At 61.8% G+C, this 57,671-nt stretch carries 49 protein-coding genes and 1 riboswitch (2 of these 50 running past the window's edge); of the genes, 22 read left to right on the top strand and 27 right to left on the bottom strand.

All coding sequences use genetic code 11. The annotated features are described in order from the left end of the window. Positions 1-119, top strand: partial view of a type VI secretion system protein TssA gene (gene tssA, locus NCR98_RS23490; RefSeq protein WP_250527490.1) — the final stretch only. 1,459 nt of this gene lie to the left of the window's left edge; only the last 119 of its 1,578 coding nucleotides appear in the window; its start codon lies off the left edge, out of view; the stop codon is at positions 117-119. A 355-nt stretch (positions 120-474) separates the two neighbouring features. On the opposite strand, the gene NCR98_RS23485 is transcribed toward tssA, so the two are convergent. After that, positions 475-651 carry a hypothetical protein gene (locus NCR98_RS23485; RefSeq protein WP_250527489.1) on the bottom strand — a complete coding sequence of 59 codons (177 nt, stop codon included), beginning with the start codon at positions 649-651 and terminating at the stop codon, positions 475-477. A gap of 66 nt (positions 652-717) precedes the next feature. On the opposite strand from NCR98_RS23485, the gene NCR98_RS23480 reads away from it, so the two are divergent. Continuing rightward, positions 718-864: a hypothetical protein gene (locus NCR98_RS23480; protein ID WP_250527488.1), complete on the top strand. Its 147-nt coding sequence runs from the start codon at positions 718-720 to the stop codon at positions 862-864. Positions 865-1,324: 460 nt separating this feature from the next. On the opposite strand, the gene NCR98_RS23475 is transcribed toward NCR98_RS23480, so the two are convergent. The 5 genes from NCR98_RS23475 to NCR98_RS33370 are packed head-to-tail and all read right to left on the bottom strand — an operon-like array spanning position 1,325 to position 8,711. After that, positions 1,325-5,392, bottom strand: a complete 4,068-nt coding sequence (locus NCR98_RS23475) for a type VI secretion protein IcmF/TssM N-terminal domain-containing protein (protein WP_250527487.1) — start codon at positions 5,390-5,392, stop codon at positions 1,325-1,327. Beyond that, positions 5,389-6,357 (bottom strand): DotU family type IV/VI secretion system protein, encoded by a 969-nt coding sequence (locus NCR98_RS23470; protein ID WP_250527486.1) that lies wholly within the window; start codon positions 6,355-6,357, stop codon positions 5,389-5,391. The genes NCR98_RS23475 and NCR98_RS23470 overlap by 4 nt, the downstream gene beginning before the upstream one ends. Before the next feature lies 1 nt (position 6,358). After that, positions 6,359-7,744 carry a type VI secretion system baseplate subunit TssK gene (gene tssK / locus NCR98_RS23465; protein ID WP_350029520.1) on the bottom strand — a complete coding sequence of 462 codons (1,386 nt, stop codon included), beginning with the start codon at positions 7,742-7,744 and terminating at the stop codon, positions 6,359-6,361. Positions 7,745-7,754: 10 nt separating this feature from the next. Continuing rightward, complete coding sequence (locus NCR98_RS23460) at positions 7,755-8,540, bottom strand: type VI secretion lipoprotein TssJ (protein WP_244831854.1); 786 nt, start codon at positions 8,538-8,540, stop codon at positions 7,755-7,757. A 36-nt stretch (positions 8,541-8,576) separates the two neighbouring features. Next, positions 8,577-8,711 carry a hypothetical protein gene (locus tag NCR98_RS33370; protein ID WP_284503931.1) on the bottom strand — a complete coding sequence of 45 codons (135 nt, stop codon included), beginning with the start codon at positions 8,709-8,711 and terminating at the stop codon, positions 8,577-8,579. Here NCR98_RS33370 and NCR98_RS23455 point away from each other — a divergent pair. Beyond that, positions 8,701-9,411 carry a hypothetical protein gene (locus NCR98_RS23455; protein WP_250511764.1) on the top strand — a complete coding sequence of 237 codons (711 nt, stop codon included), beginning with the start codon at positions 8,701-8,703 and terminating at the stop codon, positions 9,409-9,411. The two genes, NCR98_RS33370 and NCR98_RS23455, sit on opposite strands and share 11 nt — an antisense overlap. Before the next feature lie 279 nt (positions 9,412-9,690). After that, positions 9,691-9,873 (top strand): hypothetical protein, encoded by a 183-nt coding sequence (locus NCR98_RS23450; RefSeq protein ID WP_250527485.1) that lies wholly within the window; start codon positions 9,691-9,693, stop codon positions 9,871-9,873. A gap of 233 nt (positions 9,874-10,106) precedes the next feature. On the opposite strand, the gene NCR98_RS23445 is transcribed toward NCR98_RS23450, so the two are convergent. From NCR98_RS23445 to NCR98_RS23400, 10 genes are all read right to left on the bottom strand, one after another. After that, positions 10,107-10,610 carry a 6,7-dimethyl-8-ribityllumazine synthase gene (locus tag NCR98_RS23445; protein ID WP_250468067.1) on the bottom strand — a complete coding sequence of 168 codons (504 nt, stop codon included), beginning with the start codon at positions 10,608-10,610 and terminating at the stop codon, positions 10,107-10,109. A 100-nt stretch (positions 10,611-10,710) separates the two neighbouring features. Continuing rightward, a riboswitch (FMN riboswitch) is annotated at positions 10,711-10,879 on the bottom strand. 110 nt (positions 10,880-10,989) lie between these two features. Beyond that, a complete protein-coding gene (locus NCR98_RS23440; RefSeq protein WP_250468066.1) occupies positions 10,990-11,343 on the bottom strand; it encodes a RidA family protein in 354 nt (117 codons plus the stop codon). A 59-nt stretch (positions 11,344-11,402) separates the two neighbouring features. Beyond that, entirely contained in the window at positions 11,403-12,578 is a 1,176-nt protein-coding gene (locus NCR98_RS23435) for an NAD(P)/FAD-dependent oxidoreductase (protein WP_250495319.1), read from the bottom strand. Continuing rightward, complete coding sequence (locus tag NCR98_RS23430) at positions 12,571-13,977, bottom strand: FAD-dependent oxidoreductase (RefSeq protein ID WP_250527484.1); 1,407 nt, start codon at positions 13,975-13,977, stop codon at positions 12,571-12,573. The genes NCR98_RS23435 and NCR98_RS23430 overlap by 8 nt, the downstream gene beginning before the upstream one ends. After that, entirely contained in the window at positions 13,967-14,329 is a 363-nt protein-coding gene (locus NCR98_RS23425; protein ID WP_250468063.1) for a (2Fe-2S)-binding protein, read from the bottom strand. The genes NCR98_RS23430 and NCR98_RS23425 overlap by 11 nt, the downstream gene beginning before the upstream one ends. A 7-nt stretch (positions 14,330-14,336) precedes the next feature. Beyond that, positions 14,337-15,479, bottom strand: a complete 1,143-nt coding sequence (locus tag NCR98_RS23420; RefSeq protein ID WP_244831845.1) for an NAD(P)/FAD-dependent oxidoreductase — start codon at positions 15,477-15,479, stop codon at positions 14,337-14,339. Beyond that, positions 15,476-16,273, bottom strand: coding sequence for an ABC transporter permease (locus NCR98_RS23415; protein ID WP_250527483.1), 798 nt, complete (start codon positions 16,271-16,273; stop codon positions 15,476-15,478). Before NCR98_RS23415 ends, NCR98_RS23420 begins: the two co-directional genes overlap by 4 nt. 14 nt (positions 16,274-16,287) lie before the next feature. Then, a complete protein-coding gene (locus NCR98_RS23410; protein ID WP_250527482.1) occupies positions 16,288-17,160 on the bottom strand; it encodes an ABC transporter permease in 873 nt (290 codons plus the stop codon). Continuing rightward, positions 17,147-18,226, bottom strand: coding sequence for an ABC transporter ATP-binding protein (locus NCR98_RS23405; RefSeq protein ID WP_250527481.1), 1,080 nt, complete (start codon positions 18,224-18,226; stop codon positions 17,147-17,149). The genes NCR98_RS23410 and NCR98_RS23405 overlap by 14 nt, the downstream gene beginning before the upstream one ends. A gap of 30 nt (positions 18,227-18,256) precedes the next feature. Next, complete coding sequence (locus NCR98_RS23400; protein WP_250527480.1) at positions 18,257-19,312, bottom strand: ABC transporter substrate-binding protein; 1,056 nt, start codon at positions 19,310-19,312, stop codon at positions 18,257-18,259. A gap of 157 nt (positions 19,313-19,469) precedes the next feature. Here NCR98_RS23400 and NCR98_RS23395 point away from each other — a divergent pair, with 157 nt between their 5' ends. Then, positions 19,470-20,387: a LysR substrate-binding domain-containing protein gene (locus tag NCR98_RS23395; protein ID WP_244831841.1), complete on the top strand. Its 918-nt coding sequence runs from the start codon at positions 19,470-19,472 to the stop codon at positions 20,385-20,387. Between the two features lie 510 nt (positions 20,388-20,897). Here the strand turns inward: NCR98_RS23395 and NCR98_RS23390 are convergent. The 5 genes from NCR98_RS23390 to NCR98_RS23370 all read right to left on the bottom strand — a co-directional run bounded on the left by NCR98_RS23390 (position 20,898) and on the right by NCR98_RS23370 (position 27,743). Continuing rightward, positions 20,898-22,862, bottom strand: coding sequence for an RICIN domain-containing protein (locus NCR98_RS23390; protein WP_250527479.1), 1,965 nt, complete (start codon positions 22,860-22,862; stop codon positions 20,898-20,900). A gap of 30 nt (positions 22,863-22,892) precedes the next feature. Beyond that, positions 22,893-23,522, bottom strand: a complete 630-nt coding sequence (locus NCR98_RS23385) for an SCO family protein (protein WP_250468058.1) — start codon at positions 23,520-23,522, stop codon at positions 22,893-22,895. A 438-nt stretch (positions 23,523-23,960) separates the two neighbouring features. Beyond that, on the bottom strand, positions 23,961-25,016 hold the full coding sequence (locus tag NCR98_RS23380) for a serine hydrolase domain-containing protein (protein ID WP_250527478.1): 1,056 nt from the start codon (positions 25,014-25,016) through the stop codon (positions 23,961-23,963). Between the two features lie 23 nt (positions 25,017-25,039). After that, on the bottom strand, positions 25,040-26,332 hold the full coding sequence (locus NCR98_RS23375) for an MFS transporter (protein ID WP_244831836.1): 1,293 nt from the start codon (positions 26,330-26,332) through the stop codon (positions 25,040-25,042). Further along, on the bottom strand, positions 26,322-27,743 hold the full coding sequence (locus NCR98_RS23370) for a M20 family metallopeptidase (protein WP_250527477.1): 1,422 nt from the start codon (positions 27,741-27,743) through the stop codon (positions 26,322-26,324). The genes NCR98_RS23375 and NCR98_RS23370 overlap by 11 nt, the downstream gene beginning before the upstream one ends. 128 nt (positions 27,744-27,871) lie before the next feature. Between NCR98_RS23370 and NCR98_RS23365 the strand changes: the two genes are divergently transcribed. Beyond that, positions 27,872-28,777: a LysR family transcriptional regulator gene (locus NCR98_RS23365; protein WP_250468054.1), complete on the top strand. Its 906-nt coding sequence runs from the start codon at positions 27,872-27,874 to the stop codon at positions 28,775-28,777. A 23-nt stretch (positions 28,778-28,800) separates the two neighbouring features. Here NCR98_RS23365 and NCR98_RS23360 read toward each other — a convergent pair whose 3' ends face one another. After that, positions 28,801-31,161: an acetamidase/formamidase family protein gene (locus tag NCR98_RS23360; protein WP_250527476.1), complete on the bottom strand. Its 2,361-nt coding sequence runs from the start codon at positions 31,159-31,161 to the stop codon at positions 28,801-28,803. 301 nt (positions 31,162-31,462) lie between these two features. Here NCR98_RS23360 and NCR98_RS23355 point away from each other — a divergent pair, with 301 nt between their 5' ends. From NCR98_RS23355 to NCR98_RS23300, 11 genes are all read left to right on the top strand, one after another. Next, the gene (locus NCR98_RS23355) at positions 31,463-32,344 is read left to right on the top strand and encodes an ABC transporter substrate-binding protein (protein ID WP_244831832.1); all 882 of its coding nucleotides are present in this window, start codon (positions 31,463-31,465) and stop codon (positions 32,342-32,344) included. Between the two features lie 19 nt (positions 32,345-32,363). Continuing rightward, positions 32,364-33,938 carry an amino acid ABC transporter permease/ATP-binding protein gene (locus NCR98_RS33365; RefSeq protein ID WP_284503553.1) on the top strand — a complete coding sequence of 525 codons (1,575 nt, stop codon included), beginning with the start codon at positions 32,364-32,366 and terminating at the stop codon, positions 33,936-33,938. 24 nt (positions 33,939-33,962) lie between these two features. Beyond that, entirely contained in the window at positions 33,963-35,213 is a 1,251-nt protein-coding gene (locus NCR98_RS23340) for an acetamidase/formamidase family protein (RefSeq protein ID WP_250527475.1), read from the top strand. A gap of 152 nt (positions 35,214-35,365) precedes the next feature. Next, positions 35,366-36,397, top strand: coding sequence for an alpha/beta fold hydrolase (locus NCR98_RS23335; RefSeq protein WP_250527474.1), 1,032 nt, complete (start codon positions 35,366-35,368; stop codon positions 36,395-36,397). A gap of 439 nt (positions 36,398-36,836) precedes the next feature. Further along, positions 36,837-39,191: a type VI secretion system Vgr family protein gene (locus NCR98_RS23330; RefSeq protein ID WP_250527473.1), complete on the top strand. Its 2,355-nt coding sequence runs from the start codon at positions 36,837-36,839 to the stop codon at positions 39,189-39,191. 91 nt (positions 39,192-39,282) lie between these two features. Further along, the gene (locus tag NCR98_RS23325; protein ID WP_250527472.1) at positions 39,283-40,140 is read left to right on the top strand and encodes a DUF4123 domain-containing protein; all 858 of its coding nucleotides are present in this window, start codon (positions 39,283-39,285) and stop codon (positions 40,138-40,140) included. A gap of 91 nt (positions 40,141-40,231) precedes the next feature. After that, positions 40,232-41,053 (top strand): DUF3304 domain-containing protein, encoded by an 822-nt coding sequence (locus NCR98_RS23320; protein ID WP_250527471.1) that lies wholly within the window; start codon positions 40,232-40,234, stop codon positions 41,051-41,053. After that, on the top strand, positions 41,046-43,325 hold the full coding sequence (locus NCR98_RS23315; RefSeq protein WP_250527470.1) for a DUF2235 domain-containing protein: 2,280 nt from the start codon (positions 41,046-41,048) through the stop codon (positions 43,323-43,325). Before NCR98_RS23320 ends, NCR98_RS23315 begins: the two co-directional genes overlap by 8 nt. 67 nt (positions 43,326-43,392) lie before the next feature. After that, a complete protein-coding gene (locus tag NCR98_RS23310) occupies positions 43,393-43,650 on the top strand; it encodes a PAAR domain-containing protein (RefSeq protein WP_284503508.1) in 258 nt (85 codons plus the stop codon). Between the two features lie 2 nt (positions 43,651-43,652). Further along, positions 43,653-44,924 carry a KPHS_23130 family T6SS system protein gene (locus NCR98_RS23305; RefSeq protein ID WP_250527469.1) on the top strand — a complete coding sequence of 424 codons (1,272 nt, stop codon included), beginning with the start codon at positions 43,653-43,655 and terminating at the stop codon, positions 44,922-44,924. After that, positions 44,921-48,400: an ImcF-related family protein gene (locus NCR98_RS23300; RefSeq protein ID WP_250527468.1), complete on the top strand. Its 3,480-nt coding sequence runs from the start codon at positions 44,921-44,923 to the stop codon at positions 48,398-48,400. The genes NCR98_RS23305 and NCR98_RS23300 overlap by 4 nt, the downstream gene beginning before the upstream one ends. Positions 48,401-48,464: 64 nt before the next feature. Here the strand turns inward: NCR98_RS23300 and NCR98_RS23295 are convergent, their stop codons facing one another. The 3 genes from NCR98_RS23295 to NCR98_RS23285 all read right to left on the bottom strand — a co-directional run bounded on the left by NCR98_RS23295 (position 48,465) and on the right by NCR98_RS23285 (position 50,484). Beyond that, the gene (locus NCR98_RS23295; protein WP_250527467.1) at positions 48,465-48,917 is read right to left on the bottom strand and encodes a DUF4174 domain-containing protein; all 453 of its coding nucleotides are present in this window, start codon (positions 48,915-48,917) and stop codon (positions 48,465-48,467) included. Between the two features lie 94 nt (positions 48,918-49,011). Further along, entirely contained in the window at positions 49,012-49,884 is an 873-nt protein-coding gene (gene yghU, locus NCR98_RS23290; protein ID WP_250527466.1) for a glutathione-dependent disulfide-bond oxidoreductase, read from the bottom strand. A 90-nt stretch (positions 49,885-49,974) separates the two neighbouring features. Continuing rightward, positions 49,975-50,484 (bottom strand): DUF6622 family protein, encoded by a 510-nt coding sequence (locus NCR98_RS23285; RefSeq protein WP_250527465.1) that lies wholly within the window; start codon positions 50,482-50,484, stop codon positions 49,975-49,977. Between the two features lie 150 nt (positions 50,485-50,634). On the opposite strand from NCR98_RS23285, the gene NCR98_RS23280 reads away from it, so the two are divergent. The 4 genes from NCR98_RS23280 to NCR98_RS23265 all read left to right on the top strand — a co-directional run bounded on the left by NCR98_RS23280 (position 50,635) and on the right by NCR98_RS23265 (position 55,285). Beyond that, positions 50,635-52,344, top strand: coding sequence for a dihydroxyacetone kinase family protein (locus NCR98_RS23280; protein WP_250527464.1), 1,710 nt, complete (start codon positions 50,635-50,637; stop codon positions 52,342-52,344). Positions 52,345-52,565: 221 nt separating this feature from the next. Beyond that, positions 52,566-53,324, top strand: a complete 759-nt coding sequence (locus NCR98_RS23275; protein WP_250527463.1) for a flagellar brake protein — start codon at positions 52,566-52,568, stop codon at positions 53,322-53,324. 202 nt (positions 53,325-53,526) lie between these two features. Continuing rightward, entirely contained in the window at positions 53,527-53,970 is a 444-nt protein-coding gene (locus NCR98_RS23270) for a DUF2231 domain-containing protein (protein WP_244831820.1), read from the top strand. Continuing rightward, positions 53,963-55,285: a PQQ-dependent sugar dehydrogenase gene (locus NCR98_RS23265; protein WP_250527462.1), complete on the top strand. Its 1,323-nt coding sequence runs from the start codon at positions 53,963-53,965 to the stop codon at positions 55,283-55,285. The genes NCR98_RS23270 and NCR98_RS23265 overlap by 8 nt, the downstream gene beginning before the upstream one ends. Here the strand turns inward: NCR98_RS23265 and NCR98_RS23260 are convergent. Together NCR98_RS23260 and NCR98_RS23255 are read right to left on the bottom strand one after the other, a co-directional pair. Beyond that, positions 55,282-56,610 (bottom strand): type II toxin-antitoxin system HipA family toxin, encoded by a 1,329-nt coding sequence (locus tag NCR98_RS23260; RefSeq protein WP_250527461.1) that lies wholly within the window; start codon positions 56,608-56,610, stop codon positions 55,282-55,284. The two genes, NCR98_RS23265 and NCR98_RS23260, sit on opposite strands and share 4 nt — an antisense overlap. Positions 56,611-56,612: 2 nt before the next feature. Beyond that, a complete protein-coding gene (locus NCR98_RS23255; RefSeq protein WP_250527460.1) occupies positions 56,613-56,921 on the bottom strand; it encodes a helix-turn-helix transcriptional regulator in 309 nt (102 codons plus the stop codon). Positions 56,922-57,153: 232 nt separating this feature from the next. Between NCR98_RS23255 and panS the strand changes: the two genes are divergently transcribed. Continuing rightward, positions 57,154-57,671, top strand: the 5' portion of a protein-coding gene (gene panS / locus NCR98_RS23250) for a ketopantoate/pantoate/pantothenate transporter PanS (protein WP_250527459.1). The gene runs 445 nt beyond the window's last position; 518 of the gene's 963 nt are visible here — the first part of the coding sequence; its start codon is at positions 57,154-57,156; its stop codon lies off the right edge, out of view.

Raw genomic sequence — 57,671 nt, 5'->3', positions numbered from 1 at the left:
GCGCGGCGCACGCGCTGTATCAGCAAAACGATGCGCATGCCGAAGCGACTGCACTGGTCGCGCGCATTGCGAAGATCGATGCGGCTGCGGCGGTGAAGTTGGCGTTGGGGGGCGTGTAGGGGAAGGCGGTCGCGCGCGACGCGTGACGACGGCCGCCTGACAACGCCTCGTTCGCTTGCTCAACGCGCGCCACCCACGGTTCCAGTAGCCCGCCTATTCAAGCCATCGTCCAGTGAGGCAAATCCAGAGAACATAGGTTGGAAACTTGGGCGCAGGCCGCCGTTCGAAGCTGCTGTGATACTGCTTATGCCAGTTGGTTGTGCTCGCAGGAGAGCTGCTGCACTGTCAGCACCCGTTCCGCGACAGGCGAACGTGCTTTAGGATCGGCGTTAGCCACATTCAGGCCGTCAAGTGAACTGGTCAGCGGGCCGCGAGTGTTAACTCCCAGCCGCGCTCCATTTACCGCTGTGGTCCCTACCCCTTCTTACTGTCTTTACGCGCTTTACGCGCGAGCTGCTTCTCACTCTCGGTCACGCGCGTCATTGCGCGCGCCTGATTCTTGAAGATCAACGCATCGAGCACGCCGCGCACGAGTTGCTGATCCTGCTCGGGCATGCGCGCAATGGTTTCGAACTGACAACGCGACATCATCGGGGCCGCGCTCGCCTTCATCAGAAATTAGCGCATCTAAATTAACGCCGAGCCCGATAGCGAAGCATGGCACTTCCTGGCGATACCGCCGCTTCGCTCTTAGCAACGAAGAATGCCGAAGCAGACAAGGACGCGCATTCAAAATATTCAGAAAATACTGGCATTGAAAAAATTAGCGGACAGCCTGATGTCTATGCGGCAGTAAGAACTTAGTTTCCATTAATTTAGTCGAGGAATTTATTGTGAAAAAGCACGCTTATGTTGCGCATAGGCCGTTATCAAATGAAAAGGGTAAGGGCACGACGCATCACGTGGTAATCGTTGACCGAAAAGAGGTAAAGGAAACTAAAACGCAGAAAGAGGCAGCGGATTGGGCACTGTCAATGAACTACTCGGTACACGTTGCACGAGAGCGGCATTTGCAGGATCAGGATAAGCCCGCGCATTGGCGGCAGTATCCTTGAGAAGATGTAGCAGAGCGGAAATATCTAGATAAGGCGGCACGGAAGTTTACTCCGTGCCGCTTGAATGGCGAGAGCGCGAGATGATGCGCGACTAAGAAAGGGAAGAACGAAGAACCAGCGTCGTTGCCGGTGTCATAGTGTATTCAGCAATAAAGAAGAGCCGGCCCGTTGCCGCGTCCCAAGCCCCGCCCAGATACCAAACACCGAACTCAAGACCCCGCCCCCGACAACCCCGGCACTGTCGGCAAAACCGGCAAGATCGGCAACGGCGGCACGTCCGGCGCCGTCATCGGTCCTGACTGAATCGGTGCAAACGAAGGCGCCGCCGCCGTCACCAACGGGCCGCGCGCTTCCAGCAGACTATCGAAACGCGCTTGCAGCGTCTGCGTTCCAGCCGGAGAAGCCGGCGCATTCCAGCACATCCCGATCTGCTGCGGCAACGACACGCGTAGCGGCTGCGGCGTCGTCCCGCCACTATTACCCGCCAGCTTGATCAGCAACAACTGCTGCGTCTGCGCCGCAAGCGTATCGATCGCTTGCTGGCGCAGCTGCGTCTCTTTCTGCTGCGCGTCCTGCAATTGCGCCAGCTGCGTCGCGCCATCGATGATCGCGTCCTCGCCACGGAACTCGTAACGCACCGTGATCTGGTCGATGCCGCGCTGCGCGAGCGCCGCCGCCGACGACGGAAAATCCTGCGGCGTGAACAATCGGTGCCCATCGCGGAAGTCGCGCAGGAAACTGACCACGCCCGCATCGCCGCGATAACGCTTGGAGAGCGTCAGGCCATCGAAACGAATCAGCAAACTCACCTCGCCACACTGGCCGAGTGTCCAGTTGAAAGTGTCGCTCACCGGGAAGTTGAAGTTGGTCAACGTGCGCGCGCCCGCCGCACACTGCACCGTCAGCACAGTCGCGAATGGCCGCATGCGCGCTGAAGGATTCACGTCGATAGGCTGCGCCGTAATCGTCAACGGATACGCCTTCGCCTGCGCCGCCGCAATCTGCTGCTTCACACTCGCAATGGCCTGCTCCGCATTGGCCTGCTGCTGCTTCGCCTGCTCTTGCGCCGCCTGCGCCTGCGCTGCGTCGGCTTCGGCGCGGGACTTGGCGCGCTGTGCTTCCATCAGCTGCGCGGTGCGCTTGCCGACCGCCGAATTGAGCGTCGGCAGGAACGCGGCGGTGAAGGGCACGCTGTAATCGGCCGTCTGCACTTCAGAGATCGCGCTCGCCGAATGCGTCAGGAACGGCTTGGCCGGCCCATCGACAAAACTCCACACCGAACCCTGCGGACCGTACAACTGATCGACGACCTGCGTCATGCTGGTCGCCGCCTGCAATGGCCAATACACCTTGCTGTCCCAATCCGATTGCAACGCGCACGAAGTCTCTTCTTCCGTATAAGCCAGCACGAAATGCAGCGGCCCGCCGATCAGATGCCAGATGGACTGATCAGCCGCGCCGTTGGAATCGACTTCGTCACGCAGGCGCAAGAGGGCGCGCGCGGCATCGTGTACAGGCGATGTCTTCACCGCCGGATCGACGCCAAAGCCATGAAACGCAGCCGATACGCCATATGCCTTCGCGGTGCCATCGGTGACGGTGGCCGCGATCTGATCGATGTCCTGAAAATAGTCGCGCATGGCGGATGCCGCCCGCGCATTGACGCGCACCGCCGCCGCGCCCGCCAGCGGACTGCTCGCGATGCTGTCGCGGATCGCCTGGCCGCCGAACGAGTTGATGCTTTGCACGATGCCACCCGCATGGCTCGCGATCAGCGCGCCGGTGGCATCGCGCCGCAGGCGGCCCATGCGTCGAGCGGTCTGCAGCCAGTCGGGCAACTGGGCGTCGGCCACGCCTTCGAACTCGTCGTTGACGCGATCGAGCGCGCGCAGATAAGGGCTCGCGTTCTGCGTGATGGTCGCGAGCCGTCCGCGCCAGGCGTCGCGGCCCGGTAGCATGCGTTCGCCCTGCGGCACGGTTTGCACGAAGCTCTGCCACGCCTGAAAGCGCTCGATCTGATAGTCGTGGTCGAAGAACGCCTGTTGCTGCACGAGTTGCGCATCGTCGACGACCGCCTGGTGAATCTCCTTCAGATAGCCGTCGATATCCACCCGTCCCGCGCGTGTGTACGCGGCCGGCACCTTGATCTCCGCGAGCCGGTTCGCTTCGGCGAGTTGCGCGTCGGTGCGCGCGGCTTCCACGGCCTTCGAATCCGGCGCCGTTGCACGGCTCGACGCCGCCGTGATGCGCCCGCCCGCGACATTGCCCGCAACCGGAGCATCCACGTTTGCCAGACGCAGGGATTGCGCGCGCGCCGAGTTCGCGTCGAGCCAGAAGTCGGCGAGCGAGACATCGTGCAGATGCGGGTCGATCGGCGCAAGCTGCGTGAGCCAGTGCATGCGGTTCTGGTACAGCGCCTGGGCAAGCGTCGCCTGCTGTTGCGCCACGCGCGTCACGATGTCGCGCGCATTCGTCGCCGACCACGCGATATAGGAAATGCGCAAGTCGTTGATCTGGTCGAAGAGTTGCGACGACCACGGCGCCATGTCGCTATAAAGCGGCTGAGGCATCGCGGCAAGTTCCGGACGATCCGCGCCCGCCACTTTCGCGCGCAGCAGATTCGTCACGCGCACTTCGTTGAGGATGCTAAGCGGCAGCGTGCCGTCGGTATCGTTGACGAGATCGCGCCGCAAATCCAGATCGAAATCGCGTTCGACGGCTGGTCGGATGTACTGCAGATATTGCTGCGTGTATTGCTCGCGCAGCCGTTCCTGCAAGCGGTCGATATGGCCGGAGATCATCCAGCGCGAACGCCAGTTGCGGTTGCGGCGATCGATCTCGCGCAGCGCGGTGTTGCTGCGCGTGAGGGTAGCGGCGTCATCGACGAGCAAGCCGTCGAAGCGCTGATGAAACGGATAGCTGCGCTCGATCTGCGTCAGCGTGTTGACGTTGCGGATGAACGACATCGTGATCAGCAAGCCGAACGCAACGGCCAACATCACCCACGCGAGCATGCCTAGATGCTGGGTCGCGGCGAACCAGCGATTGACAAGCGCGGCAGGTTTGCCGACGTTGCGGTCTTGCGGCAGGATGCGGCCGAAGAGATCGTGCAGGAACACGCCGGTCGTCGAGGGTTCGTGCGGCGGCATCGGGCGCAGCGTCTCCGGCAGCACCGCAGAGCGCGCGCCGCCGGCCTGCAGGCCGCTCGAAAAGAACAGTCCGCGCAAGAACGGCGATTCCAGATACGGGCTGTTACCAAGGCACGCCTTCACGAAGAGTTCGGTGCCCGCGCGCAGGCGGTCGAGTTCGTTCGGAAACAGCAGCAGTTCCACCGCCGATTGCGGATGCCGCGCAACCAGCGCAACCCGCATCGCGCGTAGTCGTTCGACGATGGCATCGAAGGCCAGCGAGAGGAAGCGCTCGGTCGGCGGATCGTCGGCGGTGGCGGGCGCGAGATGACCCATCGCCTGATTCAACGCGGTCTCGGGCAAGAGCGTGCTCCAGCTTTCGAAGCCATAGAGCTGATCGCACTTGGTGACGAGCACGTACACCGGAAAGCGCCGCCCGAAAAGGCGGATCAACTGTTCTATGCGTGCACGGATCACGCGCGCTTCCTGATCGATCGCCTCGCGGTCCGGCGTGACGAGCCGGTCGGCGGAGATGGCGAGCACGAGTCCGTTGATGCCTTCGCGTCCGCGATAGCGCGACAGCAGGTCCAGCACCAGATTCCACTCGCGGCGGTCGGCGTCTTCGTTGTCGGCATCGACATAACGGCCCGCGCAGTCGAGCACGATGGAGCGGTCGAAGTACCACCAGTCGCAATTCTCGGTTTGCGGGACCGGCGCGCCTTGTTGCGTGTGATCCTGCAGCGAAGTGGACAGCCGCGAGCGCGCGAGCGCCGTGGTCTTGCCCGCGCCCGGTCTGCCGATCACCATGTACCAGGGCAGCACGTAGAGCGGATTGCCGAGACGCTTCAGGCTCGAACCGCGCAGGAGCGCCGCGGCATCGCGGAACTTGCGGCGCAAGGCGCCCGTGCGCGACCCGCGCTGCGCGGCTTCCTGTTCGGCACGCCGCTGCCGCGCGATGATGCTGCGGGAACGATACGCAAGCGTCAGGCGCCGCAGGAAGATCAACATGAAGAACATGCCGAGCGCGCCGAAGAAAATCGCGGCGGACGCCCACAACGGCCATTCGAGATACAGCGTCAGCCCCCAGCTGACGAGCGCCAGCACGACGAGCGCAAGGAGCCACAGCAGAACGGTGCGCAGGACTTTCATTGGATGAGCGGAAGAATAGCGTTCACCATCTGCACGATGATCAGGTGATAGGTGCCGTAGAGCACGGCGAGCACGACCACGGGCAAGCCGAAGCCGATGAGCGTCTGCCGGCGAAGCCGCCAGCGCACCCGGCGCGCCGCCGGTTCGACGCCGGTTTGCGCCGCGCGCGCCGATTCCTCGCTGACATACGCTTGCGGAAAGAGCACCGCGCCGGTGGCGGCCGGAACGCCGCCTTCGTCGAGCACTTTCTGAAGCGTGACGCGGCGGCGTTCGTCGAGCTGACGCGAGCTGCGCTCTTGCGCATAGCGACCCTTGAAGCCGAGCGCGAGACACAGCGCAAAGACTTCGCGCACATCGGCCTGATCGTCGCGCAGATCGTCGAGACGCGCGTAGAACGAGACGCCGGCGGTCGTCGTGTTGAAGTGGCGGCGCTGCATCAGATGGCGCTGCCAGTGCGGCGCGCCAGCCCATTCGGATGAGATCAGCACTTCGTCGGCCCAGGCGAGCACGGCGAAAAGCGCGTTGTCGAAATCCGATGGCACGAAATTGTGGATGCGCGCGTCGTGCCGCGCCTGGTCGATGGCTTCGTCGATCGCTTCGGCGAGTGCGCGTGCGCGCGCGGCGTCCTCGGCGGGCGTGCCGCTCGATGCGTTCGATACACTCGCCCGTGGCGCGAGCGAAGGAAGCGGCGCGGGCGCCGGCGGGGCATCGGCGATGGCGACGGCGTTGGCGTTAGCGTTAGCGCTTGCATTGCCATTGGCGGCCATCTCGCCGATAGGCTGCGGCGCAAACGGCGAACCGCCAGCGGAAGCAGGCTGCGATGCAACCGGACGTGGCGCGGCGGGCAAGGGCTTTGGAACGGCAGGCGCCGCCGTCGACGGCCGCAAGAAGGCCGGGGCGGCGGCCGTATCGATCGTCTGCCGCACCAGCGCGATGACGGGGATCAAAGTGTCGGTCAGATGCACGTCATCTCCGCAGGATCACGATCTCGGCGCGCAGATCGGCGGGGGCGTCGAGCCAGTGAAGAGCGATATCGCCTTCGCGCTCGACGAGTTCCCACTGCTCGCTCACCTGTTCGATACGGAAGTAGAACGAATGCGCGCGACGCGGCAAACCCTGCGGCGCGTGCGGCATATGAATCAGTTCGAGGCCGGGCAGGGCGTGGCGCACGAGCGTCGGAATCTCGCCGAGCGCGGACAAACGCGCGCCGTTGACGATGCCATCCACCACCCATTGCGGATCTTCCTGCGTCCGCACGACGAGATAAAAGCGGTTGCGGTTGCCGAACACGCTGCGCGGCACTTGTCCGTGATAGACGCCGTCGCGTGGCTCCAGCACGACCAGAAACTCCGGCCCGACCGTGATCTCGTTGAGCAGATGCCCGATGGTCACGCGCGCGCGCCCGAAGCAGCCGTCGAGGTCGAGGTGATCGTAAGCGGGCAGACCGGCGCCGCCGTCCATCTCGCCGAGCATGGTGAAGCGCTCCGAGAACGAGCTCAGTTCGCCGACGAGTTGCCGCAACACGCCATATGCGAGCCACGGATGCACCTGTTCGCTCTCGATCAGATGGAACAGGCTCGGCGAAAAGCGATTGAGCGATCGCAACGCAAGCAGGAACAGCATGTACGACGCGTCGAACTCGGCCTTCTGCATCTCGCGCGGATTCTTGTACTCCTGCAACTGGCGGGCGCGTCCTGCAAGCTCGTCGCGAATCTCGCGCAGCATCGTGCGCAGCGCATCGGAACCGGCGAGCGCGTAACTCGGCGGGATGAAGCGGTCGGCGAGCACGACGGTGTCGCCATCGCGCACCAGCCGCGCGATGGGAATCAGCTCGTACTGATCCAGATGATCCAGCTCCGATTCGAAGAACACCTTCAGCACATAGCGCAGCGTTTGCAGCGGCGCGTCGGGGCCTTCGGAATAGAGGTCGGGCGTCTCGGGAACGGACATCACCGTGGCGAAGCGTGTGGCGACGTTCGCGGCGTCGGCGAGCGTGCTGACTTCGGTGACGTTCTTTTCCTGCTCGCTCGCGCGGCGCACGCCGAGATAGACGTTGAGCGGACGGTCGCCCTGCACCCAGCTTGCCTCGAAGGTGCGCGGCGCGATCACCGCGTTCTCGGGATACTCGGCATAGTGATGATCGCGGAACAGAAGACGCGCGCGCTGCACGTCGATGGTGCGATTCGCGATGGCGCTTCTCGACAGTTCGAGCGCGCCGACGCCCCAGAAATGCGGCACGCCGGCTTCGTAAAGCGGCGTCTGCGTGAAACGGCTGTGCTGATCCGCGAGCTGAAAATGCTGCGGCTGCAGAAACATTCCCTGATGCCAGTAGACGGCTTGCTTGTCTTCCACGTCGGGCTCGTCAGTTGGGGAGTTTGATGGTGGCGGTATCGGCTGCGCCGTTCGATGGCGTGAGCGGCACTTCCTTGCCGCCGCCGTCGAGCGGCACGATCTGCTGCTTCGCCTGTGCGCGTTTTTGCGCGGCGACGATCTGCGGCGGTTCCGGATTCAGACGCGCGGCGTCGCTGATCGCATCACGTCCGAGCGACAGGCGCAACGCAAGCGTTTGCGGTTGCGCCGCATAATCGTGGCCGACGAACGCCTGATTCGATATGGCGAGCGGAATCTCGAAGAGACGCGCGCTGGACGCCGGGTCCATCGTGTAGAAGCCCGCGATCAGCCCGACCATCTTCGCTTTCGCGGCGCGATCGATCGAGAGGATCGTGTGACCGCCCGGCTGCACGACGTAGCGCGTGAGCTGAAGGATCGCGGGATTCGGCGCCGCTTCGCCGAGCGTCGAGGCGAGCGTGCCGGCATCGGCCGACAGTTTGCGAAACGAATCGGCGTCGGCGGTCTGCACCACGCCGAGCAGGAGCGTATGCGGCTCGTTGTTGTATTCGTTGAGTAGATCGTCGGCGTCGAGCTGCACGAGGATGGCGTCGCCCGCCGCGCTCCAGTCGACGGCCGCGACGGCCTGCTTCGCGCTCGTGCCGCTGAACATGGAGCAGCCCGCGAGTACCAAGCCGAAGGCGAGCGCGCAGACGGTGAGTACGCGTTGCGCCGCGCGTCGCAACGTGGGGGCGACGCGAATCGTCTGCTCTGCTACGCTTGCGGCAAATTCGGCTTGCCTGAGAGTCGGTCTACTCATGTCCCTCGATCTTTCCCGTCGTAATCGTAGTCGTAGTCATGGTCTGGCCAAGCGATCCTTGCCGCCGAAGCCGGGCTTGCGCCGTCTTGCCGTCGCGAGCGCATGCTTGATGACTTTCGCGATGCTTTCGGCCACCGCGCCCGGATGCAGGGCCGCCGATATGGCTAACACGGTTAACGGCAGCGACACCGCTCAACCTGAGGTGCAATCGACCGAAGTTGCGCACACGGGCCTGCCCGTCACCGTGCCGGTCGTTTCCGTCAGCACGCTCACCACGACCACGCTCGCCAGTCAGCACGAGTGCCGCCCGACGCTCACCACCGTGCGCGAGTTCGAGGTGGCGCAGGCGAATGCGCGCCCGTGGTTCGTGCGGCATATCGAAGGTCTGACTGGCGCTCCGCTCGGGGCGGCGGGCGCGGCGTGGCTCGCGGCGCATTTTCTGGCGGAGCGCATTTGGATTTTGCCGGCCGCGCTCGCGGGCGGCGCCGTGGGCTGGGTGGTCGGACCGTTCGGCATCCTGCTGGGTACGGGCGGCGGCGTGCTTGGGCACGCGCTGACGCACAAGATATCGGTGACGGTCGCCGGCGGCGTGGCGGGCGGCCTGATCGGCATGGCGCTCTGGCATTTCCTGATTCCCCCGCCGAAGCCGGCCACGCCCGATTCGCCCGTCGACGTGCCGGTGGAGCACTTCGTGACGAACGACCAATGCGGCGATGTCCAGCACGCCCGCTTTCGCGGCGGCGATCTCTACAAGGTTGATTTCATGCTCGACGGCAAGCCGATGTCCGCCGATCTGCCATACGACCCGGGCAACACGCTCGCGGTGTATCCCGATGGCCAGCCGGTCGTGCGCAACTTGCCGATTCCTTGATTCCCTGATTCCGTGACCGGATGCCAGTACTCCCTAAAGACGATTTGGCGGATCGGGCAAGAGGAATTGTCTTAAAAAAGCGAACCGAGTGTAACACGCGTTTCGCTTGATTTTTGGCGGAAATCGGCGTGACTTTGCGGCGTTGCAGCCTTGATGGGCGTGTAACGGAGCTATGTTTCAGATGAAACCCCCGTGCTTCCTTTTGCTAACGCTCGTGTAACTCTGCTGGCGCAAAGTGCGCTTCATGGAGTCATTCGAGAAGCATGAGCGGGGAACATCATGAAAAAGCGTCTGGGATGGGTGGCGGGTGTGGTGCTGGCGGCGTTGCTAATAGCGGGCTTCGCGACGGTCGGCAATGACGATTTACCGTCGGCGGGGTTCTGCGTGGTGTCGTCGGATGGAGAGGTGTTGCAGGCGCTGGATTCCATGCGCGCGGTGAAGTCGGGGGATTCCGCAAGTTGAATGGATCGCGGCGTAACGCAAAGTCCGCCGTGTTGCGGGTTCCGGCCGTGATTGCGTGCGCTGAGCTCAACGCCGTAGTGAAATCCGCTCATCCCGATGCCGCGCGGATCGTGGTTTCGGAACCGATATCCGTGGTGTGGGATCGACGGCTGTTCGCGGTCGGCGATCAAAGCACGTCGCTTTGCGATTGAAGCGGGCCTTCGTCGAAAGGCCCGCTCATCTGCTTCAAATGCTCAACCCGCCACCGGCAACGCACTCAACTTGGCGATCGTATCCGCGCAAGCATGCGCCGCTTCCGCACCCTTCACGAGAAAGTGCTCCTTGAAGAAGCCGATATGCTCTTCGCCATGATGAAAATGATGCGGCGTAAGCACGGCCGAAAACACCGGCGTGCCGGTTTCGAGTTGCACCTGCATCAAGCCGTTGATGACAGCCGTCGCGACGAACTCGTGCCGATATATCCCGCCATCGACCACCAGTCCCGCCGCGACAATGCCCGCGTATTGGCCGCTTAGTGCAAGACGTTTGGCGTGCAGCGGAATCTCGAATGCGCCAGCGACTTCGTAGAGATCGATATCGTCCGCTGTGTAACCGCGCTTCTGCATGGCTTCGATGAACGAGGTCTTGCATTGATCGACGATATCGCGATGCCAGCAAGCCTGCACGAAAGCGACGCGCGCACGAGTGGAGCCTGCGGCCGATACTGCTTGGGTTTCGTTCGAATTGGAAAAGTTCATGGACATCAGCCTGTTTGGTGTGAACAGGGCGAAGGACGGCCAATGGCCTTCGCACGCGACAAAATAAGCGCGAACGAAGCGTGACGAAGCACACTGACTGTCCTGTTCTCTTTCATCCGGACTATACCGTCGGCCCCGGAATCAAACCGGGTCTGCTGACCTCTCCGACCGTGAAAGCCGGAGAGCGCTCGCGGGCTACGTCCCTTTCGTGAAAACATCGGGAAACGATTACCGCCGGTGGGGAATCTCACCCCGCCCCGAGAACTCGCTCATCGCAACCGTGCGATGAACAGGCTGGAAGTTACCATGAAACGTGGCTTTTTGTGCGGTGCGTTTCGCACATTCAAATCACGAAAAGCGATAAGCGGCAGCAGCCCGTTCACGCCAACGCCACCACCGCGATCTCCACCAGCAACTCGGGCGTTGCCAATTGCGCTTGCACCGTCGCGCGGGTCGGCGCATGCCCTTGCGGCACCCACGCATCCCACACTTCGTTCATGCCGCTGAAATCGCGGGAGATATCCGCAAGCCACACTTGTGCCGACACGAGACGCGTCTTGTCGATGCCCGCTTTCTCCAGAAAGCCGTCGATCTTTTCGAGCACCTTGGCGGTTTGCAGTTTGATATCCGGCGAATGATCGGCGGAAGTCTGGCCGCCGATAAACACGAGACCCGCTGCCTTGACGACGCGGCTCATCCGCTGATTGGTGTCGATGCGAACGATATCGCCCATGATGTTTTTCCTTGAACGTTGAGATTGAAACGAAGTCGCCGCGCGAAAACGCGCGGCATTCAATGCGCGACGAGACGCGCGGTATTCGCATCCGAAGAAGAAGCGGCCGCGCGCCCGAAGCGATCGATGGCGAATGCATCGAGTGAAATGGACGGCGCGCCATCGAGCATGAGTTCGGAGACGAGCTTGCCGCAGCCCGGCCCGAGCTGAAAACCGCTGCCGCAATAGCCAAACGAGTAATAGAGATTCGATGCCTTGCGGCTTGCCGAGATCACTGGAAGCTCATCCTCGGTGAATGCCTCGACACCGGCCCACGCGCGATTGACGCCCAGATGGCGCAGATGCGGGAACAGATCGGTGACGGTTTTAGCGCTGCGCACGAGGCGCACGAAATCCACTTCGCCATGACGCGCAAGCAGGTCCGCAATGCCGATCAGCTTGCCGCCGATCACCACCGTGCCGTTATCGAACTGCTTGAAGGACAGCGGCCGTCCCGTTGCGCCGAGTGTCGCGCGACAGAAGGGCGCGACGCGATGCGTGACCATCAGCATCAGACCTTCGGGATGCACCGGCACCGGCTCGCCCACCTGTTTCGCGAGTTCGCCGGACCACGCGCCCGCCGTGACGAGCAGCTTTTCCGCGCTGAACGTGCCGTGCGGCGTGTAGGCGAACCAGCGCGCGCCGCGTTGCTCGATACGACGCACCGGCGTGCCTTCCAGAAAGCGCGCGCCGAGTTTTTGCGCGGCGAGCCGGAAGGCCGTGGTCGTGCGATACGGCAGCGCGAAGCCATCGCGCTCGACCCAGATGCCGCCCGTGACATGCCGAGCCAGAGCGGGTTCGAGTTCGAGCACGGCCTCTCGGTCGATCACTTTCTCGTGCGTGAAGCCATGCGATTCGAGCAGGGCGACGCGCTCGCGGCATGCTTCGAGTTCATCGTCCGTCTCGGCTATCTTGAGCTGGCCCGATGGCACGAAGCCGCCATCCTCGCCAATCAGATCGCGCATGCCGTGCCAGATTTCACGCGACATCAGCGCGAGCGGAATCTCGGGCAGCGCGCGTCCGAGCGTGCGTACGCCGCCCGCATTCACGCCGGACGAATGACGCGCAACGTAATCGGCTTCGAGCACGATCACCTTCGCGCCGCGCCGCGTCATGTGGAACGCGCTGCTCGTGCCGTGCAGTCCGCCGCCAACCACGAGCACATCGGCTTCCTGAACGTCGGTTGCGTCATTCACCGGCGAGTTCTCCGAGCGTGAGCGGCTTGATCGGAGGACGAATGCGGTAGTAGCCGACTTCGGCGGGCGAGACACGCCGCGCATCCGCGATGACTTCGGTCACCGTGAGACCGCACATGCGGCCCTGACACGGACCCATGCCGCAACGTCCGAACGACTTCGCCTGATTCGGTCCGACGCAACCCATCTCGACGAATTTGCGCAATTCGCCCGCCGTGACTTCCTCGCAGCGGCACACGATAGTCTCGTTGCGCGGAATGCGGTTGATATCGCGCGGACGATAAAGGCTGTCGAGAAATGGCCGGATGCGCAGCACGCCCGCCAGCGCGTGGCGCTGCCCGGCCGCTTCGGCGTCGCGCGTGGCGGCGTTCAGCGCGCCGAGTTGCGCCGCGACCGCGAGGCCCGCGAGCGAGCCCTGCAAGGCCGCCGCCTGCGCGCCGCCGATACCCGCGCCGTCGCCCGCGACGAAGATGCCGGGCACATCCAGCTCGCCCCACGCATCGACTTTGGGCGTGAAGCAAAGCTGCGCGTCGTCCCAGCGATGCGACGCCCGCAAAGCCTGCGTGAACTGCGTATTCGGCACGACGCCCTGATGCAGCAGGATCACGTCCGCTTCAAGGCGGTGCGCCGCGCCTTGCGTCGTGAAGTGAAGCGCGGCCGCATGCTCGACGTTATCCGCGCCGATGCGCCCTTCCACGCGCAGATCGTCGGCCGCTTCGAAGATCGGCACGCCGGCGTCGCGCAAGGTGCGGATCAGTTGCAGGCCCTTGCTCAGGAACGGCCACGCGCGCAATGCGGACAGCATGTGACGCTTCGCGCGCCAGCGGTCTTCGTGACGCGTGGTGTCGACGAGCGCGCGAATCGGCACACCGGCGCGCACATATTGCCAGCCAAGCAGATACAGCAACGGCCCGCAGCCCGCGAGAACCGGTGGCGCGGCAGGCACTTCGCCCGCGCTCTTCAGGAGAATCTGCGCGGCACCCGCCGTCAGCACGCCGGGCAGCGTCCAGCCAGGAATCGGAAAGGGCCGCTCCAGCGCGCCGCTTGCGAGAATCACGCGTTGCGCGTCGAAGCTGCCGATCTTGCCGTCCTTCAGATAGTTGATGCCGCGCTCGCGCGTGACTTGCCAGACGCTCGCATTGGTCACGTGACGCGCGCCCGATGCCGCGAACGCGCGGGCGATCTCCGCGCCCGCCGCGTAGTCGGGGCCAAGTATCTCCTTGCGACGCGCATCGGCGTGAGCGATGCCACGATAAATCTGGCCGCCCACGGCGTCCTGTTCATCGATCAAGACGGTTTTGAGGCCCGCGCGGGCGGCGCGCGTGGCCGCGCTCATGCCGGCCGGACCAGCGCCGATCACGACCACATCGACGGCTTCGGAGGCGAAATCAGCGGCCATGCGCGTTCTCCAGCGGGGTATCGGCGAGTGTCATGGGCGGCAGATCGCGCGCGCCTTCCTGCGAGCAGATACGCATGCCCGCCTGCACTTCGACCATGCAACTCTGACGGCTCGGAATGCCGTCGATTTCGACGAGGCATTCGAAGCACGCGCCCATCATGCAATACGGCGCGCGCGGCGCACCCGACACCGGCGTCGCACGAAAGCGCGAGACGCCCGCCGCGAGCAGCGCGGCCGCGACGGAACGGCCGCCCGGCACGGACAAAGGCTGGTCGTTGAAGAAGATCTCGATGGCCGCGGCGGATTCCCCCGGCAGCGGCTTGAACAGCGTGTGAGTCGATTGGGAAGTCATGTCGAATTCAGTGTGCGGGAATCGGTTCTTGAGCGTTCTCGAAGCGGCGTGCGGAGAAGGTCGGCAATTCCTCGGGCACGGGTGCACCGGTGATCCACGGCGCCACGCGCATGGCATGTGCGGCGGCGAGCGTCACGCCGCTATGGCAAGTGACGACGAACGCGCCGGGATGCGCTTCCGACCGGTCGTAGATCGGAAAGCCGTCCGCGCTGTAGACGCGCAGCGCGGCCCACATCCGCACAAGCCGCACGTGCTGCAACATCGGGAACGCGCGCACGCCGCGCCGCGCGATATCGGCGAGCACATGCGTGGTCGTGAAATCGTTGAAGCCGACTTCTTCCATCGAATCGCCGAATTGCACGCTGCCTTCGTCGGTCTGGCGCACGTTGAGCGTCGGATAGTCGAGAAACGGCGCGACGCGTTCGCTCACCAGCACCTGCCCGCGATTCGGCGCGACCGGCGCGTTCAATCCGACGAACGGCGCGAGCATGCGGTTTCCGAGGCCAGCCGCAAGCACGACACGCCCCGCGCGATACGTTCCGCGCTTGCCATGCACGACGAAGCCTTGGCCGTTCGCGTCCGGTTCGATGCGTTCCGCGCGTTCGCCCGAGACGAGCTTCACGCCGCGCGCCTGCATCGCCGAATGAAGCGCGCGCAAGAGCTTGAGCGGGTTCACATGGCCGTCCATCGGCGTGTAGCTCGCGCCGATCACTTGCGGGCCGATCTGCGGAATGCGCTCGCGAATCTCGGCGGCATCGAGCATCTGATACGGGTAGTCGCCGATCTCGGCCTTGAGCGTCGAGAGACGCTTCTCGCGGTCGGCGAGTTCGTCGTCGTTGAAGCAAAAGTGGAAGCCGCCCGGCTGGCGCAAGGCCACGTCGATGCCCGTTTCGTTCAAGAGGCTCTCGGCGAGTCCGGGCCAGCGCGTGGCCGAACTGCGCGACCAGCGTGCGTAAGGCGAGAGGCCATAGCCCTTGCCTTGAATCCATACGAGGCCGAAGTTGCCGCGCGAGGCGCGAAAGCCGCCGTCGTCTTCGTCGAGCACGGTCACGCGCGCGCCTTCGCGGGCAAGACCGTAAGCCACGGCGGAACCGACCAGGCCGCCGCCGAGCACGAGCACGTCGGGGCTGGCGGAGGTTGAAAGTGTCATCGCGCTTCTCCGATCAGAATGCGGTCCAGTCCGACCATGCGGTCGAGCAGGATCATCAGCAACACCGTGCCGACGATCAGCACCGCCGAGACCGAGGCGACCAGCGGATCGATCGTCTGCGCGATCTGGTTGTACATGGCGACGGGCAGCGTGGTCGTGCCGGGCGTCGCGACGAAAATGGTCATCGTGAGTTCGTCGAAACTCTGGATGAACGAGAGCACCCAGCCGCCTGCCACGCCGGTGCGGATCATCGGCAGGACCACGCGGCGAAATGCGGTGAAGCGGCTCGCGCCACATGAAAGCGCGGCGCGTTCGGCATCGCGATCCAGGCCGACGGCGGACGAAAGCGAAAGCCGCAATGCATACGGCAAGACGATGATGACGTGCGCGCATACCAGCGACCAGAACGATCCCGACAGATGCAGCAGCGACAGGAAGCGCAGGAACGCGATGCCGAGCACGACGGCGGGGATCATCATCGGCGAGAGGAAAAAGCTCGTGAGCGCGGCGCGGCCGGGAAAGCGATAACGCGCGATGGCCAGCGCCGCGGGCACCGCGAGCAGCACGCCGATGGTCGCCGCCGCGAACGCGAGGCGGATCGACAGCCAGAACGCCGAAACGATGTCGCCGTTCTCGACGATCGCGCGGAACCAGCGCAGCGACGCGCCATCGAAAGGCATCGAGATGAAGCCTTTGTCGGTGAAGGCGACGAGCATCACGACCACGAGCGGCGCCATGATGAAGGTCAGGAAAAACGCGTTGTAGACGAGCCCGAGAATGCCGTTCTGTTTCATGATCGTCGTCCGCGTTAGTCGAAGATATACCGGAACCGGCGTTCGGCGAGGCGGCTGCAACCCATGACGATTGCCACGTTCGCGATCAGCAACAACACGGCGATACTCGCGCCGAGCGGCCAGTTGAGCGTGCCGAGAAACTCGTCGTAGGCAGCGGTGGCGACGACCTTCAGACGCCGTCCGCCGATCAGCGCGGGCGTGGCGAACGCGGATGCCGACAGCGCGAACACGATGATCGATCCCGACAGCACGCCCGGCATGATCTGCGGCAGCACCACGCGGCGGAACACCGCGAACGACGAGCCGCCGAGCGAGCGTCCGGCCCATTCCACTTGCGGGTCGAGCTTTTGCATGGTGGCCCACACGGACATCACCATGAAGGGCACCAGAACGTGCGTGAGCGCGATGATCATGCCGGTCATCGTGAAGACGAGGCGGATGGGTTCATCGGTGATTTTCAGCGCTTGCAGCACGTTGTTGAGCACGCCGTTGTTGCCGAGCAGAATCTGCCAGCCAAGCGTGCGCACCACGACCGAGATCAGGAGCGGGCCGAGCACGACGAGAAGACACAGCGACTGCCACGGCTTCTTCATGCGCGCGAGCACGATGGTCTCCGGCACGCCAAGCACGATGGAGAGCAGCGTGACCGCGAAGGCGAGGCCGGCAGTGCGCAAAAAGATGGTGTGGTAGTACGGGTCGCTCACTACTTCCCAATAGTTCGTGAGCGTGTAGGCGGCGGTGACGCCGGCCGTGTCGCTGAAGACGCGAAACGACAGCACGAGCGTGAGCGCGAGCGGCGCCAGCAGCAAGCCGACAAAAAGCAGCAGCGCGGGGCCGGACAGGAGCCACGGCGCGGCGCCGGGACGGTCGTCGTCAAGCGTGGCCATGAGCACCCTCCGGAGCATCTTGCGTGAGCACGCGCAGATCGTCGTCGGTCCAGGCGAGGCCGACTTCGTGACCTTCCTCGGGCGGCGGCGCACCGTGATTCGGCTGCGCGACACGCAGCTTGCCGAGTTCCGTTTCCACTTCCAGCAGCCATTGATTGCCGACGAACACGCGCGTTGCAATACGTCCGCGCACGCGCGCTGCGCCATTGGCGATATGCACCTTTTCCGGGCGGATATAAACGTTGACCGCGCCGTTCACGTGACGGCCTTCGTGCGGCACGTGCAGCGTGGTGCCGAGTACATCGACTTCGGCGCAACGCGGATTGCGCCGCAGGACTTCGCCGGAAAACGTATTGGTGCGCCCGAGAAAGGTCGATGCGAACGGCGTGGCGGGACGCTCGTAAGCGTCGTATGGCGTGCTCAATTGAGCGATGGTTCCGCGATGCATCACCGCAATGCGATCGCTCATGGTCATGGCTTCGACCTGATCGTGCGTGACGAGGATCGTCGTGATGCCGAGGCGCTTTTGAATCGCCCGCAATTCGATATGCATTTCCTCGCGCAACTTGGCGTCGAGATTGGACATCGGTTCGTCGAGCAAGAGCAGTTCGGGCTGCATGGCGATGGCGCGTGCAATGGCCACGCGCTGCCGCTGGCCGCCCGACAACTCCTTCGGATAGCGATGCCCGAGTCCCTTTAGACGCACGAGCACGAGTGCTTCTTCCACGCGCTCTTCGCGTTCGCGGCGCTTGACCTTGCGCATTTCCAGACCGAAGCCGACGTTGCCCGCCACCGTCATGTGCGGAAAGAGCGCATAGCTTTGAAACACCACGCTGATGCCGCGTTTCTCCGGACGTTCGTGCGTGATGTCGCGGCCATCGAGCAGAATGCGGCCCGTGGTCGGCGTGACGAACCCCGCCACCATTTGCAGCGTGGTCGTCTTGCCGCAACCCGAAGGTCCGAGCAGCGCGAGAAGTTCGCCGCGTTCGACATCGAGATCGAGTTGTTCGATCGCCGTGAAATCGCCGTAGCGTTTCGAGATACCTTGCAGAGTCAGGAAGGCCATGCGCCTCGCTCCTTCATGCCGGTGTGGGGTTCAACGCTCGACCGAACGGTTCCAGCGCTCCGTCCACTCGGTGCGATGCTGGTTGATCGTGGTCCAGTCCATCGCGGTCAGTTTCGCGATCTGGTCGGGACCGTAAGGCACGCGCGCGGCGATTTCCGGCGTCAGCTTGACCGTCTTGTTGACCGGACCGAGACCGATGCCTTGCGCCTGCAACGCCTGCACTTCCGGGCTCAGAAGATACTGGACGAACTGCTGCGACAACTGCGGCTGTGCGTTCTCGGCGATGGCACATGCCGCCACCTGCAACGCGACCGCGCCTTCCTTCGGGTAGACGAACTTGAGCGGAAAGCCCGTGTTCTGCAGCGCAACCGCGCGACCGCTGCCGTAGGGCGCAAGCACCACGTCGCCGGATTGCATCTGACCGTCCATTTCGCCGGGCGTGGGCGCCCAGGACAGCACGTTCGGCGCGACATCCTTGGTCATCGCCGCGAAGCCCGGCTCGATATTCTTCTCGCCGCCGCCGTTCAGACGCGCGAGCATGACGAGCGTATGCAGACCATACGTGTTGGTGATCGGCGGCACGCCGAGCTTGCCCTTGATGCGCTTGTCGGTGAGCACCTTCCACGAATCGGGCGGCGGCAGACCGGCCTTCTTGAACGCTTCCTCGTTGTAGCCGATGCCTGTCGCCACCATGCCGACGCCGATCGACGTCGCGCCGAGACGCGCGAGCGGATAGACGTCCTTCATCACGGGCGCTTCGTCGAGCTTGGCGCAGAGATTGAGCTGCATCGCCTGATACATCGGGCCGTCGTCCATCACGGCGACGTTGATCTGCTGATGGCCTTTTTGCGCTTGCAACTTGGCGAGGGTATCGCTGGAATTGCCCGCGACGTAGACGATCTTGACCTCATGCGCCTTTTCGAACGGCGGGATGATTTTCTGGCGATACAACTGCTCGTTCGAGCCACCCACATTGGCGACATAGAGCGTGGTTTCGGCGTGAGCGAGAAGCGGAGCGGCGAAAGAAAGAGCCGCGAAGGCGGTACAAGCAGGGACGGACAGACGGCGATGCAACGCTCTTTTCATGACGACGATCTCCAGATCCGGGGTGTGGGGGCGGGCTTCATGACCCGTCGTTGAAATGCAGTTTCGCGCCGCCGGACCATATCGTCCAATACGAATAAAATACCTACCTATGCATGGATGATATGGATCGGGGTTCACCCGGAGAGGGAGATCACGCATGAATCTGAAGCACATCGAGGCGTTTCGGGCGGTCATGGTCTCGGGGTCGATGACCGCGGCGGCCAAGGCGCTCTTTACCTCGCAGCCGAACGTGAGCCGGCTGATTTCGCAGCTCGAACGCGAAACCGGCTTGCAGCTTTTTCAGCGCAGCGGCGTGCGGTTGATACCCACGAGCGAGGGCACCGCGTTCTTCCGCGAGGTCGAACGTGCGTTCGTCGGCTTGCAGGGACTGGCGAACGCGGCGGCGCAGATACGCAATCTCGGCAGCGGACGTTTGCGCATAGCGGCGATGCCATCGGCGGGCATGACTCTCGTGCCGCATGCGATCAAGCGCTTCGTCGAGTTATTTCCGACGGTGACCGTGTCGTTGCACGTGAACACATCGGGTACGGTCAATCACTGGACGGCGTCGCAGTTCTGCGATCTCGGCGTGGCCGTGTATGTGAGCGAGGCGTCGGATTGCGAGGTCGAGCAGTTGTCGAACGTGGCGGCGGTGTGTGTTATGCCGGAGGGGCATCGGCTGGCGTCGAAACGCAGCATCAAGCCGCAGGATCTCGAAGGCGAGTCGTTCATCTCGCTGTGTCACGGCGACGGCACGCGCACGCTGATGGACGAGGTGTTTCAGCGTGCGGGCGTGGAGCGCGTGCTTGCCATCGAGGCGCAGTACACGGCAATGTGCTGCGAGATGGTGCGTCATGGGATGGGCGTGACGCTCGCGCATCCGATCGTCGCGCGGGATTTCGCGGGTCCTGGAATTGTCATCAAGCCATTTTTGCCGGCTACGTTGTTTCCGACTTATTTGCTGTTTCCGCCGCATCGGCCGAGGGAGAGATTGGCATCGGAGTTCGTGAAGGTGCTGAAGGGGCTGCATGCGGAGTTGCTGGAGGAGGTGGTGAAGGGGGCGAAGGTGGCTTGAGTCTTTCAAGCAACGATCAACCGATTCACTCATGCCGCCGTACCGTGCTCGTGACCGCGCGAAGCGGCTGCGTCGTTCGAGACGCATCGACGAATGCGCGCGCTCATCGGCTCATAACGAATTGCCAGAGCGCGGCGCACTGTGCGTCAGCGATCTTGTAACGCGGCATCGCCCGACGAAGCACGATGTCCGCTGGATCGACGCCATCCTTGATCGCGCGGCAAAAAGCGATGGGATCGTAATGGCTCATCGGCCCTCCGCGACGACGCGTTTCGCCAAGCAAGGACTCGTGAGTCAGCGGCGGCGCAAAGGCCGCCGCTTTCGATGTGCCCACATGGCAATTGACGCAACGAGTCGTCCACGCAGGCAACGTGCGATCGTCATCACGCAAATGCGCCGACAGCGGATGCTCTCCGTCGAAAATCGCGCAGCCCAGGTCGCGCGGTTCACATGCGGCATGGGCAACCGTTACCATCGCAACGAGCGCGAGGCCGACCAAGCGATGCGCCATCAATGCACGCGCATGGTACGCGAGAGGCTCGGCACGCCCTTCGCGTTCAGCGCGAAAAGCATGTAATAGCCGGGCACGACGATGCCCGGGTCGGACGGAATCTTCAACTTGTACTCGCCAGCGGTGCCCACCGTGAACGTCAGCGGCACGCGTCGCTGTTCGTTGTTCACCGAATGCGTGGCCGACGATGAGCGCATCAGCGCAAATGCTGTCATGCCCTTGGTCGCCGATACGACGATGGTCGTGCCGAGCAACGCATCGGTCGGCGCGGAACTCATGGTCGGTCTGGTTGCGGCGGACCCGTCCGCGTTGAGAAGATAAGGCGGCGTCAATATCTCGACATTCGTGTGATTCGTGGCGCACGAGCCGCACAATCCGCCGCCGCCGCTGAGCACGCGTCCATCGTTCAGCAGCAGCGCCATGCTGTGATAAGTGCGCGGTACAGCCTGTGGCGCGAGCCGCGAAAACGCATTCGTGGTCGGGTCCCACAACTCGGGCGTGAGGATCGCGTTGTCGTCCGAAAACGGCACGGCAAAGGTCTGACCGCCGATCACGACGACCTGCCCATTCGGCAACACGACGCTGTTGTTGAACGCGCGCTGATAGCTCATCGGTGTGATGGTGCGCGTGATCGCCGTTCCGCTGCTGATGTCGATCAGCGTCGCATTGGAGGTGGCCGTCGATTGGTCGTAGCTCGGCGCGCCACCCACGGCAAGTATCTTGCCGACGTCGTACATGACCGCGTTGCCGTTCATCGCGTCATTGTCGCTGCCCCGGTTGCCGGCTGCGGTGACGCTGCCGTTGCCCGCCGTGTCGAACCAGTGCATGGCGCGGCTCGGGCCCGCATGAAACACGCGTCCGTTGGCGACCGCGAAGAGCCACGCGTGGTTGTCGGCGCGGAACACGCCGGCAGCGTCGTTCGTCAGGATGTAGTCGTCGAGAATGGCGCCGTTGACTTGCCAGCCCGAGCCCGAGGTCCACGTTTCGCCCGTCTTTCCACCGAGCCCGCCATTCCATGAGCCGCCCACGAGAAACACGTTGCCGTTGCTCAAGGTCACGCTGCCCTGATAGCCGCGCGAAATGTTCATCTGATTGCTCGACGTCCATGTGCCGGTCGTAGGCGAATAGATGCTGGTCTTTTTCGTGCTCGATCCGCCCGTCACGAAGATGCGGCCATCGGGAAGATTGGCGATACCCGGACAGAACATGTCGTGCCCGGTGTTGGTCACGATCATTTGTTTGCTCGTGCCGGTCGATGGATTGAAGATCGCCGTGTACGTCTTGCCGGGCGTGACTTCGCCAGAGGTGAAGTTGAGGGCGCTATCGGCCGACCAGACCAGCACGGTTCCATCGGGAAGATTCGCGGCTTGGAGCGGCACGAGCGGCAACGTGATGGGCGCCGTCCATTTCGAAGGCAATGCAGCTTGCGGCGCGGGCAAGCCGCTGACTTTCCATGTCTGCGTGGCGCTTGCGTTACACACCTGCTGCGTCAGTTGCACGCCTTGTGAGGTCGTACTCGACGCGGTCACGCACAAGCCGCTGTGTCCCGCGACGATCGCGTAACCTCCGCCTTGCGGGATCAACGAAAACGCCTGATTCGTGCCGCCACTACAGGTCCATTGAATGATAGGACCGCCGGGATCGGGACTTTGACCCGACACGTCCATGCATAGACCGCTATTGAGATTGATGAGGTTGTAGCGCGTGCCTGTAGCAACCGGCTTCCATTGCTGATTCGCGCCGCCGGTGCAGGGCCATGTAATGACTGGCGCGTTCGGTGTTTTGGATTCGCCGCTCACGTCGGCGCACATGCTGGTGCCGCTTAGCGTGATGGGCGCCGATGTCTGCGCGCGGACTTGGTGCGACACACTCGCTAACGTTAGCGCCAACGCCAGCAGCAAGACGACGCGCGCATGGCGGGCAACGTCAAGCAACACGCTCCCGGCCGAAAGGATTCGTGGCATGGTCCTGCTCCCCGTGGATAAGTCGAATAGCTATGTCAGTGCAAGCGCGCCGAGCACATCGCAGACATCGTTCACGCGTGGAAGATCGGCGCTTCTCCAGCGCAACATCGCATTGGCATCGAAGCAATAGACCTGCGTCGAATGGTCTGCGATGTCACTTGCCGATGCCTTGCTGCCCGACAGCGCCACGCGCATCTTGTCGACATCCGCAAGCGTCGGAGTCGCTGCGATCCACGAAGGACCCGCCTCGAACTGGGCGAGCCATGCGTGCAATGCCTGAGGTGAATCGGAAAGCGGATTGATTCCAATCGATAGCAACTGCACCGCATGACGAGTACGGATGCCCGTTATGCGTTTCTGTACCGCGCTGAATAGCGCGCCCTGCAAAGGACATACCGTGCCGCAACCGGTGTAGACCGTCTGCAACGCAGTCACGCCGTGACGCAACACTTCGTTCAAGCGACGCGTCTTGCCGGTCTGATCGACAAGCACGATATCGTCGAGGCGAAGCGGCGGCGTGACGAGTCCCACCGCATCATGTTGAGCGAAGGCGAAGGGGGACGCTGCGCCGAGAGCGAGCGCCGCAATCTCACCGAGCAGGGCGCGACGAGTCAGCGACGGGGTGCATGCACGAATGCCGGAACGCACACGATCGGGCATCGTTTCGTGACCTGCCGAACTTGACCTTGTCCACACTTTGATGATCCCCGTATCGAGCTCTATGGCTCTGACCCGCCGTTCGAATGGCCAATGACGTACGTGCCGGGAAGCGTGATCGAGCCGCTTCGCGTTCGCGTATTGGTCATGCCATTGAAACAAAGCTTAGCAGGTCAAATCAGCGTCGAACGTTCATCGCACGAATGGAAATACTCGCGTATGTGTACTCGGACACATTGCGTTTGAGCGCTTAAATAAAGGGTCGAAATTGCGGGAAGTTCTACTCGGTCGGAATTGCTGATGTTGCGATGTGGGGCATTTAGCAGAGGCGATTCAGGGGCCTTTTTAGTGCACGCTAGGTACGCGCTTGGGAGATTTATCGAAAGCCCGAAATGAGAGGACGGCCAACTTGTCGTGTCGGCCGGAAAGAAGCTCAAGCTTTCAACGCGTCATCCTCTTGACGCCATCGAACACCAACCCAAAAAACTCCCCGGCAAACGCCGAATCCAGCCACCTCACGATAACCGCCAGCCGCGTGGAAGGTTCGATCCACATGAACGAACTTCCCGCGCCCACGCCAAAATAGCTCGCCTCCGGCACCGAGGGAAACATCTTCCGCCCCGTATTGAGCCAGACAAGAAACCCATAAAACGGCGCGATATCACAAGGCGTGCGCATTTTCTCGATCCACTCGCGGGACAGCACTCGCCGCCCGGAAACCAGACCTTCGTCCAGCAACATCCGCGCGATCTTCAACTGGTCGTTCGCGCTGACCGACATGCCGCCGCCCCAATGCGTCCCACCGGGAACGGACTGCATGCGCCGCCCATCGATCTCGGTCCAGGCATGGTCGTAACCCACCCATTGCCAGCCATCGCTCATGCCGCAAGGCTCGGCAATCGCTTCACGAAACACTTCGGGCAGCGGCCGACGAAACAGATGCATCAACGCAAGCGATAACTGGTTGATCCGCACGTCGTTGTATTCCCAGAAGGTGCCAGGCGTCTGCAACGGCCGCAAGTCGCCTTTCTTGCCCGCGGGCGGCTCGCCAAATGTCACCGAGCGATAATGATCCGCCTGATCCGAAAGCCCGAAGCACTCGCCTTGCCATTCGCTCGTCTGCTGCAGCAATTGCGCCCACGTAACCGGGGCGTTATGCGCGTCGTCGAAGCCGATACCGGGCACGCGCTCGCGCACGGGTTCATCGACATCGGGCAGCAAGCCGCGGTCGTGCGCCACGCCCGCAAGCAAGGCGAGGTACGTCTTCGCAATGCTGAAGGTAAGGTCCGCGCGATCCGGCTCGCCCCACGTGGTGATCACGCGGCCATCGAGCGCAATCGCGCCCGACACCGGACCGCGATCGTGTACCGGTCCAAGCAGCTTGTTCCACGGCGCGGGATCGTTGATATGCACGCCCCAGTTGCCATCGACGTTCCGGTCCCACTTCGATTCATGATCGATGGAAAACTGAATCGCACGTTTCAATGTCTCGTTCATTTTCAAAGTTCCTGGCAAAGGCTTTAGCGCAACTTGATCCGCATGCGCGCCCACACGAGCGTAAAGAGGCTCACGACCGCAGCGATCATCAGATACAGTCCCGGCGCAAGGTTGTTGCCCGTGACCGCGATCAACGAAGCCACCGCGAGCGGCGTGAAGCCGCCGAAAATGGTCGTGCCGATGTTGTAGCCGAAGGCCATGCCCGTGGTGCGCGTGGCGGTCGGAAAGAGTTCGGCCATTAATGCCGGAATCGGCGCGAAGTAGGTGGCCTTGAGTAACGCGACCCAGATCACCGCGGCGAGCAAGGTCGGCAACGAAGGATGCGCATTCATGAGCATGAACGCCGGATAAACGGTCAGAAAGAACACGACGCCCGTCACCTGCATGATGCGAATGCGCCCGAACTTGTCCGACAGGTGTCCCACCACCGGCACGAGCACCATCATGATGAAGCCCGCCGTCAACGTGGCGATGAAGCCCGACGACGGCGACAAGCCCAACTGCCGCGTCGCGTACGTCGGCATATAAAGCAGCATGTAGTTGGCCGTGGTCGTGAGCACGAGCGAGCCGATGGAGATGAGCAAGCGTTCCTTCTGCGTCTTGAGCAACTCGCGCACGGGCGACGCCACTTTCTCGGCCTGCTCGAACTCCGGCGTTTCGTCCATGCGTCGGCGAATATACAGCCCGATCGGTCCGATCAACACGCCGAAGAGAAACGGGATGCGCCATCCCCAGCCTTCGAGCTGCGCAGGCGTGAGCGTGCTCGTCAGCACGGCACCAAAGAGCGACGCGAGCAGCGTGCTCGCGCCTTGACTCGAAAACTGCCAGCTCGACATGAAGCCGCTGCGCTCGGGCGCATGTTCGACGAGAAATGCCGTCGAACTGCCGAACTCGCCGCCCGCCGAAAAGCCCTGCAACAAACGCGACAAGAAGATCAGAATGGGCGCCGCAATGCCGATGCTTGCATACGAAGGCATGAGCGCGACCATGGCCGTGCCGACGGTCATCATCGCGATGGACAGCGTAAGCGATGCCTTGCGGCCATGCCGGTCGCTATACGAGCCGAGCACGAGCGCACCGACGGGCCGCGCGAGATACGACAGCGCGAAGGTGCCGAGGGTGAGCAGCAGCGAGACGGTGTGATCCTGCGTGGGAAAAAACAGCTTCGACAATACGCCTGCGAAGTAGCCATAGACGACGAGATCGTAAAACTCGAGCGCATTGCCGATAGACGTGGCGACGATCAGACGCGCCACGTTGCGATGCTTCGCCGGCTCGTCGCGCGCGGGGGATATCGTGACGGAATCAGTGCTCATGGCGTGCTTCTCCGTTCGATCGAGGCGCTACGTTGCCATCGCGCGCGCCGAGGTCCCAGTAAAGACCCGCCATGATGCGCAAGCCTTCGCGCACCACCGGCGCGAGCATGTGTTCGTCCGGCGCATGCTGCGAGCATCCGGGATACGAATGCGGCACCCAGATGGTCGGCATGCCGAGCACATCGGCGAATACGTCGTTGGGGAGCGTGCCGCCGAGGTTCGGCAAGAGCACGGGCGCGCTGCCAGTCGTCTGCGTCAGCGAACGGATCGACCACTGCACCCACGCGTTGTCAGGATCGACGCGCGTGGCGGGCATGCCGCGTTCCACTTCGATATCGACCATGGTGAAACCGTGCGCATCGAGATGGTCACGCACGATCCTGGCAAGCTCGCGCCAGTTCGTGCCGACGACGAAGCGAATCTGCATGTGCGCGAACGCATGCGGCGGAATGGCGTTGACGGGCTTCTCGGGATTGCCCGCGCGAAACGCCAGCACTTCGATATTGTTCCAGCCGAACACGCGCTCGGCGGGCGTGAGATCCGGCTCGCCATAGTCGGCATCGACTTCCGGTTCGCCCGGATTGCCGCCCACGACGATCCCCTCCAGCGCGCGCCGCACCGATTCCGGCACCGGCGGCGGCCGCAATCCTTCGATGACGATCTTGCCGTTCTCATCGACCATGGATGCAATGGCGTTTGCCAGCACCACGGCCGGATTGCGCAAGAGGCCGCCCCAGTTGCCCGAATGATGCGCGCCATCGCGCAGCTTCACATCGAGACGGAAATTGATGACGCCGCGCGATCCGAGAAAGAGCGTCGGGCGGTTGGCGGCGAGGCGCGGTCCGTCGGATGCAATCAACACGTCCGCCGCGAGTTCATCGCGCAACTTGAGACACACCGCATGCAGGCCGGGTGAACCGACTTCCTCGCCGGTCTCGAACAGCAGCTTCAGATTGAAGCCGAGCTTGCCCTCGCGCGCGTCGAGCACGGCCTTCAGCGCCGCGAGATTGATGCTGTGCTGGCCTTTGTTGTCGGCGGTGCCGCGACCGTACCAGCGTTCGCCTTCCACCGTCACGCGCCACGGCGACCGGCCTTCGGACCATTGCGCGTCGTAGCCGCGTACGACATCGCCGTGACCGTAGCCGAGCACCGTCGGCAAGTCCGCGGCTTCATGGCGATGCGCGATGAGGAACGGCCCCGCGCCCGCCACCGGATTCTCGACGATGCGGCACTCGAAGCCCCATTCCTCGAGCGTGGGCGTGAGTTCTTCTTCGAGGTAAGCGAAGAGGCGCGCGCCGCTGTCGGCTTCCTGACTATCGGTGCGCAGACCGACGCGTCGCTGCAGGTCTTCGAGGAACGCGCCGGACTCATAACGCTGAGTGGCAAGCTGGATGGCGGTATCGCGGGTCACGTCGTTCTCCCTTTAATCGTGACTCATGCTGCCGCCGCCGATATTTCTGGACAATTACAATATTTCTCAAGAACCCTTGCCCAAAAGGCAAATCGAGGGTTATCCCGAAGCGGAACGAGAAGGCGGAAATGGACGAGACGGCGTTGCGTTACTTCCTCGAAATCGCGCGAAGCGGCTCGCTTAGCAAGGCATCGGAGCGGCTGTTCGTGGCGGTATCGGCATTGAGCAGGCAGATGGCGAAGCTCGAAGAGCAGATGGGCACACCGCTATTCGAACGGCGTCCGCGCGGCATGGTCTTGACCGATGCCGGGCGCTTGCTCGCCAATCATGCGCGCCGCAGTCATCTGGAAAACGAGCGCGTGATCGATGAAATACGCGATTTGAGCGCGGGCGGCCGCGTGACGATACGCGTCGCCGCGTCCGAAGGCGTGGCGCCGGATTTCTTGCCGCAAGCCTTTGCGCGGTTTCTGGAGACGCATCCGCGTGCGCAGTTTCAACTCGATGTATCGCCGCCATCGGTCGCCACACAGCGCGTGCGAGAAGGCACGCACGATGTCGCGGTGTGCTTCAGCGTCGCGCCCGAGAAGGACGTGCACGTGCATTATGCGCAGCGCGCGCCGGTGTTCGCATTGATGCGCGGTGGTCATCCGCTGGCGACACGCGAGTCGGTTTCGCTCGCCGATCTCCACGAATGGCCGATGGCCATGCATAACCAGGGCGTGACGCTGCGTCAGTTATTCGATATCTCGTGCAGTCTCGAAGGGCTCGTCTTCGAGCCGGTGTTCATCGCGAACTATCACATGGCCTTGCAGAGTTTCGTGCAACGCACCGACGCCATCACGCTGACCGGCTACCTCACCGTGCGCAGCCGTTTGCAGCGTGACGATATGGCGGCCGTGCCCATCAGCAATCCCGAACTGCATCAGCGCACCTTGCAGATTCAGACGATGGCGGGACGCACCTTGCCGCAAGCGGTGGTGGCGTTCGTCGAATTGTTGACGCGGGCGATCGAGGAGCCCGAGGCGGTTCAGTAACGATGGCGCTCCATATATAAGCGCTAATCCGTGAAAAGCGCCTTGCGGATGATCGCGTGCACGCCCCAGTTGCCATCGACCACTTGCGTCACGCCGAAGTCCACGGCCACCGACATCAACGAGATCGCTTCGTCTTCGCTCAGTCCCTTGGTCGACATGAGAAAGCGGCGCGTCTTGATGAAGGCGTCGCGCATGGCCTGATCGAGCGTGGACTTCTGATAGACCTCGCTCTGCGCGCTGGTGCCGAATTCCGCGAGATAGTCGGCGTGGCTGAAGCCGTGCAACACCCATTCGTCGGCGGTTTCGACGAGCGGATACGTGAGGTCCGCAAAGGGCTGTGAGGCGAGCGTGTGCTTCTTGTGCAGGATCAGTTCGAAGTCGCCCGTAAGCGAGCATTCGATAGCCGTGCCGCACAACTCGGAGTCTCCTTGCGACGCATGCGGGTCGCCGATGGAAAGCAGCGCGCCCGCCACGCCCACTGGCAGAAACACGCTTGCACCCGGTCCCACGCGCCAGTTGTCGAGATTGCCGCCGAAGGCCGAAGGCGGGATCGAATCGATCAGACCGTTCTGGCGAGGCGCGACGCCGATCACGCCGAAATGCGGCCGCACCGGAATGGTGACGTTCTTCAGCACGTTGTGATTTTCGACGACGGTCGAATGATCGACAGGCACGCCGGGATAATCGATGATCGGATGCATCACACCGAACGGATCGCGTTGCGGCGTCCAGCGATAGTTGTAGACGGCGCGCGCATAGGCGCTCTCGTCGACGCGTTCGGTATCCGTATGAAGCTCGTAGATGGTCACGACTTCGCGAGGCTTGGGCTCGGTCAAGAGCTCGCGATAGTGAAAGCCCCACCACGCGGCGGCGTTGCTGCCAAATGCGCGGCCATGATATTTCGGGTTCGCGCAGCGGCGCGGATGAATATCGACGATCCGCACTTCGAGCACGTCGCCCGGCTCCGCGCCCGTGACGGCAATCGGTCCCGTGCAGATATGCACGCCGAAGCCTTCGCCCGCGCCGCGTCCGTAGATCGATGCGTTCATCGGTCCCGCGCCGCGCCGGTCCACGTTCTTGCGCTCGGCGGTCCAGTGAAACACGCTCTCGGCGCCGGGATCGCCCGCGATCATACGATCCCAATCATCCGCGGCATGTTGCGTGAGCGCTTCCACGGTCACGGTGTCGCCGCTCTGTACTTCGAGCACGGGCTTCAGATCGTGGCTGAAATAGCCCCAATGCACGGTATTTGCCGTTGCACGCAGCAGATGATGGCGCGGCTTGTCGCGTCCGAGCCGAAGTTCGATATGCACGGCATCGAGTTCTTCACGCACGGCGACGAGCGTATCGCCCGCATGATCCTGACGCGCCTGCGCGATCAGGCTCGCCGCATTGACCGGCAAGCCGCGCGAGAGACTTCGCACCAGATGACGCGCTATTTCAAGGCTCGCCTCGTGCCTGAAGGTGCGCGGCGACGCGCCGTAACGTTCGCGAAACACGCGGCTGAAATGCGCGGGGTCGTTGAAGCCCCAGCGAAAGCAGATGTCCGAGATCGATACTTTCTCGGAGAGCGGATCGGCCAGTTCCGCGCGGCATCGCTCAAGACGGCGTGAGCGCACATAGGTCGAAAAGCTCTGTCCGGCGAGTTCGAAAAGCTTCTGCACATAGCGTGGCGACACGCGCTCGTCCTTTGCAAGCGTGGCGACGCTCAAGGTCGATTCGGCGAGATTCGCTTCGATGAAGCGGCATAGCCGCGAGAATAGCGCCGCCTGCGACGGCGTGAGTCCGTTGAACGAGCCCTTGCGTTCCTGTCCCGCAAGACACGCGACGAGCATTTCCGCGAGCGCGAGTTCGGTGGGACGCAATTCATCGGCGCTCAAGGTCTCGAGGCTCTCGACCACCGAGCGCAAGAAGCCCGAAAAGATATGGCCCATGCCCGTTGCGCCCGGCAGCAGCGCCACGCGCAACGAAAGCGGCGAGAGCAAGCGCGCGTTGATCGCGCTCTTCGGCGCACGCACGATAAAGGCGCGAAAGCGCCCCGCGAAGATCAGTGACGCGCTTTGTCCCGATGCCGCATACACGAGGTCATGCGGGCTCACGCGTTCGCGCAGGCCGTCGGCGACGAGCGTGGCGTCGCCATCGATCAGCAATACGAGCATGAGACTGCCGCTTTGATCGGCGCTCAGTTCTAGCGTCTGCGCGGCCGAGGCGATCGTCGTGAACTCGATGCCGCCCGCCGATACACGCGATGTCAGCGTGCCTTGAAGACCGCGTTCGCCGCCTTCTATCTTGCCGTGCCACCCCAGGCGCGCGAGCGCCGCTTTCCATTCATGTCGACGTTCGAACTCGGGATACGACTCGGTGGTGAAGCGCGACAGGTTCAAGCGAAAACTCCACGAATAGCAGGCAAGACGCGCTTTGGAAAAGCAACTCCCGCGCCATCGCGGCCATGCGGCGACGCGATGCAAGGCGTGCCGAACCACAGTGCATGCATGCGCCATCGCGGCGCATGCATGCACTCGCGCGCGACACGGCGGTACCGGCGAAAGCGGTTCTTGGACGAGCGTGCACGTGAGGACCAGCAGTTGTGCGCAGCCAGACAAGTTAGCGGGATTTCGGTCGCCTACGCTCGGGGCATCGCAAGTCAATCGTCATCAGCGGTCAAGAGCCGCCAGGAGCGTATCGATGCAAAGGAATCTCATGGGCCGTTTAGCTCGCGTGTGGCTCGGCGCTTTGTGCGCGTCGCTGTTCGCGTTCGCGGGGCAAGCACACGCCGCTTCGCCCGCCGAATGCAGCGCGTTGCAGGCGAAGTATCCACAGTTCAAGGGCAAGACGCTCACCAACGCGATCAATCCGCACACGCCGGGCTATGAAGCGCTCGATCCGAACGATCCGAGCAAGTACGTCGGCTTCGATATCGACTTGGGCGAGATGATCGCGCAGTGTCTCGGCTTCACGATGGCGTACAAGCCCGTCACCTTCGCCGCGTTGCTCACGACGCTGCAGAGCGGTCAGGCCGACATCGTCATCTCCGACATCTACGCAACCGAGGAACGCGCCAAAGCCGCCGATTTCATCACGTATTCGAAGGTGTTCGACGGCGTGCTCGTCGCGAAGGGCAACCCCAAGAAAATTACCGGCATCAACACGTCGATGTGCGGCACGACCGCCGCTGAAAACACCGGCTACGTGGAAGTGCCGCTGGTTCAGGCGCTCGCGCCGCAATGCAAGGCGGCAGGCAAGCCGGAAGCCACCGTGCAGCTTTACGACAACAACGCCAACTGCATCCAGGCCATTCTCGCCGGCCGCGCAGATACGTATATCAACGACGTGAACACGGTCGATCAGGCCGTCAAGGCGTATCCGGACAAGCTCGAAAAAGCAACGGCGGTGACCTTGCCGTATTTCGTGGGTATCGGCGTGCCGAAAGACAAGCCTGATTTCCGCGATGCCGTGATGGCCGCGCTCGTCGCCATTCAGAAGAGCGGCGCGCAGTCGGACTTGCTCAAGAAGTGGGGCCTCGGCGTGGAGAACCTAGCCGCGCCGCAATTGATCGTCGCGAAGTAAGCACGGGAAGCATCGGCTCATGGACCTGTTCCTTCACTATCTCGGCCTGCCGTATCTTCTCGACGGCATCCGCTTCACGATCGCCGTGACCTTGCTGGGACTCGCGGGCGGCCTCGTGCTGGGACTCGTGCTCGCGGCCATGCAACTGAGCCGTATCGGGCCGCTCGCGGCGATCGCGCGCGGCTACACGGTGATCTTTCGCGGCACGCCGCTGATTCTGCAACTGGTGTTCGCCTACGATGCCTTGCCGCATATCGGCATCAAATTGAGCGCGATCGGCGCGGCGGGCCTCGCGCTCGCCGCGAACGAAGCGCCGTTCATCGCCGAGATATTCCGCTCGGGCGTGCTCGGCGTGGATCGCGGACAAACACTCGCGGGGCAGGCGCTCGGCATGACGCCGGGCGTGCTGATGCGCAGAATCATCGCGCCACAGGCGATTCGTTCGATGATCCCCGCGCTTGGCAACGAAACGGTCAGCGCACTGAAGAACTCGTCGCTGGCGTCGGTGATCTCGGTCGGCGAACTGACCTTGCGTAGCACGCAGCTTGCATCGTCTACGTTCGACTTCTTTTCGATCTTCTTCGCGTCGGGGCTTTTGTATCTGTGTCTCACGGGCGCCATCGCAGCGATTCAGTTGATGATCGAACGAGCGCTCGATCTGGATCGCGCGAGCACGGGCGGCGGTTTCTGGGGACGACGCAAACCCGCGCCCGCACCGAAACCCGCGAGTCCCGGCGACTTGCCGCCCGTCTTCGCGCCGATCACGGCTGCCGAACGCGCGCGCCGCTACGACACGCTGGCCCGCAACGGCGTGGCCGTGCAGATCAGTGGCGTTCACAAGCGTTACGGCGAACAGGCCGTGCTGAATGGCTTCGACCTCGACATCCGCTCCGGCGAAGTCGTTGCGTTGCTCGGGCCGAGCGGTTCGGGCAAGAGCACGCTGCTTCGCTGCATCAATCATCTGGAGCAATGGAGCGAAGGCGAGATACGCGTGGGCGGCCGGCGTCTCGGCTTTCGCGATGACGGGCGGCGAATGAATCCACGCGAGCTGGCGCGAGAACGTGCGAGTCTCGGCGTCGCCATGGTGTTTCAGCAATTCAATCTGTTCAGTCATCTGACGGCGCGCGAGAACATTGCCTTGCCGCTCGTATGGGTGCACGGCGCAACGCTCGCCGATGCCAACCGTCGCGCCGATGCCTTGCTCGAACGCGTGGGCCTCGTGCATCGCGCGGATGCCTTGCCGCGTCATCTGTCGGGTGGCCAGCAACAGCGTGTGGCCATAGCGCGTGCGCTTGCGCCGAACCCGCGCGTGCTGCTGCTCGACGAGCCGACATCCGCGCTCGATCCCGAACTGGTCGGCGAAGTGCTCGAAGTGATCCGCCGTCTCGCGCTCGACGACGGCCTCACCATGATCATCTCGACGCATCAGTTGCGCTTCGCCGATGAAGTGGCCGACCGCGTGGTGTTCTTGAGCGGTGGAACGGTGGTCGAGGAAGGACCGGCGCATCAGGTGTTGACGCATCCGCATCATCCGCTGACTGCGCGCTTTCTCAACGTGATGGGCGCGGGCAGCACGCTCGAAACGGTGCATTAAAACCCTAAAGCCGAGGACGATTCAATGAAGCATTACACGCTGCCCGTTTCATCATCCACCGTGCATTGGGGATACTTCAGCAAACGGGTAGAGCCGCGTCTCACGCTGAAGTCAGGCGACCGCGCCACCATCGAAACGCTGACGCATCATGCCAACGACGACCACGAGCGCATGGTCGCGGGCGACCCCGGCGCGCAGAGCGTGTTCGAATGGACGCGCGAGCACAAGGGCGTATCGCGGCGCGGCGCTGGCCCGACAGAAGGTCCCTTCAAGCTGGGCGATGGCGAAGGCGTCGGCGTGCATCTGCTGACCGGGCCTGTCGAGATAGAAGGCGCCGAACCCGGCGATGTACTCGAAGTGCGCATCCTCGATGTACGGCCGCGCCCGAGTTGCAACGCGTGTCATGCGGGCAAATGCTTCGGCTCGAACGTGGCGGCGTCGTGGGGCTTTCAGTATCACGATCTGATCGAGGAGCCGAAGCCGCGCGAAGTCGTGACGATCTTCGAACTCGATACTTCCGGCGAGCCGTATGCGCGCGCCGTCTACAACTATGTGTGGACGCCGCAGACCGACCCGGACGGCATCGTGCATGCGACCATCGATTATCCTGGCGTGCAGGTGGATCATCGGCTGGTGAAGAAGCGCGAGAACATCCTGCCCGACATACGCGTGCCGGCGCGGCTGCATTTCGGCACCATGGGCGTGGCGCCCGCCGAAGCGGACTATGTCAGCTCGATTCCTCCGAGCTATACCGGCGGCAATATCGACGACTGGCGTATTGGCAAGGGTTCGAAGATGTATTACCCGGTGGCCGTTGCGGGCGCGCTGTTTTCAGTCGGCGATCCGCACGCGGCGCAGGGCGACAGCGAACTCGGCGGCACGGCCATTGAAACGTCGCTCACGGGTGACTTCGAATTCATCCTGCACAAGCAGGCGGATCTCGAAGGCACGTTGCTCGAAGGATTGACGCATCCGCTGCTCGAAACGGATCAGCAATGGTCCGTGTATGGCTTCACGTTTCCGAACTATCTCGCCGAACTCGGCGCCAACGCGCAACTCGAAGTCGCGCAACACGCGAGCCTCGACCGTGCCATGCGCGATGCCTTTCGCAAACTGCGGCGCTTCTTGATGACGGTTCATGGACTGAGCGAAGACGAGGCCATCGCGCTCATGTCCGTGGCGGCGGATTTCGGCGTGACGCAGGTTGTCGATGCGAACTGGGGCGTGCATGGCTCCATCCGCAAAGACGTGTTTGCAAACTACAAAAAGCGCTGAGTATTCCGCGTTTTTGAATCGCGATGTGTAGATTGAATGGACGGATACACTGAGATACATCGCTCCTGATCGGCTGGGATATAAAACCGTCGAGGCCACTCTTCAAGTGGACCCACGAAAATTCCCGAACCAATCGATAAGGAGGTCTGGTCATGTCAGAACCCGTCAATCAACGGCGTCGTCTTATGCTTGGGACGACGCTTGCAAGCGTCGCCCTTGCGGACTTCGGCTTCAGCACGTTCGCGAAGGCGCAATCGTCCACTGTCAAAGCGACGAGCGCGGGCGCATCGTTTGGCCCGATCAGGCAGATCGATGCGGGCAAGCTCAACGTCGGCTATGCGGAACTCGGGCCCGCCAATGGCACGGTCGTGTTTCTGCTGCATGGCTGGCCTTACGACATCCACAGCTATGCCGAGGTTGCGCCTATTCTGGCCGCGGCCGGTTATCGCGTGATCGTGCCGTATCTGCGTGGCTATGGCTCCACGCGCTTCCTTTCCGCCGATACCGTGCGCAACGGTCAACAGGTCGTGACAGCGGTGGATATCGTCGCGCTCATGGATGCGCTCAAGATCGAGCAGGCCATCTTCGGTGGTTACGACTGGGGTGCGCGCACGGCAGATTGCATCGCTGCATTGTGGCCGGAGCGCGTGAAGGCGCTGGTGTCGGTGAGCGGGTATCTCATCGGCAGTCAGGAGGCGAACAAAAAGCCGCTGCCGCCCAAGGCGGAGTTCCAGTGGTGGTATCAGTACTATTTCTCGACGGAGCGTGGCGCGCTGGGTTATGCGGCCAATCGCGATGCCTTCAACAAGCTGATCTGGCAGCTTGCGTCACCGAAGTGGAATTTCGACGATGCCACGTACGAACGCTCGGCCGCATCGTTCCAGAACCCGGACCATGTCGCGGTGGTCATTCATAACTATCGCTGGCGGCTCGGGCTTGTACAGGGAGAAGCGCAATACGACGCGCTCGAACAGCGTCTTGCGGCAGGACCGACCATCTCCGTGCCCACCATCACGTTGGAAGGCGATGCCAACGGCGCGCCGCATCCCGAACCTGCTGCGTATGCGAAGAAGTTCACGGGCAAGTATGTGCATCGCACGCTGGGCGGGGGTGTCGGACACAACTTTCCGCAGGAAGCGCCGAGGGAGTTTGCTGATGCGATGTTGCAGGTGACGAAGTTGTGAGACGAGTGTTGCCTGTTATGGCGCGCGTGCGAGGATCGCGTTAGGAAGTCACATGACCGCCGTCGGTGGAAGCTTTGACGGCGGCCTTCTTTGGGCGCGTGACTGACTGCAGCCTCGGTAAAGATGTGGCCGATGTATCAGCGAGAAAGCCCTTTGGGTCATCAGAAAACTCCTAAAAATAGAATACTGCATCGATATCCGAATGGCTTGTTAAGTCGATGAATCTGCAGAAATTCTTATAGTCGAGCATCGCATTGCGGAGAGATTGGCTGCGCACGAGCAGCGATTTTTTCGGCAACAATTCCTTACTGGCCTGAATTGAGTTCGACTAGCAATTCGTCGATCTCATGGCAAAGAACTACGCAGTGCGATCAGGATGCCGAAACGCTGGATCGAAATTTCGCGCGCATCAAAAGAGATTCATAGGAGATGTATTTAGATGTCGATGGTATTGCCAAGTCAGGCCTATACGCTACAACTCAAGCCGCAGTCCTTTCCCGTCTCCGTGCTTAGATTTTCCGGCAAAGCGAGCGTCAGTGAGCTCTATGAATATCAAATAGATTTCACGAGCCCGGTCGCCGATATTCCAATAGACCAAGTCGTCGGCCGACCAGCGACATTTACCATCGATCCTGTTGATCCCGATCAAGGGTATCTGCAAAGAATGTTCGGTGAGCGCTGGAAGGACTTTAGCAAGATGCCGAAGTCGTACGTCACGCACGGGATGATCTGCCGCTTTGAGCAACTCGGAATGTCCGCCGACGAGACGCGTTACCGCGTCGTGCTCGTACCCAGGATCGCGGATCTCGCCCGCGCCCGCAAAAGCAGGCTGTTCCAGATGCAATCCGTCGTGGAAATCATCACCGATACATTGCGCCACTACGGCTATCGCTTTGGCGTGGATTTCGATTTTATGAAGCTTCGCGGCAAATACAAGCGCCGCGAGTACGTGACTCAATATCACGAGACGACGTTCGCCTTCATTCAGCGACTTTGCGCAGAGGAAGGGCTGTGGTTTCGCTTCGAGCAGAAGTCCAATGGTACCGCCATGATTTTCGGCGACGATCTCGATGCCTACGCGCGCAAACAGCGCGTCGTTCCTTATCGTCTTCATTCCGGTTTGGAAAGCGCGGGTGCTGAATCGCTTCGTTCGCTCAAAACGATCACCCGGCGCGTGCCCGAAGCAATTCAGCTCGACGATTACAACCATCGGCAAGCGGATGTCTCATTGCTAGTCGAGTCCAATGCCGCGCCTGCCGATAAAACCACTGATGGAGTGGACAACCATTGGGGCGAACACTACGAGACGCAAGAAGAAGGCAAGACGATTGCGCTGATTCGTCATGAGGCGCATCTGGCGGAGCAGATCAGCTATTCAGGTCGAGGCAATCCGTTCTCCCTCGAGGCAGGTGAGGTAATGCGTCTGGACGTGAATCCGAAGGACGCGCCGCATGGTCTCTTTGTCACGTCGGTACGCTGCGGAGGTGGACGCGGTACGTCGTATTGGTGCGCTTTCCGGGCGATTCCCGCGGATCGGAGATGGCGCACGAGCATCGACAAGATCGAGCGACCGAAGATCGCAGGAACTCTTCCCGCGCGGATAGATTCTCCAGGCAAGTACAAGTACAGCTATCTCACGGAGAAGGGCCTGTACGTCACGAAGATGCCGTTCGATTTGGACGAGTGGAGTCCGGGTGGACGCAGTCGCCCTATCCGGATGGCACGGCCGTATGCGGGACCTAACTACGGTCATCACATGCCGCTGATCGACGGAACCGAGGTGGCGCTGGTTTTTACGGCACAAGATCCAAACAGACCAATCATCGTAGGCGCGTTGCATGACAGCCTCAATCCGGACCTCGTCAATAACCTCAATCACACGCGAAATATTATCCGCTCGGCTGCGGAGAACGAGTTGCGCATGGAGGACAAGGCGGGGGTCGAGCATATCCACCTGACCACGCCGTATCAGACCAGCGAGCTCAATCTCGGGCATATGGTCGACGAAGGGCGCAAGGAGCGCGGTCGCGGCGCAGAGTTACGCTCGGATGAGCATATAGCGGTGAGAGGCGGAAAGGGTCTGCTGCTGACGGCCGAAATGCGAAGGAAAGCTACGGGCGCGCAACTCGACATGGCTGCGGCGCAAGAGCAGTTGAAGCGCGCGATCGAGCGCATCGAGTTGCTGAACCAGGCTGTGCAGTCGGCCGAAGCCGTAGTCGCTGACCTGCAGAAGCAGAAAGCGCTCTTTAGCGACGCACTCGACGGGCTCAAACAGTCCGTCGTGCTCATGAGCGGCCCTTCGGGCATCGGGATCACGTCGGGTGAACACCTGCAGTTGAATGCAGACCAAAACTTGATTGCTACTGCCGGTGGCAACGCCGATATTGGCGTAATGCGCAATTTCACGGTGGCAGCAGGTCGCCAGGTGTCACTCTTTGCGCAGTCTCAGGGCATGCGGCTGACCGCTGCCAAGCAGGACATCGTGGTTCATGCACGCACAGGCGGCATGGAGCTGTCCGCGTCGAAGGACATGCACTTCAACAGCATCGACGGCGCTGTTACGGCACAGTCGAAAGGCGCGCTCACGCTCACGAGCGGCGGAGCTTATATCAAGATTGAAGGCGGCAACATCGAACTGGGCGCACCAGGCAGCATTCTGCTCAAGTGCGGCAGCTTCAACTGGTCAGGCCCCGGCAATCTGTCGCTCCCCATGCCCGAAATGCCGATTGGCCCGTGCAAGCAGTGTCTGATGGATGCGCACCGCGGCGTCGAAGCAATGACCGAGGTGGCGTGATGGAAACAAGATCGCGACACCTTCCGCGCAAGATGCCGATATGGATTGGGAGCAATGGCGACATCGGCTGCTGGCTCAATTCGATTCGTTCATGCACGAGCAATCCGTCAATCTATATCTGCTCGTGGATACTCGTGGCAGCCCGGGAATCGACAAGCTATTGCCGAAAGTAAAAGGCCTCGCTTGGACTTCGCTTTGGCATGGTTCCGTGCTCGACTCCTATACGGATATCGCACCGTATTTGATTCATGTCGAACGCCTGGCGCTTGACGAGCCGCAAGAGCTGGCGGGCCGACTTGCTCGACGCATCTGGATGGAAGGCGCCTCGGGATTCATGCTCACCTGGATCTGGTCACCTCTTTCGTTGACAGAGCTGGATGAGCATTTGAAACACTACACGCGTTACGCGATACCCGACAAGCGCGAGTACTTTCTGCACTTTTACGACAACCGCATTCTCGCGCGTATTCGAAGCGTCTGGACCGACGAGCAGGCATATTGTTTTATCGCGCCCTGCAGGGAAATCTGGTTTCGAGATCGCGATCAAGGCGAGATCGTCTGGCGGAGCGATGGGGCTTCGAAGCCAGCGCGAGCGGATGCGCCATTACTTCTGTCGTCGGATCAGCACGCGCGATTATTTGCGCTTGGCCATGCGGACAAACTCGCGATGCAATTGCGCGAAATGTATGGCGTGAGGCTCGACGAGAAGAGCGATTTCGCGCTGTACCTGCTTGTCACCGAGCAACTCGAACGAGCCAGCCGCTATCGTCTAAGAGAGAAAGACGACTTCCTGAATTACGTCTCGAAGGGCATCGTGCTTTCGCCTCGTTTCGACGAGCATCCGGTGATTCAGGAGCGTCTGCAACGAGCGCGAAACGGCGAGATATCGTATCGGGAGGCTTTGAGCGGACTTACTCGTGACGTGATTAAACAGGCGGCGGAGAGTTGAGCGGTTACGGGTTTGCCGTATGGATTCCGTGACTTGTGTTCTTGATACGTGCTTGCCATCGCGACGCACACTGAATTGATGAGATAAGCCAATGGGCTACAAACGAATGAACCTATCAAGGTTGTTCTGGCATTTCCTTTTTTCGGCCCTGGCAACCGTCTTTCTTGCGGGCTGCGACTTTTTTTCTTCTGAGCCAGTGTATGGCGGGTTGAGCGCGGAGGGTATGAATTACACGCCGTACAACCTGACGGAGTTTGTGGTCCGTGACAAATACGGGAATCGAGCCAGTGGAGGCGGGGATCTGCCGCCAGGGTCAGGCGAAGGAAGAATAAGCTGCTGCTACAAGCTAAAGGGAACGGAGTTCACGGTCGAGTGGCAAGTCTATGACGCGGACGAGGCCGTAAAGGACCTGTACGCACCGATAAAAGAGATCAAAAAAGTAACAACGGTTCATCTTGATCCTGTGAAGAGGTCTGACCGAGCCGGCAACGACGTCTTGGCTGTGCACTTCTATCCAGACGACCATGTCGAATTCGAGTTTCGCAATGACTTTAGCGGCTCTAGATTTGACTATGCTGAAGTACATCATTGGTTTAAAACGAAGTACGGCAAGGCTGCAAACCCAGACGATCTTGACTGGGCTGCCGCCTACCGTCGAACCACGCGTGTGGCTGTTCAAGGCTGGCTGAAATACCGCTTCACCGACTCGGTCGATCTTGAGCAGTACGTGTACTACACGTTGCTTGTCAATCCGAAGTTTGACGAACACCCGGCGGTGCAGCGCATCGTCATGGAGTCGAAGGGCAAGCCCGGAGCGTTTGGTCTTGCAATGCAGAAGCTGCCTGTAGATGTTGTGCGCGAGATTAAGAGCAACAAGTTTATCCATGCCGCAGGTGGAAGTAAGAATGGCTAATACGAACAAAACCGATCCCGCAGATCGCACGCCTCTTGAAGTGCTGGACGCGATTGGCGCCAACACGAAGGCTTATCCTTCCGATGACTGCATCCCATGCGGTGCGGTAATTCATATCGGCTTCTTTTTTGATGGATTTGGTCGACACCGTGACCATGATGACCCATCGACGTCCCGATATTCCAATATCTGCCGACTTTGGGAGGCGTACCGCGATAACAAAGATGAACGCAAAAAAGACCTGCCGAATCAGTTCTGGTATCCGCTCTACTACTCCGGCCTGGGCACGGACCTCAACAAAGAGGCCAGAAATGGCGAAATCGTATCCGCGCTGACGAGCAAGGTCTTGAGTGCGGCTCAAGGTCAGGTTTCGAACGCAAAGAAGATTGGCGAGAAAATCACCGGTATCGACCGTCTCCAGCTCGATCCGAAGAGCGCCATTACCGACGGATTCAAAAAGGGTTTGGAGGAGCATTCCTATCGCCCTGTCGTGGATGCATACGATGGACTCGTCAAAGAGGCGAAGGCGTTGCGTACCAATGCCGGACGCGTCTTGCGCTTCTTCAGGACCGGCGCCGTGCTCGACCGTGGCCGCGCGGCCGGGCGCATCCTCGCCAAGGACGCGATGAAAAGCGGCCGTCAGATCCTTTTCGATCTCAGGAAGAATCCGTTGAAGGTTGGCTGGGCAGTGGCGGGCGAGCTGTTCAAATGTTCGTTCGACGTGGTTCCTATTCTCAGGGACAACTCAGTGGTCGCGCGGCTTTTGGGCACCGGGGTCGAGCCACGCCTTCAGGCGGCCAAGACCCAGTTTGAGAAAGCGATTGAGGACGCGAGGGCAAGGATGCCCAAAGTCCAGCACGTCAAGGTGTCTGTGTTCGGCGCGGATCGCGGTTGCGTTCTTGCGAGGGCCTTGCTGAATGACCTGAGCGCGACATACAAACATCCGAGCGAAGCCATACTGGAATACAAGGTTCCAAAGGACCCGAACGGCGCCACCATTCCTATCGAGATCGTGTTCGTCGGTTTGCTCGACGCGGTGTCGTCGTTGGTCCAGGAGAATGCGCTGATCAGCATGGTGCCCTTGATCGGGGCAATCAAACAGAATTACGGCGACCAAATGCTTGGCGTGCCGCAGGCAGTTCAGCGCTGCGTTCACTTTGCCGCCGCGCACGAACTACGCTTCTATCAACGGCTCGACAGCCTGGAAAATACGCGCGGCCTGCAATATCTTTATCCCGGCACGAGCGAAGACATTACTGGCGGCGCACCGCCGGGATCGCTCGGCGCGCGCGCGGAGCTTCAGCGAGTCGTCCTGCGCGACATGCTGAACGAAGCGCTTATAAATGGCGCAGCGATGGACACGATGGAAAATCTCCAGCACTTCAAGGGGAAGACATTCCAAAAATTCACCTTGGCAAACCCCATCACTGATGGCCAGAACACGTACAAGATCTGGGAACTGATGAAGGCCTACCGTGAGATGGTGCCCTACGTCGCGCGTCTGAATTTTGTCGATCACATGCAGGTCTTTTTACGCTGGATGGCGGTTCGCTATACGTCGTCCGAATTTCGTGCCACCGTCACCAACCAGTTCGACGCGCTGGCTGCAAAGCATGAAGCCATTCTGAAAGAACGCAACGACGCGACTGCTGCCTATCTCGCCTTGCGCAAGCAATTTCCGGTGCCGGATTCGATCACCTTAGGCAAGGCGCAGAACCGCATGGAGGCGGCAAGGAGCGCTGAAATGGAGGCGTTGCGCGACGCCAGCGCCGAGAAAGCGAGACCGTCGGTCGGTGTGTGGGAGCGTATCCAGGCGGAGTCGACGGACATGATCCAACGCGACACCGCTTTGGCCGGCATGCGCCGCGCGGTGAATCAAGCGCGCACCGGTGTACAGATCGGCGAACAGCCTTATGACGCGGACCCGGAGTTTGGCGCATCGATCATCGAGGAACACATGGACGCGATGATCAGCGCCGAGCAGCAAAGCCTGGTTCAGGCGTGGAAGATGGGGCTGTCGGGCAAGAACCCGCTTCCGCCCAAGGTCATGGTGCTGTTCGATCTTCTCGTGCACGACACCATGCTCACGAGCTGGCAGGACCATGTGCTGTCTTCCTCGCTTTATTTCCGGTTGCGCGGAGTCGATGCGTTCGGCTCGACCGACTACGAGGCCGAGGAGAAAGCGCGCAAGCGTACGGAAGAGAACGCGAGCCGCGCGTCGCAGATCAACCGTGGCATGAACCCCGCGCCGCGACCTCCCGCCCGTATTTGAACGTGGCGGTCATGGCCATGTGTTGCGTAAGCCATGACCGCTTGATTATTTCCTCCTCGGACCAGACATGCCAGGAATTATTCGCATAGGCGACCGCCATACCGGCGACGGCGCCGTCACGCAAGGTTCAGCAACCTGCGTTTTCATGGGACGCGCGGTTGCGCGCCTGCACGATCGTGTCACGTGTCCCCGCCACGGTGACAACCGTATTGCTTCGGCAACCTCAGGGGCTTTCGATAACGGTTTGGAGATCGCGCAACACAACGACCGCTGCGAATGCGGTTGTCGTCTGATCTCGTCACTTCCAAATAGCGGCAAAAGCTAAGCATGGCGCTGGACCTGGATAACCTTCCACCGGAACGCGCCGAACCTGACGAGCCGCCATCGAGGTTAGTCTGGACGGTGGTCTTCTTCGTCCTGGCTATCGCCGGAATCTTTGGCGTGATGGCGTTGTGGCCGCGCGCAGAACCAATGCAGACGCCCTTGTTCTGGACTTGCCTTGTGCTGTATCCAACGGGCCTCGCCGCGTTTGTCGTTTCACGTCGGTTCAGCATTCACGAGAGGCAGTGTCTCGATGCGCGGGACTGGAATGAGGCACGAAAGCGGTACAACGAGAAGTTGTTCGCACGCGAAAGCATTCCGATGGCCGTGCTCGCCACGGCCATCCGCGTAACGGATGACGAGACAGCGAAACTCGTGACAAAAATAGAAGAAAACGCGTTGACACTCGAGGCTCAGGCATCGGAGCTCATGGAGGACGCATCGGTAACGGCGCGGTGGCTCCAACCAGACGACGCGCTCTTTGCCGTCGACGATAAGGAGCGCCACGGCCTGCTGTTGTCCTGGCTCTTCGACCAACTTATCGGCGAACTTGCGGACCGCCTCGGGTCGCTTCCGGATGATTTTCCGCTGCGCGTCCTTCTCGATATCGGGGGCTATATCGGGGAGGCAGACGCAAAAACGACCTGGGAAGGCATATGGGCGCGTCATGAGTTGCGTCAGGCGGAAACGACGTACACGCTAGTGCCCGTTGATCTGATGACGGTCGATCAATGGCTCGACGATACGAGTGGCGCCTTGCATCTCTACGCGGTCCTGCTGATTTCGGTATCGCTTCAGAGCATGTTGGATGGAGCGCCCAACGCAGGCGAGGCCGAGGCGGGCGTCGCGCTTCTCGTGGCCTCGCATGGATTAGCGGCCGAGCATCGACTCATGCCCGTCGCGCACATGCATCGCCCGTTGAATTCGGCGCGGACCCATCTCGACAGCGCGCTCACACATGCGCTGCAATGGGCAAAAGCCGACGCGCCGTCGTTGGAGTCGGTCTGGATGACCGGATTCGACGGCGAATCGGTCGGGCCTTTGCACTCATCCCTGAGCCACGTTGGCGTGCGTGAGGCAGGCGAAGATCCGCTGACGGAATTCAATCTCGACGGCACGGTGGGACGAGCGGGGAGATCGGCCGACTGGCTCGCCGTAGCGTGCGGGGCGAACAGAGCGGACCGGTTGAGCGCGCCGCAACTCGTCGCCCGTAGCGCCGGCGAACACTTTCACATGGCTGTGGTGCAAAACAGCCGTAATAAGCAGAAAGACGAATGACTCGTAAATTCAAGCTAGACTTTTTAGCCACGCTATCCCTCGTGATCTTGCCCGGCATGCTGGTCTGGGTACGGCCTCAGTGGGTCGGGATCTCAGCTGACAGTCGTGGAGCTGTCATAGCAGCACTGTGCGCTATTTTCATCGTGCTATGGCTCGTGCTCAGTTATAGCGAAGCGTCGCGTGCGGCCGTGGCTTATCGCGCGGTGAAAGACTGGATGCTCAAACACGGCGGTGCGTCCGATGACGTCGCGCAGGGGGCCACGAAGCCAGACGTTGGTGATTTCAGCGATCTCAGGCAATGGCTAGTCGAGCAGCACGGCTGGCGCTGGCGTTGGCGCGAGCGTTGGATCCTGGTTGTCGGCGACAGCGAAGTAGTTCGGCGCGTGGCGCCTACGCTCTTCAAGTTCGGGTATGCCAGCGCGGGAGGCGCGGTTCTTCTTTACGCAAAGCAGACAGACAGTGCCCCAGATGTGCAGCATCTCGCCGCGTTGCGCCGATTGCGCCGCCGCCGTCCAGTGGACGCGGTCGTTGCACTGACCGTCGCCCGTGCGACGGGCCACGATATGTTCGATGTTCAAAGCGTCTCGCAAGCGCTGGCACGTGTCGCGCGCGTGCTTCGCTGGTCTGCTCCGGTGTATTTGCTGAATGCGGAGCCATTGCAGGCGAGTCCGTCTCATACAGATGAGCCGCCGGTCGGGCTTACCTGGTCGCACTCGCGTATGGTTTCCGATTTCGTCGGCTCGGCACTACATGACCTCACCGGCGAATTGGCAAACGCCGGGGTGATGCGTCTGTCGAAGAACCCTGCAGATCGATATCTGGCGGAATTGTCGCAGCACATAAGCACAGCACGGGAATCGCTGAAGCATCTCGTGACAGGCGCTTCACGGTCGCACGATGCTATTCGCGGGCTTTTCTTCACACCGCTGGACATACCCGCGGGACCGACAGAGTATCCGCGCGAGGCCGCGCGCCACCACGCCGGTGTGCCCGAAGCGTCGAATCGAACGCTATGGCAAACCATCGCGAACCACAGTCGCAAAGCTTACGGCAGGCGCGTGGGCCTCTCGTCGTCGAGTGTGGCCGCATATCTCATAAGCGCTGTCGCCGTACTATGGTTTATCGGCTCGATTATTTCCGGCATGTCGAACCGCGCAACCATGCGGGACGTTGCATCGACGTTGAGCAAGGTTTCTTCGCCGCACGACCAGACGCAGGCCTTGCTCGCCCTGGATGCTCTTGACAAGCAACTCGACACGCTTGAAATACACCGCCAGCTGGGCGCTCCGTGGCTCGCTCGTTTCGGTCTGAACCGTGACGCCGCTCTTTATGAAGCGCTTTCCCCGGTTTATCAAAGCGTCGCCTCGCGCGTACTGATCGATCCGATCAAGGCAAGACTCGAATCTCGCCTTCAGCAACTCGCTTCCCTGTCCGATGCCGAAATCGCCAGCGGTGGCAACACACAGGTCCAGGCCGCGTACGACACGCTCAAGGCGTATTTAATGCTCGCCCATCCCGAGCATGCCGACGCGTCGTTTATCGCCACACAGTTGCTGACGACGAATGCGCCAGCGCGTCCGCAGACTGCGTCAGTGACGGCGGGCACTTGGGAAGACTTGCGCCAACAGGCCGTCTGGTTTTACGCGAGGCACCTTAAGCGCGGATCGGCGTCAGCCATCGCGCCTGACATCACGCTTGTCGCGGCGACGCGGCAGACGATCATCGGCGTGCGCGGCATCCAGAATTCGACAGACGCGATCTATCAGCAGATCATCGACGAGACGAAACCGAAATATCCGCCGATGACGTTGGCAACCTTGCTCGGCGATCACCCAAGCCGAGGCTTGTTCAACACGAGCGCGACTGTTCCGGGCGTTTTTACGCGTGCCGCGTGGGACGAACGCATCCCAAAGGCGATCGATGAGGCGAGCGAACAGCGCGCGGTGACGGGCGACTGGGTGCTGTCTGACGCGAAACTTGATAACACCGCGCCGTCAACGCTCAAAACCGAACTCCGTCAACGTTACTTCGATGACTACGCGCGCGCGTGGCAGCAGTTTTTGAACAGCATTCGCTGGCAAAACGCTTCGTCGTTATCTGGCACGGTCGATCAATTGACGCTGCTCGGCGACCCGCAACGCTCGCCGCTGGTCGCACTGATGAACGCTCTCGTTTTTCAGGCAAGTGCGGACGCATCGACGCAATCAATATCGGACGCTCTGATTTCGAAGGCGCAACATCTTGTAGGCAAGGACGAAAAGGACCCGTCCAAGCAGATGCAGCCATCAATTTTGCCGCTGGCAAGCGCGTTCGGTCCTATTCTGCGTCTGACTGGCAGCGAGCTCGCAAGCAACGCACCCGCCAACACCAGAACCACGCTGCAACTCGTGAGCGATCTGAGCTTGGCTCGCTATCTTGAGCGTGTCACCGCAGTGCGTCTGAAGACGCAACAAATGATGGCCAGTCCCGACCCCGACGGCATGTCGCGCGTCGCCGCTCAAGCCGTGCTACAGGGTAGAACGTCCGATATCGCCGATAGTCGCGATTATGCGAGCCGTCTCTCTGCGAGCTTGGGCGAACAATGGTCGGGTTTCGGCCGGCTTTTCGAAGCCCCGCTTGACCAGACGTGGCAAGTGGTCGTGCAACCGGCATCGTCCAGTCTGAACGAAGTCTGGCGCACATCCATCCTTGCTGACTGGAATCACAGCTTCGGCGGCCGCTATCCGTTTGCGGACTCCGACAACGATGCATCGCTGCCCGATATGGCGCACTTCATGCGCATGGACAACGGCGTGATAGCGCAGTTCGTCACGACGCAGCTTGCGGGCGTGATCGAACGTCAGGGCGACCACTGGGTCGCCACGCAAGGCGTGAATCAAGGCACGCTCATGCTTGATCCGGCGTTTCTCGTCGCGCTCAACAAGCTCTCGCGCGTAGCAAGGGTCGTGTTTCCCTCTGGCGATGCGCGGGCGCGGTATGAACTACGCGGCGTGCCGACGCCGGGCATCACTGATTTGACGCTGGTGACATCGGGTCAACAGTTGCACTACTTCAATCAGATGGAGCAATGGGAGCCGTTCGAATGGCCGGGGCAAGCCCTGGACAACACCGCACAACTTCAATGGCAAACGGAGGCGGGCGGTTTGCGCTCGACCATGTACGCACAAGGGCGTTTCGCGCTGATTCGTCTGCTCGAACGTGCGAAGGTCTCGCAACAAGATAACGCGCGTTATCTGCTCTCGTGGACGCCGGATCAGAGTCTTACGCCGCCGCTGTCGGTTCAACTTCGCGCGGAGACGGGCGCTGGACCGCTGGATGTGCTTGTGCTACGGCACTTCGCCCTGCCTGAGCGCATCTTCATGTCAGGCGCGGCGAAGCAAGCATCTGTATCGCCGGGGCGGACGCCACCACCGTTGCCGCCCGGCGCGCTTGCCGCCGCGCAGAAGATCGGCGTCGCGTTGCCGGACAAAGAATGACGACTTCGCTGGGGTCAGGTCACGAAGCGTAAGAAGACTTCAGCATGCATGGATCACACGGCGATCACGACTTCGGCGCGTTACCCGCTGCCTCTTGCTTACGCATCGGCATGCCGTCGATGGTCGTGAACAATTCGCGCGATGCAATCGGCTCGCGCGATTCGAGCTTCACGCCGCCGTCCTTGCCAACGAGCACCGCGCGAAACGCGCCGGGTTTGACGCCGTATCGTCGACGCAATGCATCGGCGGAATCGCTTGCGCCTTGCACGTCGTTGCCGATTACTTCGATCACTTGCAGGTCGCGTTGCGTGTAGCCATCGCTCGCATCCTGAACCGATGCGCGTTGCTTCGCGAGTGCGGCGGAACTGACGTCATCGGCGAAAACGACGAGCAGACGCTTATGCCATGTGTACTGTTCGATGGAAGATATTGCAGCGCTTCCGGCTGCTTGCGAGGTATTGGTCACGCCCAAGAGCAGGCTTGCAGCTACGGTTGCGGGAATGAGATAGCGGTTCATTGGCGGCTTCCTGTGCGGTTTATTTTTGTGCACGCAGGAAGCGCGCCAACGACGTTACAGCCTTTCAAGCGTGCGCAAGCACTTGGCCAGAAATCTACTTAACCGCGAGCTTGTCCTGCGTCTTCGTTTCAAAGTCGCCAGCATCATGCCGCTCATGCAACTGGCTCGAAAGCTCGCCGAAGGTCCGGTTTACCATGCGGCCGCGTTGCACGGCGGGACGCGCACCGATCGCATCGGCCCAACGTCGCACATGCTCGTATTCATGCACGGCGAGAAACTCGGCGGCACTGTAAATCCAGCCATTCACGAGACCGCCGTACCACGGAAAGATGGCGATATCGGCGATGGTGTATTCGTCGCCCGCAATGTACCGGCTCTGCGCAAGCCTCCGGTCGAGCACGTCGAGCTGACGCTTCACTTCCATGGCGAAGCGGTTGATCGGATACTCCATCTTGCTCGGCGCATAAGCATAGAAGTGACCGAAGCCGCCGCCAAGATACGGCGCGCTGCCCATCTGCCAGAAAAGCCACGAGAGACACTCGGCGCGTTCCGCCGCGCTGGTCGGCACGAATGCGCCAAACTTGTCCGCGAGATACAGGAGGATGGCGCCGGATTCGAACACGCGCACGGGCTTGGGGCCGCTGTGGTCGATCAGCGCGGGTATCTTCGAATTGGGATTGGCTTGGACGAAGCCGCTGCCGAACTGGTCGCCGTCGCCGATCTTGATGAGCCAGGCATCGTATTCCGCGCCACTGTGACCCGCGGCGAGCAGTTCCTCCAGCATCGCCGTGACCTTGACGCCGTTGGGCGTGGCAAGCGAATAAAGCTGCAGCGGATGCTTGCCGACCGGTAGATCCTTTTCATGCGTCGGCCCCGCGATTGGACGGTTGATGCTTGCAAACTGCCCGCCGCTTTCCTTGTCCCAGGTCCAGACCTTGGGCGGTACGTATTCGGGTGAATCGCTCATGCTGCAGCCTCCTTCGCGTCAGGTTTTCAATGTCGCCCGAGGTTAGCAGGTCGGGTAAAAACCTGCTCGACACGAAGGAGGCTCGGCCGTTCAAGCGTGCAAGAAGCGGTGCGCCTGCAGCGCTTTCCAGTACGTGATGAAGCGTCCCGCGAACATCCCGGCGACGACGCCGGACACGAGTGCGTCGATGGATGCATAGGTTCCGAGGAGCGCCGCATCCGTCACCGTTGCCATCTCGAATCCGAGCCAGAACTTGGCGGCGAAGATGGCGAGGATCAGCAAGAGCGGCACGACCGAACCCGGCAGCGTGACGGTGCGCGCCACCATATCGACGGAAAAGCGCGTGCGCGTCGCGTTGAACACGCCCGCCGCGATGCCCGCAAAAATCCCGACGATCCATGCGCTCACCGCAAAGAGGCTCGCGTGCGGATTGTGAGCCAAATGCACGAGGCCGAAGCCCGCGAAGATCAGCGGGATGATCGCCAGCTTGGACAGCGGCGTGGTACCGCCTTTCATTGCCTTCACGCCGCGCGAAACCAGATAAGCCAGCAGCAGCCAGACCCAGACCGGCGTGCCATGAACGATCATTTGCAGTGTCATTTTCGTTTCTCCTTCAGTCGGATGATTCGTTGTCGAGCAGATGAAGGCATCGTAAAGCGGCTGAATTAGAGAAGAATGAGAGCGCGCGAGCGTTCGCGGCGCGGTCGTTTAACATGGTCGCCATCGCTCGAACGCGTCAAGGAGACCGCCATGAAGAAGCTCATCAACAATCCCGCCGATGTCGTGCGCGAGATGCTCGAAGGCGTCGCGCGGCAGTCGCCGCACTTAGCCATCCTCGGCAATGAAAACGTGATCGTGCAGCGCGCGCAGCACGAGGCGAAGGACCGGCAGGTCGCCGTCATCTCGGGCGGCGGCAGCGGTCACGAACCCGCGCACGGCGGCTATGTCGGTGCGGGCATGCTGAGCGCGGCGGTATGCGGTGAAGTCTTCACCTCGCCGCCCACGGATGCCGTGCTCGCCGCGATCCGCGCTTGTGCCGGTCCGCGCGGCGCGGTGCTGATCGTGAAGAACTACACGGGCGACCGCCTCAACTTCGGTCTCGCGGCGGAACTGGCGCGCGCGGAAGGCATTCCGGTCGAAGTGGTCATCGTGGCCGACGATGTCTCGCTGCGCAAACAGGCCGCGCGCAATCAGCGGCGCGGTATCGCGGGAACCGTGCTCATCCACAAGGTCACGGGCGCGGCCGCCTCGCGCGGATCGTCGCTCGAAGAGGTCGCGGCGATCGCGCGCCATGCGGCGGCCAATCTCGGCACCATGGGCGTCGCGCTCGATGGCTGCACGCTGCCGGGTGTCGAAAAGTCCAGCTTCACGCTCGCCGACGACGAGATCGAACTCGGTCTCGGCATCCACGGAGAAAAGGGCGTGGAGCGCACCGCGCCGCTGCCCGCCAACCAACTGACCGACGTTCTGCTCACGAATATCATCGACGATCTCGCGCTCGAAAGCGGCGAGCGCGTCGCACTGCTCGTGAACGGCCTTGGCGCGACGCCGCAAATGGAACTGGATGTCGTGTTGCGCGCCGCCTTCGACAATCTGTCGCGGCGCGAGATGCACGTCGAGCGCGCATGGTCGGGCACGCTGCTGTCGGCGCTCAATATGCCGGGCTGCTCCGTTTCGCTATTGCGTGTCGATGACGCGACGCTCGGTCTGCTCGATGCCGCGACCGAATCGCGCGCATGGCTGGGCGGCGGCGCGGTCGGACGGGAAATCCGTATCGCCATGGCGGCGGATACCGTCGCGGAGGGGCACGGAATCGCGCGGGAAAGCGACGGCGGCTGGGCGCGGGTCATCGAGCCGGCGCTTCAGTCGGTGGCGCGTGCGCTGATCGACAACGAACCGCGCCTGACCGAACTCGATTCCCTCGCCGGCGACGGCGATCTCGGTGCGAGCATGAAACGCGCGGCGGACGCGATCCTCGGCGTGCCGGGATCGGCGCTCGGCACGCCGGACGGCGCGCTTGCCGCACTCGGGGCGTCCTTGCGCCGGGCGATAGCGGGAAGCTCCGGCCCGTTCTACGCGACGGCGCTCTTGCGCGCGTCGCGCCATCTCGCGGGAGTCGCGCAACCGAAGCCGGCCGATTGGGCCGCCGCGTTCAGGGAAGCGGTGCAGGCCATCAGCGACCTGGGCGGCGCGAAGGCGGGCGACCGCACCATGCTCGACGCGCTGTTCCCCGCATCGGCGACATTCGAAGCGGTATTGAACGAAGGAAAGTCCGCGCGAGACGCCTGGGAAGCGGCTTTATCGGCCGCTGAAGAGGGCGCGCAGGCCACGGCGAGCATGACGCCTCGGGCGGGTCGCGCAAGCTATCTGGGCGAGCGCGCCGTGGGTTCGCCCGATGGCGGCGCGGTCGCGGTGACGTACTGGCTCCGCGCGCTCGCGCCGCATATCGGCGTGCGGTGATCCGCCGCGCGCGGCCGTAACGCGAGGTCCGCGTAACGTAGCAAGCGCCCATCGTTTTGGTTTCCTCATGCCGCCCGAGCCTTGCCCGGCGCGGCTTGCAGGCAATCGGCGGCCCGTGCGCCGCAATTGGCATGGTCTCTGCATTGTCTGGTGTGCACCGCAGCGCTAGCAACCTGAGAGGCTTGGCGCTAATAAAAACCAGACAACGCACGGATAACAAGATGATTGCCGCCACCCTCCCGAGTCTCGACGCCGACCGTACCGCGACCCTTATCGACGAATGCTATGCGCAGCGCCATCCGTTGCAGATTGCGCTTTGCCTGCGCAGCCTTCTGTCGCGCGGCGACTTTCTCACCGTGGAATTCGAAGGCGGGCAGATCGTGACGCAGGTCCTGGACGTCGATTCGCGCAGCGCGCGCTTTGTCTTCGATCTCGGCTGCTCGGATTCCAGCAATGCCGCGCTTGCCCGCGCGGACGCCCTGACGTTGCGCAGCCAGCCATCGGGCATCCAGACGGAATTCACGACCGGGCCGACCGTAAAAGTGCTTTTCGATGGCCGTCCCGCGTTCGAAGCGCCGATGCCCACGCTGCTGTATTACGTGCAGCGGCGGCAGTATTACCGGGTCGAGACGCCGCTCGTTAATCCGTTCGTCGCGCACGGGCGTGACGAAGCCGGCAATGCCTTCCACTTCGACGTAAAGAACCTTTCGCTCGGCGGCGTGGCCTTGCGTGTCTCCGATGACCGCATCGAAACCGCCGAACGTGGCGGAGTCTGGCGAGGCGTCACCCTGCGGATGGGCGCATTCGGCGAAGTGAGCGTCGACCTCGAGATCGCCGCGCCGCGTTACGAACTCATGCAGACCGGCGAGCGCCGCGCGATTCTCGGTTGCCGCTTCATCGACCTGAGCGGCTGCGCTGAACGCGCCTTGCAGCGAACCATTACGCAGCTCGAACTGAAGCATCTCGGGCGCGGCGTCTGAACCCGTGACACACCGATAGCCGACTGTCACCTGACGGCACGCTTGCAAAGTGGCGAGCGTGCTCGTTGTCTCATCGATCATGTAAGCGTTCCCCAAAATCGGGCATGTGATGTGCTGTTCATACGGAGTCAGATGGCAATGCACGCCGCCTTCCGCAACCGATGCACGGCCCACTGCCTAATCTTTTTTGGGGTACTCACTCATGAGCACGACCAGCCTGAGATATCGATCGCGGACGGCGACAGCCCTCTTCGATCTACTCAATCCCATTCCCTACGGACTCTTCGTCGGGACGCTGATTTTCGACATCATCTTCGTCATCACCGCCAACGTTTTTTGGGCGAAGGGCGCCGCGTGGCTCGTCACGACGGGGCTCATCCTCGCGATCATTCCGCGCTTCATCAATCTCGGGCATGTGTGGTTCGGCTCACGCCACGTCGTCACGCGCACCGAGAAGCTCGACTTCTGGCTCAACCTGCTCGGCATCATCGCGGCGGTCGTCAACGCGTTCGTGCATAGCCGCGACGGTTATGGAATCGTGCCGCTCGGCGTGATTCTTTCGGTTATCACCGTGGTGCTGTTGAGCGTTGGACATATCGCGCTTGCCTTCGATAAATTCGGCTTCCAGGAGGCGGCTCGTGACTAAGCAAACCACTTTGACGAGCGTTATCGCGCTCTCTATTGCAGCACTCTTTGCGGGATGCAACGAGCACGCCGAATACGACAGCGCGCATCAGGCTGGCGCGAATCCGCCACTGCCTACCGCCAAGAGCTTCTTTACTCCGCCGATGCAAGTCCCGAAGTTCGCGGGCTGGAAAGACAACGAAACGCCCAAGGTCGCGGACGGACTGAAGATCGAGAAGATCGCGTCTGGCCTCGAGCATCCGCGGCAGGTGTATGCGCTTCCGAATGGCGACATTCTCGTGGCCGAATCGGGCAGCCCGAACGCGGAGCCGGTCACCACGCCGAAGCAGTTGATCGCGGGCATGGTCCAGAGCCGCTCAGGCAAGGAATCGAAGGGCGCGAACCGCATCACGTTGCTCAGAAAGCGTGGCGATGGCAGCGGGGAATGGGAAAAGCACGTGTTCATCGACCATCTGCATTCGCCCTTCGGCATGCAGTTGATAGGCGACACGCTCTATGTCGCCGATACGGACGCGCTGCTCAAGTTCCCCTACAAGACGGGCGAAACGAGCATCTCGGCGGAAGGCGTCGAGCTCGCCGATCTGCCTGATCGCGTGAACCATCACTGGACCAAGGCGCTGCTCGCAAGCCGCGATGGCAAGAAACTTTATGTGGGCGTCGGGTCGAACAGCAACGTTGGCGAGAACGGACTCGACGTGGAGTATCGGCGCGCGAACGTGCTCGAAGTAGATGTCGCGACCGGCGCGAGCCGTATCTTTGCGGCAGGCATTCGCAACCCGACCGGCTTGCAATGGGAACCGAAGACGGGGCAACTCTGGACCGTGGCCAACGAACGCGATGAGATTGGCGCGGACCTCGTGCCGGACTATCTGACTTCGGTAAAGGATGGCGCTTTCTATGGCTGGCCTTATAGCTACTACGGCCAGCATGTCGATACGCGCGTCAAGGAGCAGCGTCCGGATCTCGTCGCAAAGGCTATTCCGCCGGATTACGCAATCGGTTCGCACGTCGCGCCGCTCGGGCTGATGTTCTATACGGGCAGCAATTTGCCGGCGCAGTATCACGGTGGCGTGTTTATCGGCGAGCATGGCAGTTGGGATCGCTCGCCGCTGTCGGGGTATGCGGTGACGTATATCGCGTTCGAGAACGGCAAGCCTGTAGGCACGCCCAAGCCCGTGGTAACAGGCTTCGTTTCCGATGATGAGAAGGAACTGCGCGGCGCGCCTGTCGGCCTGACTCAGGACAAGAACGGCGGACTCGTCTTTGCGGACGATGCCGGCAATACCGTTTGGCGCGTGACGGGCGCGGGCGGTTAGCCTGCGAGCTTGTTGCAGAGACGCCGCATGCCGTTGAAAATCGCTTCGGCAATGTCCATCGGAAAGTCGCGGGGCAGCACGCTCGCGACTTCATCGACGACTTGTTCGGTGCGCGCCGTGACTTCGGCGATCAGCGCTTCGACTTCCGGCGCGGCGAGTCCGACTGTGCGCCCTTGCGCGATCCAGTGACGCGGCAAAATCTCGGCGATGACGTAATGAATGTTCTTGCCATGCACGGCCATGGCGAGTTTCGCGCGCTGCGCGGCAAGCTGATTGCGTCCCCGTCCGATGATCGGATGCGCGGACAGCACGTCATAAAGCGGCGTCGATTCATAACGATTGCCGGGCAGATGCGCGATGCTGAAGTTTTTCGCGTGACCATCGGTGGCGGCGAGCAGCCAGAAAACCAACTGCGCCATGAAGAAGTCGCGCCGGTCGTCGGCCGCGCGCCCCGAGCCCGACAGCACTTCCATGACATGGCCGATTCCCGGTCCGCCATCCGCTTCGTACTTTTGTAGCGCGGGCGTGCCGGTGGCCTGACACATATCCTCTTGCGGGAGCCGCAAAATCCAGCGCTTGTCGCTCGACAGACGGCGATCGAACCGTTCGACGACGAGCACTTTTTGATCTTCGAAGACTTCGATCTCGCACCGCGCGATAGCCAGCCCGAATGCCGCGACGATCTTCGAGCAAAGCCATTCGTTCTCCACCGATGTCCGCATGTCCGCTCGCATGTTGCCGACGAGCCCAAGCGGCAATTTAAAGATGTGCGTGGTCGGCGTGCTGCCCTCGGGCAATAGCCACTGCTTGCCGCGCCGAAGCAGGGCGGTCTTTTCTTGTGCGCCTGCTATCGAGAGACGCAGGTCATCGAGCGGTTCGTGTTGTCCGAGTTGCGGCGTGGCGGTCGTCTCGCGCAGCAGCCGGGCGATCTGCGATTCGCCCATCGCGCGTCCCGTTATGCTTTCGAGATCGACCGGCGTCTCTCCGGGCGGCAGCATTTGAAGGGCGCCGACGCAGTCGCGACCCAACTGCGCGAGCAGCTGAAACGGCGCCGTGCCGCCCGTTCGATAACGCATGGCAATGCGACGGCGGATTGGCTCGCTGTCGGGCAGAAGGTTGTCGAAAAAGTTCGCGACCACTTGCCCGCGATACGGCTGGTTGCCCGGCGTGAACGGCAGCGACAGCGAGAGCGGACGGCCTTGCGGGTCGGCAATCCACTCATCGCGATAGACGAGGCGCTCGCCACCAGTGCTGGATTCCCAGTGGCCGACGGGCAGTCCGTTCATCCAAAGGTCGAGCCGGTTCGGGTCAGTGCGGCGCGCCATGCTTACCAGTTCTCCCGCTTTTTCGCGGTTTTGGCTCGCGCTGACGTTGCCTTCGCCGCGATTTTCTTCGTGATGGGCGGGACTTTGTCCGCTATGACGCCATCCGTCAGCATCATCTCGACGCCCAGCACGCGCAAGACTTTGAACATGCGCTCCATGCTTGCCGCAGCGGGATTGGCTTCCAGTTGCGCATAGGTCTGCTGCGTCACGCCTAATTGCGCGGCCATGCTTGCCTGAGTTAGCCCGGCGGCTTTGCGAAAGCCTTTGAGAATGGGCCGTAATTGGCTGAGCGTCTTTACCGGATAGTCCACGAAGATCCCTACAGTCTTAAGACTGTTAAGCGTTTCTACAGTCTATGACCTGTTAAAGCAAAAAACAAGTTTTAGACTGTAAATAGTAAAAACAGCCTAAAACCTGTTTTTCGAAAAAGTCTGGCCCAATTAAGCATTTTCAGAAGACCTTAGCCCGTGCCGGTTAAAATTCGACGTTTTTCGCCCGCATCGACAGACCACGACACGCCACGACATTCAAGGACCGCCCTTCATGCTTGCCCGCATCACCCGCCTGTTTCCGCTCTGGGCCGTTCTGGTCTCCGTTGCCGCCTACTATTCGCCTTCGTCCGTCACGGGCATTGCGCCGCATGTCACCACGCTCCTGACCATCATCATGCTGTCGATGGGCGTAACGCTCTCCGTCGACGACTTCCGGCGCGTCTTCACGCGCCCCGCGCCGGTAATCGCGGGCATCGTGCTGCATTACCTCGTCATGCCGCTTGCCGCGTGGGTTATTGCAAAGGCGTTGCACATGCCGCCTGATCTGACGGCGGGCATGGTGCTGGTTGGCAGCGTGGCGAGCGGCACGGCGTCCAACGTCATGATTTATCTGGCGCGCGGCGACGTCGCCTTGTCGGTGACCATCAGCGCGCTCTCGACACTCGTCGGCGTGTTCGCGACGCCGCTGCTCACGCGCCTTTATGTCGATGCGTCGATCTCGGTCGATGTCCACGGCATGTTGATGAGCATCCTGCAGATCGTCGCGCTGCCTATCGTGGTCGGACTTAT

The sequence above is a fragment of the Caballeronia sp. GAWG2-1 genome (genome assembly GCF_023631405.1).
GTDB lineage: Bacteria > Pseudomonadota > Gammaproteobacteria > Burkholderiales > Burkholderiaceae > Caballeronia.
Note: the sequence above shows the minus strand (reverse complement) of the source record. Positions and strands in the feature narration are given on the sequence as shown.

Coding starts and splice junctions, on each gene's coding strand:
- NCR98_RS23340 (WP_250527475.1), top strand. CDS start 33,963: ATGAAGCATTACACGCTGCCCGTTTCATCATCCACCGTGCATTGGGGA.
- NCR98_RS33365 (WP_284503553.1), top strand. CDS start 32,364: ATGGACCTGTTCCTTCACTATCTCGGCCTGCCGTATCTTCTCGACGGC.
- NCR98_RS23450 (WP_250527485.1), top strand. CDS start 9,691: ATGAAAAAGCGTCTGGGATGGGTGGCGGGTGTGGTGCTGGCGGCGTTG.
- NCR98_RS23400 (WP_250527480.1), bottom strand. CDS start 19,312: ATGAAAAGAGCGTTGCATCGCCGTCTGTCCGTCCCTGCTTGTACCGCC.
- NCR98_RS23390 (WP_250527479.1), bottom strand. CDS start 22,862: ATGCCACGAATCCTTTCGGCCGGGAGCGTGTTGCTTGACGTTGCCCGC.
- NCR98_RS23295 (WP_250527467.1), bottom strand. CDS start 48,917: ATGAACCGCTATCTCATTCCCGCAACCGTAGCTGCAAGCCTGCTCTTG.
- NCR98_RS23460 (WP_244831854.1), bottom strand. CDS start 8,540: ATGAGTAGACCGACTCTCAGGCAAGCCGAATTTGCCGCAAGCGTAGCA.
- NCR98_RS23485 (WP_250527489.1), bottom strand. CDS start 651: ATGATGTCGCGTTGTCAGTTCGAAACCATTGCGCGCATGCCCGAGCAG.
- NCR98_RS23275 (WP_250527463.1), top strand. CDS start 52,566: ATGATTGCCGCCACCCTCCCGAGTCTCGACGCCGACCGTACCGCGACC.
- NCR98_RS23385 (WP_250468058.1), bottom strand. CDS start 23,522: ATGCCCGATCGTGTGCGTTCCGGCATTCGTGCATGCACCCCGTCGCTG.
- NCR98_RS23425 (WP_250468063.1), bottom strand. CDS start 14,329: ATGACTTCCCAATCGACTCACACGCTGTTCAAGCCGCTGCCGGGGGAA.
- NCR98_RS23310 (WP_284503508.1), top strand. CDS start 43,393: ATGCCAGGAATTATTCGCATAGGCGACCGCCATACCGGCGACGGCGCC.
- NCR98_RS23445 (WP_250468067.1), bottom strand. CDS start 10,610: ATGAACTTTTCCAATTCGAACGAAACCCAAGCAGTATCGGCCGCAGGC.
- NCR98_RS23325 (WP_250527472.1), top strand. CDS start 39,283: ATGCACGAGCAATCCGTCAATCTATATCTGCTCGTGGATACTCGTGGC.
- NCR98_RS23415 (WP_250527483.1), bottom strand. CDS start 16,273: ATGAAACAGAACGGCATTCTCGGGCTCGTCTACAACGCGTTTTTCCTG.
- NCR98_RS23365 (WP_250468054.1), top strand. CDS start 27,872: ATGGACGAGACGGCGTTGCGTTACTTCCTCGAAATCGCGCGAAGCGGC.
- NCR98_RS23285 (WP_250527465.1), bottom strand. CDS start 50,484: ATGACACTGCAAATGATCGTTCATGGCACGCCGGTCTGGGTCTGGCTG.
- NCR98_RS23410 (WP_250527482.1), bottom strand. CDS start 17,160: ATGGCCACGCTTGACGACGACCGTCCCGGCGCCGCGCCGTGGCTCCTG.
- NCR98_RS23305 (WP_250527469.1), top strand. CDS start 43,653: ATGGCGCTGGACCTGGATAACCTTCCACCGGAACGCGCCGAACCTGAC.
- NCR98_RS23335 (WP_250527474.1), top strand. CDS start 35,366: ATGTCAGAACCCGTCAATCAACGGCGTCGTCTTATGCTTGGGACGACG.
- NCR98_RS23455 (WP_250511764.1), top strand. CDS start 8,701: ATGGCTAACACGGTTAACGGCAGCGACACCGCTCAACCTGAGGTGCAA.
- NCR98_RS23395 (WP_244831841.1), top strand. CDS start 19,470: ATGAATCTGAAGCACATCGAGGCGTTTCGGGCGGTCATGGTCTCGGGG.
- NCR98_RS23475 (WP_250527487.1), bottom strand. CDS start 5,392: ATGAAAGTCCTGCGCACCGTTCTGCTGTGGCTCCTTGCGCTCGTCGTG.
- NCR98_RS23440 (WP_250468066.1), bottom strand. CDS start 11,343: ATGGGCGATATCGTTCGCATCGACACCAATCAGCGGATGAGCCGCGTC.
- NCR98_RS23260 (WP_250527461.1), bottom strand. CDS start 56,610: ATGGCGCGCCGCACTGACCCGAACCGGCTCGACCTTTGGATGAACGGA.
- NCR98_RS23375 (WP_244831836.1), bottom strand. CDS start 26,332: ATGAGCACTGATTCCGTCACGATATCCCCCGCGCGCGACGAGCCGGCG.
- NCR98_RS23300 (WP_250527468.1), top strand. CDS start 44,921: ATGACTCGTAAATTCAAGCTAGACTTTTTAGCCACGCTATCCCTCGTG.
- NCR98_RS23420 (WP_244831845.1), bottom strand. CDS start 15,479: ATGACACTTTCAACCTCCGCCAGCCCCGACGTGCTCGTGCTCGGCGGC.
- NCR98_RS23280 (WP_250527464.1), top strand. CDS start 50,635: ATGAAGAAGCTCATCAACAATCCCGCCGATGTCGTGCGCGAGATGCTC.
- NCR98_RS23380 (WP_250527478.1), bottom strand. CDS start 25,016: ATGAACGAGACATTGAAACGTGCGATTCAGTTTTCCATCGATCATGAA.
- NCR98_RS23355 (WP_244831832.1), top strand. CDS start 31,463: ATGCAAAGGAATCTCATGGGCCGTTTAGCTCGCGTGTGGCTCGGCGCT.
- NCR98_RS23480 (WP_250527488.1), top strand. CDS start 718: ATGGCACTTCCTGGCGATACCGCCGCTTCGCTCTTAGCAACGAAGAAT.
- NCR98_RS23430 (WP_250527484.1), bottom strand. CDS start 13,977: ATGGCCGCTGATTTCGCCTCCGAAGCCGTCGATGTGGTCGTGATCGGC.
- NCR98_RS23405 (WP_250527481.1), bottom strand. CDS start 18,226: ATGGCCTTCCTGACTCTGCAAGGTATCTCGAAACGCTACGGCGATTTC.
- NCR98_RS23270 (WP_244831820.1), top strand. CDS start 53,527: ATGAGCACGACCAGCCTGAGATATCGATCGCGGACGGCGACAGCCCTC.
- NCR98_RS23320 (WP_250527471.1), top strand. CDS start 40,232: ATGGGCTACAAACGAATGAACCTATCAAGGTTGTTCTGGCATTTCCTT.
- NCR98_RS23330 (WP_250527473.1), top strand. CDS start 36,837: ATGTCGATGGTATTGCCAAGTCAGGCCTATACGCTACAACTCAAGCCG.
- yghU (WP_250527466.1), bottom strand. CDS start 49,884: ATGAGCGATTCACCCGAATACGTACCGCCCAAGGTCTGGACCTGGGAC.
- NCR98_RS23315 (WP_250527470.1), top strand. CDS start 41,046: ATGGCTAATACGAACAAAACCGATCCCGCAGATCGCACGCCTCTTGAA.